Below are 53,922 nucleotides of genomic sequence, written 5' to 3'. Positions count from 1 at the left end.
TTCTCCGACCGATGCAGCCGGCGAATCTCGGCCCAATCCTCCACAGTGATCACTCTCCAATCGAAGGGTGCTCACTTTTCGACCGGAATCACCTGCTCACTTTTCGACCGGAACCGACAGCGCCGGCGTCGTGGCACACTCAAAGAGATTGGGTCATCATGTTTGTCGACCATGATCGGCGGCAATGATCCATCAGAGACGAGCGCGTCGGCCGGCCTTCGCGCCCGTCTAGGTCCCGTCGGTTCAGCCCGAGAGCCGACGGGGCCGCCCTTTTCCCACCCTCTCGAATCCCCACCGAGCACACCGGCTCGCCGCTAGGCCTCAACAACGGCGCCGCCCGGGGCTAGCGTTCGGGCTATGCACGGGTCGAGCGGTCGGCCGATTATCGGCGCTAACCCCGACGATTTTGCTCGCATCGCCACCGGAGCAATCCTTGGGCGAAGGCAGCCGAGCACGACGATCGTCGCCACATTCCTGTCCACCCCGCCCGAGGACGACCACCACCCCTACCGGAGCGGGAAAAGCCCGCAGACCACGAGTTCCCGTCGGCCTGACGGCTCAGCGGCGCGACCGGCCGGAGACCAGGACCGCGATCGTGGCCACCATCGAGCACGCGACGGCGCAGGCCGCGCCGCCCGCGCCGACGTAGAGGCCGTATTCGGCCGACACCGGCGGATTGACGTTGAGCTTGTAGTACCACACCGTGAGCGCCACGATCAGCAGCGAAATCAGCAGCGCCGTAACGGAAGCCACCTTCACCGACAAGCCGCGGCCCATCATGGCGCCGGCCACCAGCAACGTCGAGGCCAGCAGCACGATGAGCTGCCCCGCGCCGAAGCCCCGCGGCAGTTCCAGGTTGCCGTGGGCGCCTCCGATGGCGTTCGCCCAGCCCCCGCCGTTGACCGTCGTCCGCAGCCACGGCAGCCACGCGCTGGCCGAAATCAGCACGGCGCAAAGGGCCACCAGCCAACCGGGGCGCAGTCGGCGAGTCATGGTGCGAGACTAGCCGACTGCGGCGTCGGTCCCGGCAGTGAACGTCGTCCCCAGCGTGGCGCCCGCGCTCAGCGATGACCGTTGGTGCTCGGATCCGAGCGGGCGAACACCGTGACGAAGTTCTCCAGCGACTGGTCGATGTCGCCGCGCAGCGCGGCCGCGACGATCATGCCGATGGGCCCGAACAGCGCTGGACCGCCGAGGTGCACGTCGAAGCTGACGACCGAGCCGTCCGCCTTGGGCTGCACCTTGGCCATCAGCTTGACCTTGACCCCGCCGACGCCGTCGCCGTTGAGCGTCATGCCCTCCGGTGGCTTGTAGCGCACCACCGTCCATTTGATCCGGTTGAGCATGCCCTTGACCTCGACGATCGACTCGACGACGGTGCCCTTGTCGATCTGGTCGGGCAAGGTGCTGCGCCACACCCGGTGAATGGTCAGCCACTCCTTGTACCGGGACAGGTCGGAGGCGTGCTGCCAGGCCACCTCGGGGGGCAGCGGAACATCGATGGATCCGGAAAGCTTGGCCACGGCTCAGCCCTGCTGGTCGCCAGTCTCGGTGGCGCCGGTGGCCTTCTTGGCCTGCTCCTGCACCTGGTGGATGGTGTCGGAGTACTTGCCCTGCGTCTTTTCGTCGACGAACTCGCCGGCCTTGTCGATGGCCATCTCGAACTTGTCGGCGTTCTGCGACAACAGGTCCTTGGCCTTGTCCAGGAATCCCATTACGCCCTCCCTTTTCCCCGGCATCGTACTGCCCGCCGCCGACGGAGCTGAGTTCGCTGTGCTCAGCGCCACACCTGCGGCCGCACACCCAGCATTTTGGCCCGGATCCACCAGGCGGCCTCGATCGCGGCGGCGCCCAGCACACCGATGCCCAGCGCGGACGAGGTCACCACGACATTGGACGGATCCAGCAGGAACGCCTTGCGGGCCAGCGGCAGACTGAAGATCACCACATAGGCCAGGCCCGACGCGATCACCAGCGCCACCCGCCACCACTGGTAGGGCCGGGCCACCACCGCGAGCACCCACAGCGCCGTCACCAGCAGGGTGATCAGGGCCGCGGTCGAGGCCTGATCCTGTTGCTGGAAGGTGGCGTGCCGGCCGTGATAGGCCACCAGGTACGAGGCGAAGGTGGCCGCGCCGACGATCAGGCCCGACGGCAGCGCCGAGCTGAGCACCCGTCGCACGAAGCCAGGGTGGGCGCGCTCGTTGTTGGGAGCCAGCGACAGGATGAACGACGGGATGCCGATGGTGAACCACGCCGCCACGGTGACGTGGATCGGCTGGAACGGGTACAGCAGCGGATCGGCCTTGAGCGCCTTGGCGAACAGGCACTCGAGGCCGACCAGCAGCGCCAGCAGCACGGAGTAGACCGTCTTGGTGAGGAACAGGTTGGCGACGCGTTCGATGTTGCCGATGACCCGTCGGCCCTCACCGACGACATACGGCAGGGTGGCAAACCTGTTGTCCAGCAGCACGATCTGGGCAACCGCGCGGGAGGCGGGGCTGCCGGCGCCCATCGCCACGCCGATGTCGGCATCCTTGAGCGCCAGCACGTCGTTGACGCCGTCGCCGGTCATCGCCACGGTGTGCCCGTGCGATTGCAGGGCGTGCACGATGGCGCGCTTCTGGTCGGGGCGCACCCGGCCGAAAGTGGTGTAGGTGTCCAGCATGTCCGCCAATTGCGCCGGGTCCGAAGGTAATTGGCGGGCGTCCAGCGTTTCGCCGTGCAGCCCCAGTTCACCGGCCACGGCGCCGACCGAGACGGCGTTGTCACCCGACAGCACCTTGACCGAAACACCTTGATCCGCAAAGTAATCCAAGGTCTCGCGGGCGTCGGGGCGGACCTTCTGTTCGAGCACCACCAGCGCCACCGGGGTGATCGGGCCCGGGGCGTCGGGATGGTCGACGGCCCGGTCGGCGGCACCCAGCAGCAGCACCCGCAGCCCCTGCGCCCCGAGCCGTTCGGCCTGCCCGGCCGCCGCCGAACCCGGATCGAGCAGTACGTCCGGCGCACCCATCACCCAATCGCCGTGACCGGCGAACGACACCCCGCTCCATTTGGTGGCCGACTTGAAAGGTGCAGTCGCCGTGATAGTCCAGCCGGGCGGCCGGGAATAGGTCTGGGCGATCGCGCGCATGCTCGCGTTGGGCCGCGGGTCGGCGGCGGCCAGCGCGGCCAGCACGTCGGCGATCCGATCGTGCCCGGACCCGTCCAGCTCGTCGACGCGCGCGACCCGCATCCCGCTCTCGGTCAACGTGCCCGTCTTGTCCGCACACACCACGTCGACGCGGGCGAGACCTTCGATGGCCGGCAGCTCCTGCACCAGGCACCGGCGCTGGCCCAGCCGCACCACCCCGACCGCGAAGGCCACCGACGTCAACAGCACGAGCCCTTCGGGCACCATGGGCACCAGCGCGCCCACGGTCCGCAGCACGGACTTCTGCCAGCCGGCGTGCGTGGTGAACAGCTGGGTGTAGATCGTCAACAGGCCGGCCGGCACCAGCAGGTAGGTGATGAACTGCAGGATGCGGTTGATGCCGTTGCGCAGTTCGGATTTCACCAGGGTGAACTTGCTGGCCTCCTCGGCCAGCCTGGCGGCGTAGGCCTGCGAGCCGACCCTGGTGGCCCGGTAGGCGCCGCTGCCGGCGACGACGAAACTGCCCGACATCACCGAATCGCCGACGGCCTTTGCGATCGGGTCGGCCTCGCCGGTCAGCAGCGACTCGTCGACCTCCAGGTTGGCCTCTTCCACGATCTCGCCGTCGACCACGACCTGATCGCCGGGCCCGAGTTCGATGATGTCGTCGAGCACCACCTCGTCGGGAGGCAGAGCGCGAGTGCCGGATTGCCTGCGCACCATGGGTTTTGCCTGCCCGACGATGGCCAGCTTGTCCAGCGTCTGCTTGGCCCGGATTTCCTGGACCATGCCGACGACGCTGTTGGCGATGATCAGCAGGCCGAACATGCCGTTGATCACCGAGCCGGTGGCGAGCACGATGAGCAGCAACACCCCCAGGATCGCGTTGATCCGGGTGAACACGTTGGCCCGGACGATGTCGGTGATGCTGCGCGTCGCGCGCTGCCGCACCGCGTTGCTCTGGCCGTGCGCGACCCGCTGGGCCACCTCGGCGTCGGTCAGGCCTGTGTTCATCGGGTGAACGTCCCCAGCTGGTCGGTGTCGTAGTACTCCAGGTTGAGCCTGGCCGCCGGCGAACCGGTAAACGTGGCCGTGGAAACCGTTCCGGGCGGGGCGTTTTCGCCGGCCAACGGGAAGGTGAAGGTGTCGCCGTCCCAGTGTGTGAGGGTGGCGGTCCGGTGTTGCGGCCCCATCGTCAACTGCAGGGCGCCGTCGTGCTCGGTGATTACGGCCGGACCCCAGTAGTCGTTGGCGTAGACGCCGGTGTAGTCGCGCAGCGGCCTGGCCGGCGCCGGGGCGGACGGCGGCTGCTTGCCCACCAGCGAACCCAGCGGATTGTTCAGCCAGCCAATGGCTTTCCGGTACAGGGCGGCCCAGTCCTCGCGGATCTGGCCGTACTGCACGAGGTCCATGAATTCGGCGGTCAGCGTCTCCGGGATGCCGTAGGGCGCGGCGTTGGTCAACGCGATGATCGCCAGGTCCTCCGACGGCAGCACGACGAAATTGGTGGCTGCGCCCAGATCGAAGGCGCCGGAATGGCTGTATTCGGTGCGGCCCGAGGCATCCACCGAGGTGTTGAAGCCGTATCCGTAGAATCCGGTGCGCGCCTTCGGTGTGGTCGCGGGGGCGGACACCACTTGCGGGCTCAGGGCGGGCAGCAGCCCCTCCGGCGATGCGATGTGCTGGCCGTCGTGGGTTCCGTTGTCCAGCAACATCATCAGCCAGCGGGCCATGTCGCGCACCGACGAGCTCACCCCGCCCGCCGGTGACTGGGCGTCCGGGTTTCGCTGGAAACGGGCCTGCCAGCTGTCGCCGATCTTGATGTGGTTGACCGCGCGGTTGGGCCGGGCGAGGAAGTCGGCGAACCGCGAGCTGGTCGACGTCATTCCCAACGGGCGGTAGAGCACCTCGTCGGAGAGCTCTTCCCAGGTTTTGCCGGCCGCGGCCGCCACCGCCTCGGCGGCGGCGGTGATCCCATAGTTGGTGTAGGCGTAGCTGTTTCGGAAAGGCCGCAGCGGCAGCAACCTGAGTCGCTCGCAGATCTGCCGACGGCCATAGCCCAGATCTTCGAGTTTGTCGCCCGCATGATCGGGCAGCCCGGAGCGGTGCGAGTACAGATCGCCGACGGTGACATGGCCGGTGACGTAGGGGTCGCCGAGCGCGAACCACGGCAGCGTGGAAACCACGGGCGTGTCCCACCCCACGACGTGGTCGCTGACTTCGTGTGCGACCACCGTCGCGCCCACCGATTTGGACACCGACGCCAGCTGGAAGACGGTGTCGGTGTCCACCGCGTTGTCCCGGCCCTGCCCCCTGGTCACATCCTTGACGCCGAATCCCTTGGCGTACAACACCTTCCCGCCATGCACGATGGCCACGGCCATCCCGGGGATGCCGCTGCTTCTCATCAGGTCGGCAACGAGGCCGTCCACCTTTGCCACGGCCTCGTCGATACGGCCGGCCGGGATCGCCAGGGCGGACACCTGGTTGGGCGGGACGTCGGACGGTCGCGGCGGCGCGCCGGCCGGTTGCTGCGCAAAGCCGCATCCGGTCAACCCGAGCAGCACCGCCGTCAGGACCGCCGCGCGTTTGCTCATGCGCGAACACTAACGCGGCGACGGCAGATTCAGAGCCGCCACCACGGGTCGGGTTTCTGCGGGGCCGCGGGATCGATGCGCTGACCGGGGACCGGCACCGCCACCTTCACCTTCGCCGGCTCGGCGGCGGCGAGCAGGCGCTCAACGGGTTCGGCCCACGGGTGCGGCGCCAATCGGAAGGTGCCCCAGTGGATCGGCACCAGCAGTCCGTCGTCGGTGACGTCCCGGTGTGCCCGCACCGCTTCCTCTGGGTTCATGTGGACGTCCGGCCAGGCCGTGTTGTAGGCCCCGATGGGCAGCAGGGTCAGGTCGAACGGCCCGTGCTCGGCGCCGGTCTGGGCGAAGGTCTTGGTGTAGCCGGTGTCGCCGCCGAAGTAGGCGCGATGGGTCGGGCCGGCCAACGCCCACGACGCCCACAGCGTGGTATTGCGGTCCAGGAAGCGTCCCGAGAAGTGCCGCGCCGGCACGCAGGTCACGGTCAGCTCGTCGACCTTGCCGCTCTGGTGCCAGTCGAGCTCGACGATCCGCTGCTCGGGGATCCCCCACCGGCGCAGGTGGGCGCCGACACCCAGCGGCACGAAAAACGGGGCGCGCTGGGTGCGGGCCAGCGCCCGGACGGTGTCGATGTCGAGGTGGTCGTAGTGGTCGTGGCTGATCACCACCGCATCGACGGCGGGCAGCCCTTCGAGTTGGATCGGCGGCGGATGCAGCCGTTGCGGCCCCACGATGTCGGACGGCGAACACCGCTCGCTCCACACCGGATCGGTGAGCACCCGGTACCCGTCGATTTCCAGCAGCGCCGTCGAGTGGCCGAACCAGCTGACCGCCAACCGGCTGGGGTCGGCGTCGACGACCCCCGGTGAGGCCAGCGGGATCGCCGCCGGCGGACGGCTGCCGCCCCGATTCGCAATCAGCTCCCACGCGATCAGCCGCAGCTGCTCGCGGTCCATCTTGATTTCGGAGGCGGGCTCGAGGTTGACGAAGGCGCCGTCGCGGAAGTGCGGCGAGCCGGACGTCACGGCCGCGATCGACGCGGGGTCGGCGCCCAGGGCGTTCGGGGCGCCGTGCAGGGCGCGCACCAGCCAACCGCCGGCCGCCAGCGACGCCGTCCCGGCGACCAGCCGAAGCGTCCCCCGCATGATCGTCAGGCCCCCTGGAACTTCGGCGGCCGCTTCTCTATTCGGGCGACCTGGGCTTCGATGACGTCCTGGCTGCCCCAGGCCTTGTCGAACAGTTCCTTGTGCACCGGCCAGGCCTCTTCGATGGCGCCGTCGTCGTTGAGCACCCGCTTGGCGTGCGCGATGGCCAGCGGCGCGAGGCCCGCGATCTCGGCGGCCCATGCCTGCGCGTCGGCCAGCGTCCCGATGCGGTTGGCCATCCCGGTCTGCAGCGCCACGTCGGCGGTCAGCTTCTCCGCGGCCAGCAGCATGGCCCGCGCCCGCCCGTGGCCGACCAGCGTCGACAGCCGCCGGATGCTCCAGTTGTCAAGGGCCAGGCCGTATTTCGACGTCGGGAACTGGAAGAACGCGTCCGGCGACACGACCCGCAGGTCGCATTGCATGGCCAGTTGCAGCCCGGCGCCGATGGCCGGGCCGTTGATGGCGCCGATCACCGGGATCGGCGTGGCGTCCAGCACCTTGTGCAGCTCGATCAGCCGGTCGGGGTAGTCCGCGGCGAACGCGTCGCCGCTCAGGTCGGCGCCGGCGCAGAACACCGTGCCCTGGCCGGTCAGCACGATCGCGCGGGTGGAGCCGTCGCCCGCCTTCAGCACGGCCTCCCGCAGCTCCTCGACGAGCTGGGAGTTCAGGGCGTTGCGGCGCTCGGGGCGCTGCAGCTCGATGGTCAAAACGGCTTCGGCCCGGGTAACACCGATCATGGCAGCCACCCTATATAGCCTCGTCTCGTGAGTCGTATCACGGCTGGTCAACTACGCGATGCGGTGCTGGACGAAAATTCCTTCCTCCGCTGGGACAGCGAGCCGCTGGCCGTGCCGGTCAGCGCGGCCTACGCGCAAGAGCTGGCTGACGCCCGCGCCGCGACGGGTCTCGACGAGTCGGTGCTGACCGGCGAGGGCCGCATCTTCGGTCGCCGGGTCGCGGTGGTGGTGTGCGAGTTCGGCTTTCTCGGCGGCTCGATCGGGGTGGCCGCGGCCGAACGGATCACCGCCGCGGTGCAGCGGGCGACGGCCGAGGGGCTGCCGCTGCTGGCCTCGCCGAGCTCGGGCGGCACCCGGATGCAGGAGGGCACGGTCGCGTTCCTGCAGATGGTGAAGATTGCGGCGGCCGTCCGCCTGCACAAGCAGGCGCACCTGCCCTACCTGGTTTATCTGCGCAATCCGACCACCGGCGGGGTGTTCGCGTCGTGGGGTTCGCTGGGTCATGTCACGGTCGCCGAGCCGGGCGCGCTGATCGGCTTCCTGGGCCCGCGGGTCTACCAGCAGCTCTACGGCGAGCCGTTCCCCGAGGGCGTCCAGACCGCGGAGAACCTGCAGCGGCACGGGGTGATCGACGGCGTCGTCCCGCTCGACGAGCTGCGCCGCACGCTGGACCGCGCGATGACCGTCATCGCCGACGCCCCCGAGCCGCTGGCCGCGCCGCCGCCGCCCGAGCCGATACCCGACGTCGCGGCGTGGGACTCGGTGGTCGCCTCGCGACGTCCGGACCGCCCGGGTGTGCGGCTGTTGCTGCGGCACGGCGCCACCGACCCCGTGCTGTTGTCGGGGACCGGCCAGGGCGAGGCGGCGACCACGCTGTTGGCGCTGGCCCGGTTTGCCGGCCAGCCCGTGGTGGTGCTCGGCCAGCAGCGCCTGACCGGCGGGTTGGTGGGCCCCGCGTCGCTGCGCGAGGCCCGCCGCGGCATGGCCCTGGCCGCGGAACTGCGGCTGCCGCTGGTGCTGGTGATCGACACCGCGGGGCCGGCGTTGTCGGCCGAGGCTGAACAGGGCGGGCTGGCCGGCCAGATCGCCCAGTGTCTGGCCGAGCTGGTCACCCTGGACACCCCGACGGTGTCGGTGCTGCTGGGGCAGGGCAGCGGCGGGCCGGCGCTGGCGATGGTGCCCGCCGACCGGGTGCTGGCCGCGCTGCACGGCTGGCTGGCCCCGCTGCCGCCGGAGGGCGCCAGCGCGATCGTCTTCCGCGACACCGACCACGCCGCGGAACTGGCTGCGGCACAAGGCATCCGGTCGCGCGATCTGCTGGCGTCGGGCATCGTCGACGTGATCGTGCCCGAGCATCCCGATGCCGCCGACGAGCCGGTCGAGTTCGCGCGAAGGTTGGCGCTCGCCGTCGCCGCCGAGGTGGCTGCGCTGCGCGAGATACCCGCCGACGAGCGGCTGGCCGCCCGGTTGCGGCGCTACCGGCGCGTCGGATTGCCCTGACCGTCGATAGCGCGCCTCGCCGACCGCGACACTTAAACCACGCACACGACACGCCGGGCCGGGTGTGCGTGGTTTAAGTCTCGACGAAACGCGGGCCGGCGACGAAACGCGGGCCGGCCGCCTAAGCCAACCCCAGGTAGCGCTGGATCGTCGCGGCAGCGGTTCGGCGCTGCTCGCCGGCGACGCCGCCCACGTGCACAGCCCCGCCGGCGGGCAGGGCATGAATCTTGGTATCACCGATGCCATTTCGCTCGCCGCGGCGCTGGCGCAGATCGCCCGGGGCGGGCCGGACACCGTGCTCGACGCGTACGGAGACGCCCAGCGGCAACGCGCCGAGCGGGTGCTGCGGCTCACCGGGCGCCTCACCCGCGTCGCGACGCTGCCGCGCCCGCTGCGGCCCCTGCGCAACGCCGGAATGCGTTTGGCCGCAGGCATTCCGGGCGTGCAGCGACGGCTGGCCGTCCAGTTGAGCGGCCTGGGCCACCGGTGAGCGGCGCTACGGCGTCACCAGCTGCCAATCGTCGCCCAGGCCCTGCACCTTGACCGTCTCGCCCTCGGCTTCGAGCTGCACGGTGGTGGCGCCGAGGCGCAGGTTGGTCAACGCGATCCGGCCCCACTCCGCCGGCAGGTGCGGCGTCACCGTCAGGGCGCGGTTCGGCACGTGCGGGTCGAGTCCCAGAAACGACCGCAGCAACAGCAGCGGCGCGGCACTGGCCCACGCCTGCGGCGAACACGACGTGGGATAGGGCACCGGCGAGGCGAACTGGGAACGCGGGAAGCCGCAGAACAATTCGGGCAGCCGCCCGCCGAACGCCGCTGCCGCATCGAGGAGACCCGTCGCCAGACGCTCGGCCAGAGCCAGTGCTCCCGGGATGTGCCCGTAGCGCAGCAAGCCGGACACCGTGATGGCGGTGTCGTGCGGCCACACCGAGCCGTTGTGGTAGCTCATCGGGTTGTACGCGCCCATGGTGGTGGCCAGGGTGCGCAGCCCGAATCCCGAGTCCATCTCCTCACCGGCCAACCGTTCCACGATGGCGGCCGCGTGCTCGTCGGTGGCGATGCCCGTCCACAGGCAGTGGCCGACGTTGCTCGTCAACGCGTCGACGCGGTCCTTGCGCCCGTCCAGGGCGACGGCATACCAGCCGCGGTCGGGCAGCCAGAACGCCTCGCCGAATCGGGTCCGCAACGCCTGCGCACGCTCACGAAGCTGCGCCGCCTGCGCCAATTCGCCCATGCCCTCGGCGAGTTCGGCCCGCGCGAGCAGCGCGGCGTAGACGTAGCCCTGCACCTCGCACAGCGCGATCGGCGGTTCGGCGACCCGGCCCTTGGCGTCGTTGATGCCGTTGAAGCTGTCCTTCCAGCCCTGGTTGATCAGGCCGCGGTCGGTGGCACGCCGGTATTCGACGAAACCGTCGCCGTCGCGGTCCCCGTACTGCTCTGCCCAGGCGAGCGCGGCGTCGGCCGCGGGCAGCAACGACCGGATGACCGCCTCGTCGGCGCCCCACCGCCAGCTCTCGGCGAGCAGCATGACGAACAGCGGGGTGGCGTCGGCCGTGCCGTAATAGACGCTGCCGCCCAACACGTCCGTGCTGGCCGGTCCGCGGCGGATCTCGTGCATGATGCGGCCCGGCTCCTCCTCGGTGAGGGCGTCGACGCGCCGCCCCTGCAGGGCCGCCAGCCGCTGCAGCGTGCCGATCGAGAGCCCCACGTCCAGCGGCAGGGCCATCCACGCGGTCAGCAGGCTGTCCCGGCCGAACAACGTCATGAACCACGGCGCACCGGCGGCGACGTACGGCCGGCCCCGGCCGTCGGCGTCGTGAATCAACAAGGCGCCCAAGTCACTTTCGGTCTGCCGCAACACCTGCGCCAGCCCGGCGTGGTCGGTCTCGACCGTGGTCGCGGTGTCCCGCCATCTCTCGATCTTGCGGGCCGGCGCGCTGGACTCGATGTCCTTGCCCCGCGGAATGCGGGTCCGCACCTTGCGATTCGACCACGTCGGCTGGACCATGACCTCGGTCTGCCAGCGTCCCCCCGGCGGAACCACCACCCGCCAATTCAGCGAGCCGGGCAATACGATCGGGTCGCCGCTGGCCGACACGGTCAGGCCGCGCACCTGGTCGGCGCGCCCCCGCAGCACCAGTTCCCCGTCGGCGACGTGCATGTCGGCCCCGGCCGTGGCCGCCCGCGCCACCTTCACCGCGAACAGGTCGGCGAAGTCGGCGTCGGCGTGCAGCTCCAGGGACACCACCGTGCTTTCCTTGTCGAGGTTATGCAGCGAAATGGTTTCCCGCAGCCCGTCGGCGACCAACCGCTCGCGCACGATCAACAGGGTGCTGTCGGCGAGTCCCGACCGCGGTGCCCGGCGCAGGATGAACTGGGCGGCGAACGCCTCCGTCGCCTCCACCGACAACGCCTCGGCGACTTGGCCGTCCACCCGCAGCTCCCACCGGGACAGCACCCGCGCGTCCCGGAAGAACAGGCCGTAGGAGGTGCCGACCGACACGTCGCCGTGCCGGTTGGACAGGCAGAACGTTCCGCCCTCGACCAGGGTCACGGCGTCGCCGCCGGACCCGATCTGCGCCGGCGCGCCGCCGTTGAAGGCCGTCGCCACGCTCATGCCGGTGCCTTCTGCCTGAAGTCGCAGGCGCGCCTTCCGGTTTCGATCGATTCCACCAGGCCGGTGCTGCGCATCCGGCGCGGCGCCGCCGTCGCATGCTGCAGCACGTTGCGGTAGATGGCTTCGTACGCCGAACCGAACTGTGCCACAGCGAAATTCGCGGCGACGTGGCGCCGGCATGCGTGCGGGTCCAGGGTCTGGGCCCGGACGATGGCCCCGGGCAGTTCGTCCGGGTGATCGCAGACCACGCCCGTGACCCCGTCGGCGACCACCTCCGAGACCGCGCCGCCGCGCAGGGCGACGACGGGCGTGCCACAAACCATCGCCTCGATCATCACGATGCCGAACGGCTCCTCCCACTGAATCGGGAACAGCAGGCAACGGGCGCGCGACAACAGCTTTCGCTTGCTGACCGCGTCGGCCTCGCCGAACACGTGGTCGTTGTCGGTGAGCAGCGGCCGCACGCAGTCCTCGAAGTACTCCTTTTCCGAGGGCTCACTGCATTTGCCGGCCAGTACCAGCGGGATGCCGGCCTCGTGCGCGGCCCGCAGCGCCAGGTGCGCACCCTTGTACGGCGCATACCGGCCCAAAAACAGTGCGTAGTCATGCTTTTCGGTCTCGAACGGCCACTCGTCGATGCGCAGCGCATTGTGTACGCGGCCAACCCAATTCAGCTCCGGAGCCAGCTGCCGCTGACGGTCGCTGATGGCCACCAGGCCGACGTCGCCGCTGAGCTCGCGATAGTAGGGATGCAGGTCGTCGTCGATCGGGCCGTGCACGGTGACCACCGTGGGCACGCCCAGCCCCTGGTAGATCGGGGCGTTCATCGGCCCGGCAAAGGTGTGGTCGTGCACGATGTCGACGCCGTCCTCTTTGGCGATCCGGGTGATGGCGCTGCGCACCTTCAGCGCGTGCATGATCTCGGGGTAGGGCTCGCCCAGCCGCTCGGGCACGGTCCGGTCCCACAGCGGGATGAACCTGGCCGCCGTGCCCGGTTCGCCGGCGCCGAGCAGGGTGACCTGGTGTCCGCGGGCCACCAGCATGTCGGCGAGATCGGCCACGACGGCCTCCACGCCGCCGTACCCGTCCGGCGGGACGTCGAAATACGGCGGGGCGACGAGCACGATCCGCAGCGGTCGGCCGGTTTCCGGGACATCGGTCTGCAACACGAAATCAGCGCCGCGCATTGACGTTTTCCTCCTTACGACTCCATCACACGCGTTAGCACTCCAAGCCGTCGAGTGCTAATTATGACCGTTAAAGTGTGTTCCGCCAAGGGGGTTGGGGTGTGGCGCAGTTATCAGCCGCCGGACCGTTCGCCACAATCAAGGCATGCGTGATCGCATGACGGCGACGCCGCGGGCCTGCAACCGGGAACGGGTCGCGCTGCAGGCCGTGCACTTCTTCATGGCCGACATGGAGGCCGGCATGGGCCCGTTCCTGGGCGTGCTGCTGCAAAGCCGCGGCTGGACCACGGGCGCCATCGGCGCGGCGATGACGCTGGGCGCGATCGTCGGCATGGTCACGGTGGCCCCCGCGGGTGCACTCGTCGACGCCACCCGGCACAAGCGTGGCTGCGTCATCGTCGTCGGGCTGGCCGCCGTCGCCGCCTCGGCGGTGATCCTGACCTCCCGGCAGTTCTGGACGGTCGCCACCGCGCAGGCCGTCATGTGCATCTCCGGGGCGACGATCGCCCCCGCGATGATCGGCATCACCCTCGGGGTGGTCGGCCAGGCCGCGTTCACCCGGCAGAACGGTCGCAACCAGGCCTACAACCATGCCGGCAACATGGCGGGCGCCGCCCTCGGCGGGGTGGCCGGCTGGGTGTTCGGCTACGCCGGAATCTTCTGGCTCGCTGCGGGTTTCGCGGTCGCGACCATCGCGGCGGTGCTGGCCATCCCGGGCGGCGACATCGACCACCACGTCGCCCGCGGCGAGGCGCGGGCCGCCGGCGAGGCCCCGGTCAAGGCGATGCGGGTGCTGGCGCGGTCCCGCCCGCTGCTGGTGCTCGCGGCGGCCATGGTGCTCTTCCACCTGGGCAACGCGGCGATGCTGCCGCTGTACGGCCTGGCCGTCGTCGCTACCCACGCCAACCCGTTCACCACCGTGGCCAGCACCGTCGTCGTCGCCCAGGCCGTGATGGTCCCGGCGTCGCTGCTCGCCATGAGAATCGCGGCGACGCGCGGCTATTGGCCCGCGATCCTGATCGCGCTGACCGCGCTGCCGGTCCGCGGTGTGCTCGCCGCCAGCGTCATCACCAGCTGGGGGGTGATCCCGGTGCAGGTGCTCGACGGCATCGGCGCCGGCATGCTGTCGGTGGCGGTGCCGGGCCTGGTGGCCCGCATCCTGGACGGCACCGGCCACATCAACGTCGGTCAGGGCGCCGTCATGGCCGCCCAGGGGTTGGGCGGCGCCCTCAGCCCGGTGCTGGGCGGGGCCGTCGCCCAACATCTGGGTTTCCGCGCCGCCTTCTTGTTGCTGGCCGGGCTGTCGCTGGGCGCGCTGATCATCTGGGTCACCTTCGCCCCGATGCTGCGCCGCGCGGCCCGGTTGCCCGCCGCGCCATCCGACCGGGCCGGTGCTCCTCCCACAGCCACGGCCGACAATCAGGCAAAATAGGCGGCATGGACACAGCAGCTAGCTCACCGCGGGTCTTGGTCGTCGACGACGACTCCGATGTGCTCGCGTCGCTGGAACGTGGCCTGCGACTGTCCGGATTCGAGGTGTCCACCGCGGTCGACGGCGCCGAGGCGCTGCGCAGCGCCACCGAGACACGCCCGGACGCGATCGTGCTCGACATCAACATGCCGGTGCTGGACGGCGTCAGCGTCGTCACCGCGCTGCGCGCCATGGACAACGACGTCCCCGTCTGCGTGCTGTCGGCCCGCAGCTCGGTCGACGACCGGGTGGCGGGCCTGGAGGCCGGGGCCGACGACTACCTGGTCAAGCCGTTCGTGCTGGCCGAGCTGGTCGCGCGGGTCAAGGCGCTGCTGCGCCGCCGCGGCGCCACCGCCACCTCCTCGTCGGAAACGATCACGGTGGGTCCGCTGGAGGTCGACATCCCCGGCCGCCGCGCCCGGGTCAACGGCGTGGACGTCGATTTGACCAAGCGGGAGTTCGACCTGCTGGCGGTCCTGGCCGAGCACAAGACCGCCGTGCTGTCCCGCGCACAGCTACTGGAGCTGGTGTGGGGCTATGACTTCGCCGCCGACACCAACGTCGTCGACGTGTTCATCGGATACCTGCGCCGCAAGCTCGAGGCCAACGGCGGACCCCGGCTGCTGCACACCGTCCGCGGAGTGGGATTCGTGCTGCGCATGCAGTAATCGGGTCGAGCGGCCATGAAGTTGTTGTCCCGGATCGTGACCCGCACGCCGTCGCTGCGGGCCCGGGTCGCGGTCGCGACGGCCATCGGCACCGCCATCGTGGTGGTCATCGCCGGCGCGGTGGTGTGGTTCGGCATCACCAGCGCGTGGCGGGAGCGCCTCGATCGCCGGCTGGACGAGACGGCCGGCTTCGCGATTCCCTTCCTGCCCCGCGGGCTCAACGAGATCCCGCGATCGCCCAAGGACCAGGACACCGTCATCACGGTGCGCCGCGACGGGCAGGTCAAGTCCAACTCGGATGTCACGCTGCCGCCGATGGAAGAGGGCTACGCCGACACCTACATCAACGGGGTGCGCTACCGGGTGCGCACGGTGGAGGTCCGCACGCCCCAGCCGGCGACGGTGGAGGTGGGCGCGACGTACGACGACACCATCGCCCAGACCAACAACCTGCATCGGCGGGTGATCCTGATCTGCGCGCTGTCGATCGGCGCGGCGGCGGTATTCGCTTGGCTGCTGGCGGCTTTCGCGGTGCGGCCGTTCAAGCGGTTGGCCCAGCAGGCCCGCTCGATCGACGCCGACGAGCGGCCGCAGGTGGCGGTGCGCGGCGCCAGCGAGGCCGTCGAGATCGCCGAGGCGATGCGCGGCATGCTGCAACGCATCTGGAAGGAGCAGGACCGCACCAAGGAGGCGCTGGCGTCGGCCCGCGACTTCTCGGCGGTGACCGCCCACGAGCTGCGCAGTCCGCTGACCGCGATGCGCACCAACCTCGAAGTGCTGTCCACCCTGGACATGCCCGACGAGCAACGCAAAGAGGTGCTGGGCGACGTCATCCGCACGCAGTCGCGCATCGAGGCCACCCTGACCGCCCTCGAGCGGCTGGCCCAGGGCGAGCTGTCGACGTCCGAGGATCATGTGCCGGTTGACATCACCGAGCTGCTCGACCGCGCCGCCCACGACGCCATGCGCATCTACCCCGGCCTCGACGTTTCGCTGGTGCCCTCCCCCACCTGCATCATCGTCGGGCTGCCGGCCGGATTGCGGCTGGCCGTGGACAACGCGATCGCCAACGCCGTCAAGCACGGCGGCGCCACCCGGGTGCAGCTGTCGGCGGTCAGCTCCCGGGCCGGGGTCGAGATCGCCGTCGACGACAACGGCAGCGGGGTGCCCGAGGACGAGCGGCAGGTGGTGTTCGATCGGTTCTCCCGCGGATCGACGGCCTCGCAGTCCGGGTCGGGCCTGGGATTGGCGCTGGTGGCCCAGCAGGCCCAGCTGCACGGCGGGACGGCCGCGCTGGAAAACAGCCCGCTGGGCGGTGCCCGGCTGGTCCTGCGCCTGCCCGGGCCCAGCTAGCCACGCCGGCCGTCCGATGAAATCCCCACCCGCGCTTGCGGTTCGGCGCACGGCGGTCGGCGGACGGTTAGCGCCTGTCGAGTCGGGCACACTGGAACGATGACCGACGGCAGTAAACCGAGCGAAAACGACACCCTGGCGCGCATCCGCGACCTGGTGGCCCAGGAGAAAACGTTGCGAGCCCAGCTGCAGCGCGGTGACATCGACACCTCCGAAGAACATGACCGCCTGCGGCGGGTCGAGGTCGAACTCGACCAGTGCTGGGATCTGCTGCGGCAGCGCCGGGCCCTGCGGGAAAGCGGCGGCGACCCGCGCGAGGCTCAGGTCCGCCCGCCCGACGAGGTCGAGGGCTACCTGAGCTGAGCGGCCGGCCGGTAACAGTCGACGCGGTGGTCATCGGTGGCGGCCACAACGGCCTGGTCGCGGCCGCGTACCTGGCCCGGGCGGGCCTTCGGGTGCGGCTGCTGGAACGGCTGGGGCAGGTCGGCGGCGCGGCCGTGTCGGCGCACGCCTTCGACGGTGTCGGGGTGCGAGTGTCGCGCTACTCCTATCTGGTCAGTCTGCTGCCGCCACGCATCATCGACGACCTGGGCGCGCGGGTGCGGCTGGCCCGGCGGCGGTTTTCCTCGTACACGCCCGACCCCGCGACCGGCGGCGCCCGCGGGTTGCTGATCGGCGCGCCCGGCAACCCGTTCGCCGCGGTCGGCGCCGCCGGGGACGCACCCGGGTTCGCCGGGTTCTACCAACGCTGCCGGCTAGTGACCGAACGGCTGTGGCCGACGCTGCTCGAACCGCTGCGCAGCCGCCGGCACGCGCGCCGGCATGTGGTCGACGGCGGCGGTGCCGATGCGGCGGCCGCGTGGCGCGCCCTGGTCGAGGAGCCGATCGGCGCCGCCATCGCCGATGCGGTGGGCAACGACCTGGTTCGCGGGGTGATCGCCACCGACGCGCTGATCGGCACGTTCGCCCGTCTCGACGACCCGTCGCTGACGCAGAACGTCTGCTTCCTCTATCACGTGCTGGGCGGCGGCACCGGCGATTGGGACGTCCCGGTCGGCGGGATGGGCGCGCTGACCACCGCCCTGGCCACCGCGGCCGTCCGACACGGCGCCGAAATACTCACCGGCGCAGAGGTTTTCGCCGTCGACCCGAGCGGCGAGGTACGTTATCGCAGCGGCGACGACGAGCACGTGGCTCGGGCCCGGTTCGTGCTTGCCGGGGTGACCCCAACGGTGCTGGCCGGCCTGCTCGGCGAACACCCCGCACCGGCGGCCGCCGGCGCGCAGGTCAAGGTGAACATGGCGCTGCGGCGGCTGCCCCGCTTGGCCGACGCCGGCGTCACCCCCGAGCAGGCCTTCGCCGGGACGTTCCACGTCAACGAAACCTGGACCCAGCTGGACACCGCCTACGCCCGGGCCGCCGCGGGGCAGGTCCCGAATCCGTTGCCGTGCGAGGCGTATTGCCATTCGCTGGCCGACCCCAGCATCCTGTCGGACGACCTGCGCGCCGCGGGCGCCCACACGATGACCGTGTTCGGCCTGCACACCCCGCACACGCTGGCGCGCGGCGCCGACCCCGACGCGCTGCGCGGCCGGCTCACCGGCCGGGTGCTGGCCTCACTGAATTCCGTTCTGGCCGAACCGATTCAAGAGCTGTTGCTGACCGATGCGCGGGGCCGTCCGTGCATCGAGACCACCACCACCGCGGACCTGGAACGCACCCTGAACATGAGTGGCGGCAACATCTTCCACGGCGGCCTGGACTGGCCGTTCGCCGACGACGACGACCCGCTGGACACCCCGCCGCGGCAATGGGGCGTGGCCACCGCTCACGAAAGAATCATGTTGTGCGGCTCGGGCGCCCGGCGCGGCGGGGCGGTGTCGGGCATCGGCGGCCACAACTCCGCGATGGCGGTGCTGTCCTCCCTGTCCTCCCGGTGAGCGGGAAAACTAGCGGGCGTCGATGGTGACGTAGTCGCGCTCGGTGTAGCCGGTGTAGATCTGGCGCGGGCGGCCGATCTTGCTGTCGCCCTCGTCGTGCATCTCGCGCCAGTGCGCGATCCAGCCGGGCAGGCGCCCCAGCGCGAACAGCACGGTGAACATCCGGGTCGGGAAGCCCAGCGCGCGGTAGATCAGGCCGGTGTAGAAGTCGACGTTGGGGTACAGCTTGCGCTCGATGAAGTACTCGTCGGTCAGCGCGGCCTCTTCGAGTTGCTTGGCGATGTCGAGCAGGTCGTCGTCGCCGCCGAGCTTGGCCAGGATCTTGTCGGCCTGTTCCTTGACGATGCGCGCCCGCGGGTCGTAGTTCTTGTACACCCGGTGACCGAAGCCCATCAGCTTCACCCCGGCCTCGCGGTTCTTCACCTTGCGCACGAATTCGCTGACGTCGTCGTCGCTTTGGCGGATCTTCTCCAGCATCTCGAGCACCGCCTGGTTGGCCCCGCCGTGCAGCGGCCCCCACAGCGCGTTGATGCCGCCGGAGATGGAGGTGAACAGGTTGGCCTGGGAGGACCCCACCAGCCGGACCGTCGACGTCGAGCAGTTCTGTTCGTGGTCGGCGTGCAGGATCAGCAGCATGTCCAGCGCGCGGACCACCTCGGGGTCGGCCTGGTACGGCTCGGCGGGCAGGCCGAACGTCATGCGCAGGAAGTTCTCCACCAGGCTCAGCTTGTTGTCCGGGTAGAGGAAGGGCTGGCCGACCGACTTCTTGTAGGCGTACGCGGCGATGGTCGGCAGCTTGGCCAGCAACCGGATCGTGGACAGCTCGACGTCCTCGGTGTCCATCGGGTCCAGCGAATCGGGGTAGTAGGCGGACAGCGCGTTGACGGCACTGGACAGCACCGGCATCGGGTGGGCGTTGCGGGGGAAGCCGTCGAAGAACCGCTTCAGGTCCTCGTGCAGCATGGTGTGCAGCTGGATCCGCTTGGTGAACTCGGCCAGCTGGTCCTTGTCCGGCAGCTCGCCGTAGATCAACAGGTAGCTCACCTCGAGGAAGGTCGACTTCTCGGCCAGTTGCTCGATCGGGTAGCCGCGGTAGCGCAGGATGCCGGCGTCGCCGTCGATGTAGGTGATCGCGCTCTTGCACGAGGCGGTGTTGACGAAGCCGTTGTCGAAGGTGGTGTAGCCGGTCTTGGACAACAGCGAACCCAGCGCGATGCCGTCGGCGCCCTCGGTGGCGCTGACGATCTCCAGGTCGGTTTCCCCGCCCGGGTACTTCAAAGTGGCGATGTCGTCGGTGTCGGCCACGAGAACCCCTTTGCGCTCTGGCTGATATGGCTGCCCTGACTAGGTGCTTACAGCTGAAGGTAGTCGTTATGGCGAGGAGGCGCCTGCCCGGGGTCGAGTCCGCTGGTCACGCAATCGATCAAGTGGCCCGGCGCGCTACGGCTGCAGACGCTCCACCCGGTCGCCGGTGACCCGGATGCGGTTGTGCAACCGGTTTTCCCGCCCCTGCCAGAACTCCACCACGTCGGCGGCGATGAGGTAGCCGCCCCAGCCCGGCGGCACCGGCACCCGCTCGTGGTCGGCGAAGCGGGCCGTCACCTGCGCCAGCTGCTCCAGCAGGGCCGCGCGGGAGGCGATCGGCCGGGACTGCTGCGACGCCCAGGCGCCCAGCTGCGACCCGCGCGGTCGCTTGGACCAGTAGTCCTCGGTGACCTGGGCCGTGACTTTGCTCACCGGCCCGCGCAGGTGGACCTGCCGGCCCAGCTGGTACCAGGGGAACGTCACCGCGGCGTACGGCGTCGCTGCCAGATCGTCGGCCTTGGCCGAGTCATAGTTGGTGAAAAAAGTGATTCCCGTCTCGTCCAGGCTCTTGCACAGCACCGTTCGGCTGGCCGGCCTGCCGTCGGGGGTGACGGTGGCCAGCACCATCGCGTTGGGCTCGGCCACCCCGGCGCGCTCGGCGTCGTCGATCCACTTGCGCAACAACGCAACCCAGCCGTCGTCGAGCCAGTCGACGTCCAGATCCGGGCTGCCGTCCTTTTCCACCGATCCGTATTCCACACGCATTCTCTGCAGGTGCTCGTCTGCTGGTCCCGGCACCGCGCCAACGCTACCGGCGCTTGCTACCGGCCGGTAGCGTCCGCCCCAGGGCGGGGTGCGAGAATTTTCCCATGACTGTTGTCCCCGAGAACTTTGTCCCCGGCCTGGAAGGCGTGGTCGCCTTCACCACCGAAATCGCCGAACCGGATAAAGACGGCGGCGCGCTGCGCTACCGCGGTGTCGACATCGAAGACCTGGTGAGCCAGCAGGTCACGTTCGGCGACGTGTGGGCGCTGCTGGTCGACGGCAAGTTCGGCCACGGGCTGCCGCCCGCCGAGCCGTTCCCGCTGCCGATCCACACCGGCGACGTGCGCGTCGACGTGCAGGCCGGGCTGGCCATGCTGGCCCCGATCTGGGGCTACAAGCCGCTGCTGGACACCGACGACGCCACCGCCCGCGACCAGCTGGCCCGGGCCTCGGTGATGGCGCTGTCCTACGTCGCGCAGTCGGCGCGCGGCATCTATCAGCCCGCGGTGCCGCAGCGGGTCATCGACGAATGCGAAACCGTCACTGCACGTTTCATGACGCGGTGGCAGGGCGAGCCGGACCCGCGGCACATCGAGGCGATCGACGCCTACTGGGTGTCGGCCGCCGAGCACGGCATGAACGCCTCGACGTTCACCGCGCGGGTGATCGCCTCCACCGGCGCCGACGTGGCGGCCGCGTTGTCCGGGGCGATCGGGGCGATGAGCGGACCGCTGCACGGCGGGGCGCCGGCGCGGGTGCTGCCGATGATCGAGGAGGTCGAGCGCACCGGCGACGCCCGAGGGCTGGTCAAGAAGATCCTGGACAGCGGCGACAAGCTGATGGGCTTCGGGCACCGGGTCTACCGCGCCGAGGATCCCCGCGCGCGGGTGCTGCGCGCCACCGCCGAGCGGCTCGGCGCGCCGCGGCACGAGGTCGCCGTCGCGCTGGAGCAGGCCGCCCTGGCCGAACTGCGCGAGCGCCGCCCGGACCGGGCCATCGAGACCAACGTCGAGTTCTGGGCGGCGGTCATCCTGGACTTCGCCCGGGTGCCGGCCAACATGATGCCGGCGATGTTCACCTGTGGCCGCACCGCGGGGTGGTGCGCCCACATTCTCGAGCAGAAGCGGCTCGGCAAGCTGGTCCGCCCGTCGGCGATCTACGTGGGCCCCGGCCCCCGCAGCCCGGAATCCGTCGAGGGTTGGGACCGCAGCCTCACCAACGCCTGAGGCCCGGTTGTCGGTGCCCGGCGATCTAATGATTGCCGTCGCGATGAGTTTGCGTCACCGACGCAGTCATAAGTCGTGAGCCTGCCCGCACCGGGCAGGTCTGGAACCGACAGCAAGGAGTGCCAGCATGGCGATCAACATCGAGCCCGCACTGTCCCCGCACCTGGTGGTCGACAACGCGGCCGCGGCAATCGACTTCTACGTCAAGGCTTTTGGTGCCGAGGAGCTGGGGCGCCTGCCGCGTCCCGACGGCAAACTGGCGCACGCCGCAGTGCGCATCAACGGCTTCATGGTGATGCTCAACGACGACTTCCCGGAAGTGTGCGGCGGCAAGTCGATGACGCCGACGTCGTTGGGCGGCACCCCGGTGACCATCCACCTGACCGTGCCCGACGTCGACGCGAGCTTTCAGCGGGCGGTCGATGCCGGCGCCACCGTGGTGGTGCCGTTGGAGGACCAGTTCTGGGGCGACCGCTACGGCATGGTCGCCGACCCGTTCGGCCACCACTGGTCCCTGGGGCAGCCGGTGCGCGAGGTCAGCCCGGAGGAGATGGCGGCGGCGATGGCGGCGATGGCCGCTGAGCAGGGGGCCGGGCAGGCCTAGCCGCGCCCGGACGGCACCAACCGGGCCAGGAGCCGGCGTCGCGGCGGCGGCGCCGGCTCCGCGGCGGCCGCGGCCGCCAGCATGTCGCCGATGTCGGTGAACTTGTTGCGCGGTCGGCCGTCCGCGCTGCCGCGCGCGATTTCGGCGGCGTCGATGGCTCGCCACCCCGCCGCGTCGATCGCGTCGGGCCGGCGGGCACGCACCAGGGCGGTCAGCGCCTCGGGTTTGGCCGCCGGGTCGGCCAACTCGCCGGCGTTGAAATCGGCCACCAGGGCCTGCACGGTCTGCAGCGAGCAGGACTTGTTGGTACCGATGAACCCGCTGGGTCCCCGCTTGATCCAGCCGGCGACGTAGGCGCCGGGCACCGGTCGTCGCGAGGCGGGGTCGACGACGCGGCCGCCGTCGTTGGGCACCACCGCCGCCGCCTCGTCGTAGGGCAGGTCGCGAATCGGCTTGCCGCGGTAGCCGATCGACGTCAGCACCAAACCTGTTGGCAGGCAACGTGTTTCGTCTGTACCGGTGAGCGTGAACTGCACACCGGTGACGCGTTGCTCGCCGAGGATCCGGTCGGGGGTGAGCCGATACGCCAGCCTGATTCTCGGACGCTCGCTGGGCGCCGCAGCGTCGCCGAGCCTGCTCAAAACCTCCAGCTTGGCCTTGGTCAGGGCATCCGAGGCGTTCGCCAGGTCGGCGGCGACCAGCTCGCGGTCGGCCGCGCTGAGCACCACCTCGCGGCTGCCGGTGAGCCCGATCAGTTCCGGCAGCGTGAACGCCGACTGGGCCGGCCCGCGCCGGGCGGCGATCACCACCTCGCGCACCGCCGAGCCGCGCAGCGCCGCCAACGCGTGGTCGGCGATATCGGTGCGGGCCAGGTCATCGGGGTCCGCGGTGAGCACTCGGGCGACGTCGAGCGCGACGTTCCCGTTGCCGATGATCACCACCCGCTCGTGGCGCAGATCGACTGGCAGCGCGGTGAACTCGGGATGCCCGTTGATCCACGCCACCAGCTCGGTCGCGGTTCCGCTGCCCGCCAGCCCCATGCCCTCGATGTCGAGCCGGCGGTCGTCGGGCGCCCCCACCGCGTACAGCACGGCGTGATGATGGGCCAGCAGATCGGCGTGGCTGAGATGCTTGCCGACCTCGACGTTGAGGTAGAACCGGAAGCGGTCATGACCGGCGACCCGATCGAAGAGCCGGGTCACCTTCTTGGTGTTCTGGTGATCGGGCGCCACCCCGGCGCGCACCAGCCCATAGGGCGTCGGCAGCTTCTCGAAGACGTTGACGCGCACGCCGTCCTGGGTGAGCAGTTCGTCGGCGGCGTACATCGCCGCCGGGCCGGATCCGACGAGGGCCACCGTCAGCGGCCGGCCGCGCGGCCGCACCGGGACGGCCGGGATCACCGGCGCCAGCTTGGACGTCGGCGGCAGTTTCTGGCCGGCCGGCGGTTTCGGGTAGAACGACGCGTTGATCTCGACGAAGGGCAGCTGTTTGTCGTCCAGCCGGTTGTCGGGGGCGATCGCACCGACGGGGCAGGCGCTGACGCAGGCGCCGCAGTCCACGCACGCCGCCGGGTCGATGTAGAGCATCTCCGAGGTGGCGAAGCCGGGCTCGTCGGGCGTGGGGTGAATGCAGTTCACCGGGCACGCGAAAACACAGGACCCGTCGTTACAGCACGACTGGGTAATAACGTGCGGCATAAAGGAACTCGCCGTGGTTAGGCGGCCGGCACGGCAGCCAGGTGCTGCCGCTGCGGTTCACTGCGGTAGCGCGACGGCTTGCCGTTGATCTTGCACAGCCGCCACATCAGCCGGGCCGAGCGGTTCTCCATCAGGCCGGTGTCGTGAGCCAGCATCCGGACGTCGGCGAACATGTCGCTCAACCACTTCCGCGACTCCGGAGACCGGAAGAAGAGCTCCTTTTTGACCTCACGGGGGATGTCGAACTCGCGCCAGAACTGCTTGGGCGGCACGGTGATCGCATTGCACAACAGCCGCATGGTCAGCGGGTAGTACAGCGAAACCCAGAACCGCTGCCGCTTGGTCAAGTGCGGCAACCGCTTACGCAGGAACTCGTGCGCGAACGAAATGTGCCGGGCTTCCTCGGCCACGTGAATGGCCATCACCCGCTCCATGATGGGGTGCAACGACTTGCCTTCGCGCAGAACGTTTTTCTGGGTGTGGTCGATCGGCTCCTCACCGGCGAGCACCCCGATGAAGAAGGCCACCGGCAACGGCCCGGCCACCAGCGGGATCAGCGGCGAGATCCACTTGAGCAGCCGCGGCATGCCCGGGACGTCGGCGCCGACGCGGTTGACCATCTCCTGGAACATCATGGTGTGGTTGCACTCTTCGACCGACTCGTGCAGGCAGTACCGGTATTCCGGCGACCCGTTGGGCACCCAGAAGGTGTAGTTCATCAGGCCGCGGATCAGGATGGACTCGAAGTGCAACCCGACCTTGGCGACATTGGCCTGGCGCCACATGCCGATCTTGATCTTGCGGTCTTCCGGCTGCGCCAGGTACCAGGGGTGGCGGCCCAGCGGGTCGGTCGCCGGCAGAATCCACCGCGGATCATCCTCGGTGACCGCGAATTCCGGTGAATCCCAGTCGATGTCGGTGTACGGGTTGAAGTTTCGCCGCACCGACCCCTCGGACAGTGTGGCAAGCATGTTCACGTAGTCGGTGTCGTCGCGCACCTCCATGTTGCGGCGCCAACGCCGGACCATCCGCGTCCTAGCCATATCCAGGCCTCCTCAACGAGGTTTACATTTGGACGTGCTATGTCCAGACAGTACCGGAGGTACCGGATATTTCCTAGACCCCTCCCGGGCACTGTGACCTGACCAGTGGTCATCTCCGGGGTATGCCCTGGATCACAGCCGGCGAAACCCTCGCACCAACCCCAACAGGCGTTTTGCCCGGCCCGGCCGCGCCGCCGGGCGGCCCGCCCCGCCGGCCCGCCGCGTCGGCTCACTACCCTGATGAGCATGGCTGACCAGCTCCAGATCCCCGCTGACATCAAACCCCGCGACGGCCGCTTCGGGTGCGGCCCGTCCAAGGTCCGGCCCGAGCAACTGCAGGCGCTGAGCACGACCGCGGCGCCGCTGTTCGGAACCTCGCACCGGCAGGCGCCGGTGAAGAATCTGGTCGGCCGGCTCCGCTCCGGGCTCGCCGAGCTGTTTTCGCTGCCCGACGGCTACCAGGTCATCCTGGGCAACGGCGGCGCGACTGCGTTCTGGGACGCCGCGGCCTTCGGCTTGATCGACAAGCGCTCGCTGCACCTGTCCTACGGCGAATTCAGCTCCAAGTTCGCCGCCGCGGTCGCCAAGAACCCCTTCGTCGGCGATCCCGTCGTCATCAAGTCGGACGCGGGCAGCGCACCCGAACCGCAGAGCGATCCGTCGGTGGACCTGATCGCCTGGGCGCACAACGAGACGTCGACGGGCGTCGCGGTCCCGGTCCGCCGCCCCGCCGATTCCGGTGACGCGTTGGTCGCCATCGACGCCACGTCCGGCGCCGGCGGCCTGCCGGTCGACATCGGCGAGACCGACGCCTATTACTTCTCGCCGCAGAAGAACTTCGCCGGCGACGGCGGGCTGTGGCTGGCGCTCATGAGCCCGGCCGCGCTGGCCCGCGTCGAGTCCATCGCCGCGTCCGGCCGCTGGGTTCCCGACTTCTTGTCGCTGCCCATCGCGGTGGAGAACAGCCTGAAGGACCAGACCTACAACACCCCGGCGATCGGCACCCTGGCGTTGATGGCCGAGCAGGTCGACTGGATGCTGGGCAACGGCGGGCTGGACTGGGCCGTCAAGCGCACCGCCGACTCGGCCGGGCGGCTGTACTCCTGGGCCGAGGAGCGGGACTACACCACGCCGTTCGTCGCCGACCCGAAGCTGCGCTCGCAGGTGGTGGGCACCATCGACTTCGTCGACGACGTCGACGCCGCGGCCGTGGCGAAGATCCTGCGCGCCAACGGCGTCGTCGACACCGAGCCGTACCGCAAACTGGGCCGCAACCAGTTGCGGGTGGGGATGTTCCCGGCGGTCGACCCCGACGATGTCAGCGCCCTGACCCAGTGTGTGGACTGGGTCGTCGAGCGGCTGTAACCGGACAGCAATCAGCCCGCAACCACCCAGCGTGTCAGCACAGGTGACGGGCGGTTGCTGGACTAAAGTGCGCACCTGACGGGTCCGTCGCTGAGCTGCACGGAGCCTGCGAGGAGATAGCCATGCGGGAACTCAAAGTGGTTGGGCTCGATGCCGACAGCAAATATTTGATCTGCGAAAGTGATGACCCCGCAGAGCAGTTCAAGCTGCCCGCCGACGACCACCTGCGGGCCGTGTTGCGCCACGAAGCCGAGCCTCCCGAGCAGCCGCAGCTCGAGATCGAAGTGACGAACATGTTGAGCCCCAAAGAAATTCAGGCCAAGATCCGCGCCGGCGCCTCGGTGGAGCAGGTCGCGGCGGCATCGGGCTCGGACGTGTCACGGGTGCGCCGGTTCGCCCACCCGGTGCTGCTGGAGCGCTACCGGGCCGCCGAGCTGGCAACCGCCGCACATCCGATGCTGGCGGACGGTCCGGCGGTGCTGACCCTGCTGGAGACGGTCACCGCGGCCTTCGTGACCCGGGGGCTGCGCCACGACAAACTCAGCTGGGACGCGTGGCGCAACGAAGACAACCGCTGGACGGTGCAGCTGGCCTGGAAGGTCGGCCGCTCGGACAACGTCGCGCACTTCTGCTTCACCCCCGGCGCCCACGGCGGCACCGTCACCGCCATCGACGACGCGGCCACCGCCCTGATCGATCCCAACTTCGAGCTGCCGCTGCGGCCGCTGGCCCGGGTCGCCCACGTCGACTTCGACGAACCGGCCAAGCCGCCTACCGCCGAAGCGCCGGCCGCCGAACCCGCCGAACCGGAGGAAAAGCCGGTGCACACCCGCCGCGGCAAGCCGGTCATCCCGGCCTGGGAAGACGTGCTGCTCGGTGTGCGCTCCGGCGGTCAGCGCTAACCCGCGACCGCCAGCACCAGCAGCACCAGCCACGCGCCGGTCACGCCGACCCCGGCGCCCAGCACGAACCAGCGCAGCACCGGGGTGCGCCGCCACCCCCACAACGTCGGCGCAAGTCCCCCGGCGGCCACGATGTTCAGGCCGACGGCCAGCAGCGGATGCACCCGGACCAGACCCAGGCTGAGCACCACGATCGCGACGCCGGTGACCGCCGCGACAAACGCGGTCACCGTCAAACCCGTTGCCCAGGGCACGGTCTCGTCCTTCATCAGCCGCAGCCTAGCCCGACTGTCCATCTCCGCCTCCGGCCGCCGCGCGGTGCCCCCCGACCGGGCGAGACCGCTCGTAGAACGCCAGCGCGGCCGCCGTCGCGACGTTGAGCGAGTCGGTGCCCCGCGACATCGGGATGCGCACCCGCACATCGCTCAACCGCAGCGCGGCCGGCGTCAGCCCCGGGCCCTCGGCACCCACCAACACCGCCACGCGGTCGCCGCGGGCCGCCGTCATCGCCTCGGCCAAGCCGCACGCGGAACCCTGCGGCGTCATCGCCAGCAGCCGAAACCCCTTCTCCTTCAACGTCTTCAGCTCGGCGGGCCAGTCGGTTGCGCGGGCGTACGGCACCAGCAGCGCATGACCCATCGACACCCGGACGGCGCGGCGGTACAACGGGTCGGCGCAGCCGCTGCCGAAGATCACCGCGTCGACGCCCAGCCCCGCCGCGTTGCGGAAGATCGCGCCCAGGTTCTCGTGATCGTTGACTCCCTCGAGCACCGCGACGGTGCGGCTGCCGGCCAGCAGCTCGGCGACGCCGGGCTCCGGCACCCGCCGGGCGGCCGCCAGCACCCCGCGGTTGAGGTGAAAGCCGACCACCCGCGCCATCACGTCGGCCGACGTTCGGTAGTACGGCACCGGGACGCCGGCCAGGTCGTCGCGCAGCTCGGCGAGCCGGCGCTCGGTCCCCAGCAGGGCGTGCGGGCGGAACCGGGACGCCAGCATGCGCTGCACCACCAGCACGCCTTCCGCGATCACCAGCCCCTTGCCCGACGGCAGATCGGGACGCCGATCGACACTGTTCAGGTCGCGGAAGTCGTCGAGCCTCGGGTCGCCGTGGTCGTCAACGTCGCGAACGTCCAGCGCATCGGTGTTCACGGGCCTTCGTCGACCAGGGCCAGCATCAGATCGGCCGCGTGGCGCAGGGTTTCGCGCTCGTCGTCGTCCAGCGTGGACAGCCGCTTGGCCAACCACTCCTGACGGGCGCGCCGGTTGGCCTTGACCAATTCGGCCCCGGCCTCGGAGACCGAGACCAGCACCTGCCGGCCGTCGACGGGATGCGGGGTGCGGTCCACCAGGCCCATTTCGGCCAGCGAGGCGATCACCCGGGTCATCGACGGGGGCCGGACGCGTTCGCGGACCGCCAGCGCCCCGGGCGTCATCGGGCCCTCGTTGGCCAGCATCGCCAGCGCCGACAGTTGGGACAGCGACACCGGCGACGAGGGGTTGCGGAATCGCAGTTGGCGGGCCAGCCGCATGACAGCCAGTGACAGGTCGCTGGCCAGCCGGGCATCGCTGTCAGGCATGGCGCGAGGTTACACGCAAGCCTGAGAAACCGGGACACGAACCGGTGAACGACGGGTGTTGACGCCCCCGGCCGAACCGCCCGCCGTTTCATCGAAACGCTTACCCGCCCGCGTATCCCGCTGCGCTCAGCGGTTTTCGACCGCCCGTCGGGCGCAACCGGGCCGCCGCCGACGAGCGGCGGCGGCGGGTTATGTTAATCGCGATGTCCACCGAATCCGGCCCGAACCGCACCGCGCCGCCGCTGCCGGCGGCGCTGCTGCGGGTGTGGCCGTTCATCGCGCTCGGTGCGCTGGGTTGGCTGGCCGCGGTGGGCGCCGCCTTCCTGGTGCCGGGCCTGCACTGCTGGCGCCCGGTGACACTGGCCGGCCTGGGCGTGGGCGTGCTGGGCACCAGCATCTTTCTGCTGCAGCTGGCCGCCGCCCGGCGCGGTGCCCGCGGCGCCCAAACCGGCCTGGAGAATTTCCTCGAGCACGACTAGTTCGCCGACCCGTTGGAGGAGCGATGGTAGCCCCGCTGTTGCGAGCGCAGATCGACATCGACGCCCCGGTTGCCACGGTGTGGGAATTGGTTTCCGATCTGCGCCGCATGCCGCAGTGGAGCCCGCAGTGCCGGTGGATGAAACCGCTGGGCCCGGTGCGTCAGGGCACCCGCACCATCAACCTCAATCGGCGCAACCGGTTGTTCTGGCCGACCACCTGCACGGTGGTGGAGATCATCCCCGACCGCAAACTCGCGTTCCGGGTGGACACCAACAACACGATCTGGAGCTACGAGCTCGAACCCACCGACACCGGCACCCGGCTGATCGAGAGCCGGCACGCCGAGAACGGCGTCACCGCGTTCTCCAACCTGTCGGTCAAGGCGTTCCTCGGCGGCACCGACAACTTCGAACGCGAATTGCTCGACGGCATGAACGCCTCGTTGGCGCGCATCAAGGCCGCCGCCGAGAACACGGACCGGCGCTAGCTGGGCGTCTCGGTCTCGGGCTCCGGCTCGGCTTGCGACGACTCCGGCTCGACTTGCATCTCGGGCTCGGCTTGCGACGTCTCGGGCGGCGGCGGCTCGACCGGTGTCTGCGTCACGTCGAGCAGGCCGTCGTCGTAGGGCTCGTAGGCGGGCGAGCCGGTGCCCGCCGGGGCGGGGGTGTCCGAGTGCGCGCCGCAGCCGTAGTGCATGTCGACGACGTGCCCGTCCGCCGACAGCTCGTTGCCGCACACCCCGAACATCCTGCCCAGGGATCCCGACAACGGCAGGAAGAACCCGCAGTCGCGGCACACCCGCTTGGTCGATCGGGCCATCGGCGAGTCGGGGCCGTACGCGCCGGTGTGCCAGCGTTCGGCGGCCTCCGCGCGGCCCTCGGCGCTCATCACCCAGCGCCGGCCCAGCCCGATTTCGGCGGCGGTCTCGTCGACCTGCGGGTCGCCGCTGGCTGTGTAGCCGGGCACCAGCCGCGGGTCGTTGGCGGCGGGAGCCAGCAGGTCGCCCGGGCTGAGATCGCCGGGCCGCACCCGCTGTTCCCACGGCACCCACTCCGGCGCCAGCAATGCCGTCGGGCCCGGCACCAACACCACTTCGCTGATGGTGGCGTGGTCGGCGCCGGGATAGGCGGCCACCACGACCGCCCACTGCCAGCCCTGGTAGCCGGGCAGGTGCGCCAGGAACCGGTGCGTGGCGGCGTACGGGTCTTCGTAGCCGACGCCCAGATAGTCGCCGACCGTCTCCGCCCCGCTGAACTCCACGACGGCGGCCCTGGCCTGGTCGGCAGCGCCGGTGAGCACCGCCGCCAACCCTTCGGGCCACTCGCCCGCGGTCGCCACCGAGGACTCCTCGAGAGGTGTGGTCACGCTGTCTTGTGTCTGCATCGCGGTTCCAATACTAGGTTGACGAGCCACGCCCCGTTACCTGCAGACGCACGGAGTCGGCATAGGGGAGAATCGGGGCGTGTCTGGACGGCGGCAAGGCGATCCGGGCCGGGTGGCCGCCAAGCCGGGCCGCCGGCCCGGCAACAGCGCTGCCGCACCCCATCCCGGCGCGGCCAATTACCCGGCCGGCGACACCGGCGACCGACGGACGCGCCGCCCGCCGCCGATGCCCAGCGCCAACCGCTATCTGCCGCCGCTGGGCCACCAGCCGCAGCCGGACCGCGGCGCCGCCGCCCCGCCGCGGGGACCGGTCGCCGGCGAGCGGATCACCGTCACCCGCGCCGCGGCGCTGCGCAGCCGCGAGATGGGTTCGCGGATGTACTGGATGGTGCAGCGCGCCGCGACCGCCGACGGCGCCGACAAGTCCGGCCTGACGGCGCTGACCTGGCCGGTGGTGGCCAACTTCGCGGTGGACGCCGCGATGGCCGTGGCGTTGGCCAACACGTTGTTCTTCGCCGCGGCGACCGGGGAGAGCAAGGGCCGAGTGGCGCTGTACCTGTTGATCACCATCGCGCCGTTCGCGGTGATCGCCCCGCTCATCGGTCCGGCGCTGGATCGGCTGCAGCACGGCCGCCGCGTCGCGTTGGCCGCCTCGTTCGTCCTGCGGACCGCCTTGGCGGCGGTGCTGATCATGAACTACGACGGCGCCAGCGGCAGTTACCCGTCAATGGTGCTGTATCCGTGCGCGCTGGCCATGATGGTGCTGTCGAAATCGTTCTCCGTGCTGCGCAGCGCGGTGACGCCCCGGGTGATGCCGCCGAGCATCGACCTGGTGCGGGTCAACTCGCGGCTGACCATGTTCGGTCTGCTCGGCGGCACCATCGTCGGCGGCGCCATCGCCGGAGGTGTGGAATTCGTCTGCACCCATCTGTTCAAGCTGCCCGGCGCCCTGTTCGTCGTCGTGGCCGTCACCGTGGCGGGGGCGTCGCTGTCCATGCGGATCCCGCGCTGGGTCGAGGTGACCGCGGGCGAGGTGCCCGCCACCCTGAGCTACCGCCGCGACAGCGAGCCGCTGCGCCGACGCTGGCCCGAGGAAGTCAAGAAGGTCCCCAAAAAGGCCACCGCCACGCTGCGACAACCGTTGGGCCGCAACATCATCACCTCGCTGTGGGGAAACTGCACCATCAAGGTGATGGTGGGCTTTCTGTTCCTGTATCCCGCGTTCGTGGCCAAGGCGCATCAGGCCAGCGGCTGGGCCCAGCTCGCCATGCTCGGGATGATCGGCGCCGCGGCCGGCATCGGCAACTTCGTCGGCAACTTCACCAGCGCGCGACTCAAACTGGGCCGGCCCGCCGTGCTGGTGGTGCGCTGCACGGTGGCGGTCACCGCCGTCGCGCTGGCCGCCTCGGTAGCCGGCAACCTGATGCTGGCCGTGATCGCGACCCTGGTCACGTCGGGGGCCAGCGCCATCGCGAAGGCCTCCCTGGACGCGGCGCTGCAGGACGACCTGCCCGAGGAATCCCGCGCCTCGGGGTTCGGCCGCTCGGAGTCGACGCTGCAGTTGGCCTGGGTCCTCGGCGGCGCGCTGGGCGTGCTGGTGTACACCGAATTGTGGGTCGGGTTCACCGCGGTCACCGCCCTGCTCATCCTGGGCTTGGCGCAGACGCTGGTCAGCTTCCGCGGCAACTCGCTGATTCCCGGCCTGGGAGGTAACAGACCCATCATGGTCGAGCAGGAGGGCGCCCGCCGCGGCGTCGGCAGCCCGGCGGTGGTCGCCGAGTGAAGCCCAAGACCCGGCGGGGCGTGGCCGTGCTGCTCGCCTGCCTGATGATCGTGCTCTGCGCCGGGGCCGGCGTCGGCACCTGGCTGCTGGTCGGCCGCGGCGGCCCGCAACACCCCGAGATCAGCGCGTACTCGCACGGCCACCTGACCCGGGTCGGGCCCTACCTGTACTGCAACGTGCTCAACCTCGAAGACTGCGAGACACCGCAGAGCCAGGGCGAATTGCCGGTCAGCGAGCGCTACCCGATTCAGCTCTCGGTGCCCGACGCCATCGCGCGCGCCCCCTGGCGGCTGCTGCAGGTGTACGAGGATCCCGGCAACACGACCAGCACCATCTACCGCCCGGGCACCCGGTTCGCGGTGACCATCCCGTCGGTCGACCCGCATCGCGGGCGGCTGGCCGGGATCGTGGTGCAGCTGCTGACGTTGGCGATGGACCCCGCGGGCGAGGTGCGCGACGTCCCGCACGCGGAATGGTCTGTGCGCCTGACCTTTTAGCCCTTCTGGCGTCCAACGTCGAGTTGTTGCGCCGACACGCCGCGGTTTCCCGCCACAACTCGACGTTCGGCGGGACGTGTCGGTGCCCACCGGCACCGTGTCCCCATGGGAATCCCTGACTGGCCTTTTCGAGGCACCGACGCACTAGCGGCCGGGGTCGTCACCCGGCACCGGTTGCGAACCGAATTCACGATGGTTCACCGCAACGTATACGTCCGTCGTGGGCAGCAGCTGACGCCGGTGACCCGGGCCGTCGCCGCCTGGCTGTGGTCCGGACGGACCGCAACGTTGGCGGGCCTGTCCGCGGCGGCGCTACACCGCACCGCGTGGATCGACGACTGGCTGCCCGCCGAGCTCAACCGCGCCGGCCGAGACAAGGCCCGCGGCATCATCTTGCACAGTGACACCCTTTGCGACGACGAGACGACGATGCGCGACGGGATGAGCCTCACCACGCCGGCACGCACGGCATTCGACCTGGGCCGGCGAAAGGGCTTGACTACCGCGGTGATTCGGCTCGACGCCCTCATGCATGCGAGCGACGTGAAGACAGCAGACGTCGAGCTGCTGGCCGACCGGCACCGCGGAGCCCGCGGACTGGTGCAGTTGCGACGTGTCCTGACTCTGGTCGACGGCGGCGCCGAATCACCGTACGAGACGAAGACCCGGTTGCTCCTCGCCGGCAGCGGATTGCCGCGCCCACAAACCCAGATCGAAGTACGCAACGAATGGGGCGCGGTGCTGGCGCGCATCGACATGGGATGGGAGGAATGGAAGGTCGGCGTGGAATTCGACGGCGCCCAGCATTGGACGGACCCCGCGCAGCGGACCCGCGACATCGACCGGTTGGCCGAACTCGAGGCGCGTGGTTGGACGATCGTCCAGGTGAGCGCCGACATGCTGCGATACCGCCCGTACGACATCCTGTCGCGCACCCGCAACGCCCTGCGCGCATCGAAGTGCCCGCTTCGATCGCCCAGCGTGGACTTGTTGGGCACAACCCAGCCGATTTCGCCCAACAAGTCGACGTTCGGCGGCAAGGGCCGGCCGTTCGGCGGCAAGGGCCGCCCTTAGGCGCCGTGGCCGGCGGGCACCCGCTCCGCTTCGACCGGCGGGCCCGGCGGCGTGCCGTCGCCGAACGGCCTGCCGCCCAACGCTTCTCGCCCATGCGGTGTCAGCCAGCCGGCGAGGTCGGGCCCCTTCGGCACGATCCCGGTGGGGTTGATGTCGGAGTGGACGATGTAGTAGTGCTGCTTGATCTGGACGAAGTCGACGGTGTCGCCGAAGCCCGGCGTCTGGAACAGGTCCCGGGCATAGGCCCACAACACCGGCATCTCGCTCAGCTTGCTGCGGTTGCATTTGAAGTGGCCGTGGTAGACGGCGTCGAACCGGGCCAGGGTGGTGAACAGCCGCACGTCGGCCTCGGTGATGGTGTCGCCCACCAGGTATCGCCGATCGGCCAGCCGATCGCTCACCCAGTCCAGCGCGGTGAACAGCCGGTCGTAGGCCGCCTCGTAGGCCTGCTGCGAACCGGCGAAGCCGCACCGGTACACACCGTTGTTGATTTCGGTGTACACCCGCTTGTTCACCTCATCGATCTCGGCGTGCAGCCGCTCGGGGTACAGCTCGGGCGCACCGTCGCGGTGGTATGCGGTCCACTCCGTCGACAGATCCAGCGTCATCTGCGCGAAGTCGTTGGTCACCACCGCCCCGGTCCCGACGTCCACGATGGCGGGCACCGTGATGCCCTTGGGGTAGCCGGGGAACCGCTTGAAGTAGGCGTCCTGCAGCCGGGGAATCTTGAGGACCGGGTCGACGCCGCCGGGATCGAGATCGAACGTCCAGCTGCGCTCGTCGTGGGTGGGGCCGCAAAAGCCAATGGACAGAACGCTTTCCAGGCCCAGCAGCCGGCGCACGATGATCGCCCGGTTGGCCCACGGGCAGGCGCGCGCCACGACCAGCCGATAGCGGCCGGGCTCGACCGGGTAGCCGTCGCGGCCGTCGGCGGTGATGCGGGTGGTGATGTAGTCGGTGTCGCGGGTGAACTCCCCCGACCCGGCGACGTAGCTGGCCATACCTCCAATACTGCCCGGACGCCCGATGTCCACCCGAGCGACGCGAATCAGATCGTCAGAAACCGCCGCGCCAGATTGACCTCGGTCGACGGGCCCTCTTCCCAATGGGCGATCCACGGCCCGGAGCCTTCCGACTGGTCGATGATGCCGTCCTCGAGCCAGGTGTAGCGGCCTCGCTGCAGGTTGCGGGTCAGCGCGACATCACCGGTGTCGGTGTTGTCCCACAACGCCTGGAACAGCGCTTCCACCCGCAGGGTCGCCTGCGCGCAGAACGCCTCGGCCAGCTCGTAGGCCTGCTGACCGAGCACCGGATCGGCGTTGCGTTGCGCCTCGGCGCGCACGCAGGCCGCCGACATCGCGAACAGTTCGGCGCCGATGTCGACCACCCGCCCGAGAAAGCCCTGCCGCTGCTCGAGCTTGGCTTGCCAGCGGGCCATGCCGTAGAAGGTGTTGCGCGCCAGCTTGCGGCTGGATCGTTCGATGAACCGCAGGTGACGGGCCAACGCCCCGAACTCGTGGTAGGCCCGCGGACGCTGACCTTCACCGAAAACCAGCTGCGGCAACCACTTTGCGTAGAACCCGCTCGCCCCGACCGCGGCGGCGGCCTTCTCCCGCAGACCGGCGTCCGGCTTGGCCAGGTCACCCGCCGCGGCGAGGTGCGCGTCGACCGCCTCGCGGGCGATGAGCAGCCGCATGATCTCACTGGCGCCCTCGAAGATGCGGTTGATCCGCAGATCGCGCAGCACCTGCTCGACGGCTACCGCCCGTTCGCCGCGCGCGGCCAACGACTCGGCGGTCTCATAGCCCCGCCCGCCGCGGATCTGCATCACCTCGTCGGCGATGACACAGGCCATCTCGCTGGACCACAACTTGGCCAGGGCCGCCTCGATCCGGATGTCGTTGCGTCCTTCGTCGGCCATCTGGGCGGACAGCTCCAGCACCGCGTCCAGCGCGTAGACGGTCGCGGCGATGAACGACAGCTTGCGGGCCACCGCCTCGTGTTCGGCCAGCGGCTTGCCCCACTGCACCCGCTCGCCGGACCATTCGCGCGCGATCTTGAGCGCCCACTTCGCCGACCCGGTGGCGCTCGCGGGTATCGACAGCCGCCCGGCGTTGAGGGTGGTCAGCGCGATCTTCAGGCCGTCACCCTCGCGGCCGACCAGATTTTCGCTGGGCACCCGAACCCGGTGCAGCCGGGTCACGCCGTTCTCGATGCCGCGCAACCCCATGAACTTGTTGCGCCGCTCCACGGTGATGCCCGGGGAATCGGCCTCCACCACAAAGGCGCTGATCCCGCCGCGGTGTCCCTCGGACTTGGGCACCCGCGCCATCACCACCAGCAGCTCGGCGACCACACCGTTGGTGGTCCACAGTTTCACGCCGTTGAGTTCGTAGGCCTTGCCGTCGTCGACCGGGGTGGCCGTCGACGCCAGCCGCGCCGGGTCGGAGCCCACGTCCGGTTCGGTGAGCAGGAACGCCGAGATGGACCCCGCGGCGCAGCGCGGCAGGAATTTACGCTTCTGCTCGGGCGTCCCGGCGAGCTTGAGCGGCTCGGGCACCCCGATCGACTGATGCGCCGAAAGCAACGCGCCGAGGCTGGGATGAACCGACGAAATCATCATCAGCGCCCGGTTGTAGGCGACCTGGGACATGTTCAGCCCGCCGAATTCGGACGGAATTTTCATGCCGAAACAACCCAGGTCGGCCAGGCCCCGCACATATTCGGCGGGAATTTCGGCGTCGCGTTCGATCACGCTGCCGTCGACCGTGTTCAGAAATTTCCGCAACTGGTCGAGGAACGCGCGGGTGCGGGCCTCGTCGGCGTCCGAGGGTTGGGGGAACGGGTGGATCAGCTCCAGCGGAAAGCGACCCAAAAACAGTTCCTTCGCGAAGGACGGTTTGTCCCAACCGGTCTCGCGCGACTCCTCGGCGAGCGCTCTCGCCTGCTCCTCGGTGACCTGCGTTTGCTGTGCCATCGCAGCCTCCCTGCTCGCCGGCCGTCAATGGGGTGTGAGTACCCCGTGCGCGGCCCGCCACCACGGTCAACTGCAAACAGGCGCTGACAAACGATGTGTCAGGCGTCCAGCTCGCGGGCCACCGCCCTGACCACCTCGGAGACCCGGCGCGCGGTCTTGCGGTCGGGGTAGCGGCCCTTGCGCAGCTCGGGTTGGACGGTGCTTTCCAGCAGCGTGATCATGTCCTCGACCATGCCGTGCAGCTCGTCGGGGCTGTGCTTGTGTTCGGCAGGCCCCTCGCGCCGCGCCTTGGTCAGGCTCGGCGGCGGCTCAATCAGCTTGAGGCTCAACGCTTGCGGTCCGCGGCGGCCGGAGGCGATGCCGAATTCCACGCGCTGGCCCGCTTTGAGCCCCTCGACGCCAGCGGGCAACGCCGACGAGCGGACGTACACGTCTTCACCGTCCTCCTGGGACAGGAAGCCGAAGCCCTTGTCAGCGTCGTACCACTTAACCTTGCCGGTCGGCACTGGTCTCACCTGCTTGTCTGACGAATCAATGAAATAGGCAACACAATAAGCGTCCCGCCTGCGCAGGACGCCGTATTAAGAGTCTGATCCTACTCGGGTGCGCGCCTCGCGAGCACCCCCGTTATTCGTCACTCGGTACGCTTGGTAATACCGCGGAGGAGATATGCGCCTGATTCTCAATGTCATCTGGCTGGTGTTCGGCGGGCTGTGGATGGCCGTCGGATACCTGGCGGCGGCGCTCGTCTGCTTCCTGCTCATCATCACCATCCCGTTCGGCTTCGCGTCGCTGCGCATCGCGTCCTACGCGCTGTGGCCGTTCGGCCGCACCATCGTCGACAAGCCGACTGCCGGCTCCGGCGCCCTGATCGGAAACGTCATCTGGGTGGTGCTGTTCGGCGTGTGGCTGGCGATTGGCCATATCCTCAGCGCGGCCGCGATGGCGCTGACGATCGTCGGCATCCCGCTCGCACTGGCCAACCTGAAACTGATTCCGGTGTCGCTGATGCCGCTGGGCAAGCAGATCGTCCCGGTCGGCTCACCGGTTCCGCACGCTCCGCCGGTGGCCGCATGACGCTGACCGCGCTGGGTCTGCCGACCATGCCGAGCCGCTTCGACGGCCCGGCCGCCGACGGCGCGCTTGCCGCGCCGGCGCCGTCGAGCGGCCCGCTGCGCGACACCTATGGGCGCGTCGCCACCGATCTGCGGATCTCGCTGACCGATCGCTGCAACCTGCGGTGCAGTTACTGCATGCCCGCCGAGGGCCTCGACTGGCTGCCCGGCGAACAGCTGCTGACCTCCGACGAGCTGACCAGGCTGATGCGCATCGCGGTCACCCGGTTGGGGGTCACCAGCGTGCGGTTCACCGGCGGCGAGCCGCTGTTGGCCCGCCATCTCGAAGAGGCGGTGGCCGCGGCGGCCGCACTGCGGCCCCGCCCGGAGATCTCGCTGACCACCAATGGCGTGGGACTGGCCCGCCGGGCCGCCGGGCTGGCCCGCGCCGGACTGGACCGCGTCAACATCTCGCTGGACAGCGTGGACCGGGAACATTTTGCGGCCATCACCCGCCGCGACCGGCTCGCCGACGTGCTGGCCGGCTTGGCCGCCGCCAAAGAAGCGGGTCTGACGCCGGTGAAGGTGAACGCGGTGCTCGACCCCGCCACCGGACGCGAGGACGTCGTGCAGTTGTTGCGGTACTGCCTCGAATACGGCTACCAGCTGCGCGTCATCGAACAGATGCCGCTGGACGCGGGGCACCAATGGCGGCGGGACGCCGCGCTGAGTGCCGACGCGGTGCTGGCGGTGCTGCGCAAGCATTTTCGGCTGCGTCCCGACCCCGCACCGCGCGGATCGGCTCCGGCCCAGCTGTGGCTGGTCGACACCGGCCCGGGAACGCCCGGCGGGAAATTCGGTGTCATCGCGTCGGTCTCGCACGCGTTCTGCTCGACCTGCGACCGCACCCGGTTGACGGCCGACGGGCAGATCCGCAGCTGCCTGTTCTCGACGCGGGAGACGGACCTGCGCGGGCTGCTGCGCGGCGGCGCAGCCGACGACGCCGTCGAGGCGGCGTGGCGCGCCGCGATGTGGGCCAAGCCCGCCGGTCACGGCATCAACGACCCGAACTTCATCCAGCCCGACCGCCCGATGAGCGCGATCGGTGGCTAGCCCGATGGGACGCGCCCCGGTCCAGGCCAACGGCATCTCGGTGACGGTGCGCTACTTCGCGGCCGCCCGGGCGGCGGCGGGCGCCGAGTCGGAGACGGTGGTGGTGCGGCCCGGCACCACGGTGGGCGAGCTGGTCGAGCGGCTCGCGGTGCGCGGATCCCGCCTGGCCGAGGTGTTGAGCCGCTGCTCCTACCTGTGTGACGGGATCGCGGTCCGCGACGAGACCCAGTCGTTGCGGTCCGGTGACACGATCGACGTTTTGCCGCCGTTCTCCGGCGGCTGAAACTGTGAAATATCTCACGTCACGGAATGATAACGGCGCGATCACGCGCCGGTCTCGCCCGTTCTGAGCTGCGCAAACGCTTTGTGTTCCTGCGGTTTTCGCAGATGGCTGCGAGGGAAACGCCGGGTTTCGCCAGACGTGACGAGACCAACAGAAACCGTTAACGTCTCCGAAGGCTCGCCAGCCATCCCGATTGGCGGACCTCCCCTCCCTATCGCGCCGAGCTCCATCCAATAGGCGGGGGCAACCGAACCACATGGATGGAGACGGGGGACCCACCGGTCCACCGTGATCGGACTGGAGCCGCCCGCGGCTCCTAGGGGTGAAGCCGACGTCGTCGCTTCGACGACCACGCCGGCCGGGTGGCCTCTCCAACCCGAACCCGACAGCTGACCTCGCAGGCGCGTGACGAGAGAGGAATACATCGGCGCGTATGAGTGGACGTCACCGTAAGCCCACCACTTCCAGTGTCAGCGTCGCCAAGATCGCCGTTACCGGCGCAGTGCTTGGTGGCGGCGCCATCGCCATGGCCGGCCAGGCGGCCGCGGCCACCGACGGCGAATGGGATCAGGTAGCCCGCTGCGAGTCCGGCGGCAACTGGGGCATCAACACCGGCAACGGCTACCACGGCGGTGTGCAGTTCAGCGCGAGCACCTGGGCCGCGCACGGCGGCGGCGAGTACGCGCCGTCGGCCGAGCTGGCCACCCGGGAGCAACAGATCGCGGTCGCCGAGCGGGTGCTGGCCACCCAGGGCCGCGGCGCGTGGCCGGTGTGCGGGGGGCCGCTGTCCGGCCCGACCCCGCGCGACGTACCCGCCCCGGCCGGTCTGGACGCACCCGGTGTCAACGGCGTCCCGCAGGCCCCGCCCGCGGACGCGCCCCCGCCGGCCCCGGTGCAGCTCGCCTCCTTCGACCGGCCGGCACCTCCGAACGCGCCGGCGCCCGACGCACCGCCGCCGGCTCCCGCCGACCTACCGCCCGCGCCCGCCGACCTGCCGCCCGCGCCCCCGGCCGACGCCACACCACCCGCACCGCCGGCGGACGCACCGGCCCCGGACGGCGACTTCCACGGTTTCGTGCCGGCCGGCATGCCCGACCACGTCTCGGAAGCCGGTTACACCCAGCGTCTGTGGGAAGCGATTCGCGCCCAAGACGTTCAGGGCAACGACGCGCTCGACGCCCTGGTGCAGCCCGCACCCAGCGCCTGACGCGCTAACCCCACCGGGATTCCCCACACGCCCCGAAAACCCTCCTGTCGGGGCGTGTTGGGCACGGCGCATCCAGGTCTCAGGCCGAGCCCACCCATTCGTCGGTGCCGTCGGCGAAGAACTGGTGCTTCCACACCGGCAATCGCGCCTTGACGGTGTCCACCAGCTGTGCGCAGGTGTCGAATGCGGCCTGCCGGTGGTCGGCGGCCACGGCGGCCACCAGCGCCGCCTCGCCGATGCTGAGCACACCGATCCGATGGCTGGCGGCGACGGCCCGCACCCCGCTGGACCGCTGCGCCACCTCGGCCACCACCTCGGCCATGACCTCGCCGGCGCTCGGATGCGCGGAGTACTCCAGCCGAACCACCCGCCGCCCGCCGTCGTGGTCGCGGATCATCCCGACGAACCCGACGACCGCCCCGGCCGACTGATGGCCGACCAGTTCCTCGTGCTCGGCCAGCACGATCGGGTGCTCGGTCACGGCGGCGCGCACAACGAGCGTCATCGCGGGTGATCTTTACCGGCGAGCTGGTCGAGGGCGTGGTCGAGCACACCGGCGAGCACGCCCAGGCCGTCGCGCACCCCGCCCGGCGAACCCGGCAGGTTGACGATCAGGGTCTGCCCGGCCACCCCGCACACACCGCGGGACAACACCGACGTCGGCACCTTCGGCAGACCCGATTGGCGGATCGCTTCGGCCAGGCCGGGAATCAGGTAATCGACGACGGCCACGGTCTGATCCGGGGTGCTGTCGGTGGGCGCGATGCCGGTGCCGCCGGAGGTGAGGATGACGTCGACGTCGTCGTCGATGGCCTTGCGCAGCGCCTCACCGACCGGCGGCCCATCGGCGACCACCTCCGGCTGCGCCGACGAAAAGCCTTGCTGGGCAAGCCATTCGGTGATGATCGGCCCGCAGCGGTCCTCGTACTCTCCGGACGACGCACGCGTGGAGGCGATGATGACGCGGGCCGATCGGGTGGTCATGACCGTGTCCACATTCCGGTTTTGCCGCCTTCCTTGCGGAGCACTCGAACGTCGTCGATGCGCGCGGCCGGGTCGACCGCTTTGATCATGTCGTAGAGCGTCAGGCCCGCCACGCTGACCGCGGTCAGCGCCTCCATCTCCACGCCGGTGCGGTCGGTGCTGGTCACCGTCGCGGTGATCTCGATGTCCGACTCGCCCACGGCGAAGTCGACGTCGACCCCGGTGAGCGCCAGCTGATGGCACAGCGGGATCAGGTCGCTGGTGCGCTTGGCGGCCTGGATGCCCGCCACCCGGGCGGTGGCCAGCGCGTCACCCTTGGGCAGCCCGCCGGTCGAGATCAGCGCCACCACGTCCGCCGAGGTGCGCAGCACCCCGGCGGCGACGGCGGTGCGCTTGCTGGGCGCCTTCCCGCTGACGTCGACCATGTGCGCGGCCCCCCGCTCGTCCAGGTGTGACAGGGCACCCGAGCGGGGTTCTCCCGACGCCCGGGTCGCCGAGGCTGTCGAGGCCTCAGGGGCCCTGGCCATCCGGCGACCTACCGATTGACGACGGTGACCGGGTGCAGGTAGGGCAGCTCGGTGGCGGGCAGCGGGAACACCAGCTCGCCGAACGGCGACAGCGCGCCGGTCCGGTCGGTCACGAGTTCACTGACCGCGTGGTCGTCGGGGTCGGTGGTCGGCCAGCCGTTGTCGACATACCTGTTCTTGCGTGCTTTGCCCTCAGCAATGTCAGCCACGGGTTCCATTCTGACAGGTGGCCTGGCAACGTCGCCGCAAGACCGCAGGTTCGGGGTTCCCAACAGGTGTCGGCCTGGCGCTCGCGGAGGTCTGCTGGCCACCCGTCACCTGCTTTACGCTGGTCAGCAATGACCGACAACACCCCGGATATCCCGCTGGGGTCGTGGCTGGCCGAGTTGTCCGACGAGCGGCTGATCCGACTGCTGGAATTGCGGCCGGACCTGGCCCAGCCGCCGCCCGGCAGCATCGCCGCACTGGCCGCGCGAGCCCAGGCCCGCCAGTCGATCAAGGCCGCCACCGACGACCTCGATTTCCTGCGGCTGGCGGTGCTCGACGCGCTGCTGGTGTTGCAGGCCGACGTCCAGCCGGTGCCGACCGCCAAGCTGCTGGCGCTGATCGGCGAGCGCGCCGCCGAAACCGAGATCCTCGACGCGCTCGACGACCTGCGGCAGCGCGTCCTGGTGTGGGGCGACGGCGCGCTGCAGGTCGCCGCGGACGCGGGCAGCGGCATGCCGTGGCATCCGGGCCAGGTCATCCTCGAGGACTCCTCGCGCAGCGCCGAGCAGATCGCCGCGCTGATCGATGACCTCGACCCGGCGCAGCTCGACGTGCTGGAGAAACTTCTCGAGGGCTCCCCGATGGGCCGCACCCGCGACGCCGCGCCGGGCGCACCCGCCGACCGGCCGGTGCCCCAGCTGCTGGCCATGGGGTTGCTGCGGCGCCTCGATGCCGAGACGGTGATCCTGCCCCGCCACGTGGGGCAGGTACTGCGCGGCGAGCAGCCCGGCCCCCTGCAACTGAGTGCGCCCGACCCGGTGGTGTCGACCACGACGGCCGAGGACGCCGACGCGGCGGCCGCCGGCGCGGTCATCGACCTGCTGCGCGAGCTCGACGTGCTGCTGGAAACACTGTCCGCGGCACCGGTTTCCGAGCTGCGCAGCGGCGGGCTCGGGGTTCGCGAGGTCAAGCGGCTCAGCAAGACGACCGGCATCGACGAGCAACGGCTGGGCCTGATCCTGGAAGTGGCGGCCGCGGCAGGGCTGATCGCCAGCGGCATGCCCGACCCCGAGCCTGCCACCGGCGAGGCGCCGTACTGGGCGCCGACGACGGCCGCCGACCGCTTCGCCGCGCTGTCGACCGCCGAGCGCTGGCAGCTGCTGGCTGGCAGCTGGCTCGACCTGCCCGGCCGGCCGGCCCTGATCGGCGGTCGCGGGCCGGACGGCAAACCCTACGGGGCGCTCACCGACGCCCTGTACTCCACGGCCGCCCCGCTGGACCGGCGGCTGCTGCTCGGCATGCTGTCCGATCTGCCGCCCGGCGCCGGCGTGGACGCGACCTCGGCGTCGGCGGCGCTGATCTGGCGACGGCCCCGCTGGGCCAAGCGGTTGCAGCCCGAACCCGTCGCGGACCTGCTCCGCGAAGCCCACGCCCTGGGCCTGGTCGGGCGCGGGGCGATCAGCACCCCCGCCCGGGCGCTGCTGGAGGAGGACGCCGACCCCCAGGCCGCGATCGACGCGATGGCCCGGGCGCTGCCCAAGCCGGTCGACCACTTCCTGGTGCAGGCGGATCTGACCGTCGTCGTGCCCGGGCCGCTGCAGCGGGATCTGGCCGAGGAACTCGCCACCGTGGCCACCGTCGAATCGGCCGGCGCGGCAATGGTCTACCGGGTCAGCGAGCAGTCGATCCGGCATGCCCTCGACATCGGCAAGACCCGCGACTGGATGCACGCCTTCTTCGCCGACCATTCGAAAACACCGGTACCCCAAGGGCTTACCTACCTCATCGACGACGTCGCGCGCCGGCACGGGCAGCTGCGGATCGGCATGGCGGCCTCGTTCGTGCGCTGCGAGGACCCGGCGCTGCTGGCCCAGGCGGTGGCGGCCCCCGCGACCGAGGACGTGGCGCTGCGCACCCTGGCCCCCACCGTCGCGGTGTCGCCGGCGCCCATCGGCGAGGTGCTCGCCGCGTTGCGGGCCGCCGGCTTCGCCCCGGCGGCCGAGGACTCCACCGGCGCCATCGTCGACGTGCGTCCGCGCGGCGCCCGGGTGGCCACGCCGCAGCAGCGCCGGGCCTACCGGCCCGTGCGCCGGCCCAACACCGAGAGCCTGCACGCGGTGGTCGCGGTGCTGCGCCGGGTCACCGCCGCACCGTTCGGCAACGTCCGCGTCGACCCGGCGTTGACCATGACCGTGCTGCAGCGCGCCGCCAAGGAACAAGACACCCTGGTGATCGGTTATCTAGACGCGGCGGGCGTGGCCACCCAGCGGGTGGTGTCGCCGATCAGCGTCCGGGGCGGCCAGCTGGTGGCCTTCGATTCCGCGTCCGGACGGCTGCGCGACTTCGCCATCCACCGCATCACGTCGGTGGTATCGGCCACCGGCCGATAATGACAAACAGAGCCAACGATGAGGAGGAGCGGCGCCGAACATGTCTGACGGACCGTTGATCGTGCAGTCGGACAAGACGGTGCTGCTCGAGGTGGACCACGAACTCGCCGGTGCGGCGCGGGCCGCCATCGCGCCGTTCGCCGAGCTGGAACGCGCACCCGAGCACGTGCACACCTACCGGATCACCCCGCTGGCGCTGTGGAACGCGCGGGCCGCCGGCCACGACGCCGAACAGGTGGTCGACGCGCTGGTCAGCTTCTCCCGCTACGCGGTGCCCCAGCCGCTGCTGGTCGACATCGTCGACACCATGGCCCGCTATGGCCGGCTGCAGCTGGTGAAGAACCCCGCGCACGGCCTGACCCTGGTGAGCCTGGACCGCGCGGTGCTCGAGGAGGTGCTGCGCAACAAGAAGATCGCCCCGATGCTCGGCGCCCGCATCGACGACGACACCGTCGTCGTGCACCCCAGCGAACGCGGCCGCGTCAAGCAGATGCTGCTCAAAATCGGTTGGCCCGCAGAGGATCTCGCGGGCTACGTCGACGGCGAGGCGCATCCGATCAGCCTGACCGAAGACGGCTGGCAGCTGCGCGACTACCAGCAGATGGCCGCCGACTCGTTCTGGTCCGGCGGCTCCGGGGTGGTGGTGCTGCCCTGCGGCGCCGGCAAGACGCTGGTGGGGGCGGCGGCCATGGCCAAAGCCGGCGCGACGACGCTGATCCTGGTGACCAACATCGTCGCGGCGCGGCAATGGAAGCGCGAGCTGGTGACCCGCACCTCGCTGACCGAGGACGAGATCGGCGAATACTCGGGCGAGCGCAAGGAGATTCGCCCGGTCACCATCTCGACCTACCAGATGATCACCCGCCGCACCAAGGGCGAGTACCGGCATCTGGAGCTGTTCGACAGCCGCGACTGGGGCCTGATCATCTACGACGAGGTGCACCTGCTGCCGGCGCCGGTGTTCCGGATGACCGCCGATCTGCAGTCCAAGCGGCGCCTGGGGCTGACCGCCACCCTGGTCCGCGAGGACGGCCGGGAGGGCGACGTGTTCTCCCTGATCGGGCCGAAGCGTTACGACGCGCCGTGGAAGGACATCGAGGCGCAGGGCTGGATCGCCCCGGCCGAATGCGTCGAGGTGCGGGTCACCATGACCGACAACGAGCGGATGATGTACGCCACCGCCGAACCCGAGGAGCGCTACCGGCTGTGCTCGACGGTGCACACGAAAATCGCTGTGGTGAAATCGATCCTGGACAAGCATCCGGGGGAACAGACCCTGGTGATCGGCGCGTACCTCGATCAGCTCGACGAGCTCGGTGAGCAGCTGGGCGCCCCGGTGATCCAGGGATCCACCCGGACCAAGGAACGCGAAGAGCTCTTCGACGCCTTCCGCCGCGGCGAGGTGAACACCCTGGTGGTGTCCAAGGTCGCCAACTTCTCCATCGACCTGCCGGAAGCCGCTGTGGCGGTGCAGGTTTCCGGCACCTTCGGGTCACGCCAGGAGGAGGCGCAGCGGCTGGGCCGGCTGTTGCGGCCCAAGTCCGACGGCGGCGGCGCCGTCTTCTATTCGGTGGTGGCGCGCGACAGCCTGGACGCCGAGTACGCCGCGCACCGGCAGCGCTTCCTGGCCGAGCAGGGCTACGGCTACATCATCCGCGACGCCGACGACCTGCTGGGCCCGGCGATTTAATCCCTTACCGCCGAACGTGCACTGAGCGCGAGATTTTCGCCGATTTTTCGCAGTGGCTGCACGCTCGTGGACGACCGGGCAGGCGGTTCAGAGCGACAGGATGGTCGCCGAGGCGGTGCCGGGTGCGCCGTACACCTGGGCCAGGCCGACGCGCGGGTTGCCGGGCACCTGACGCTCCCCCGCTTCGCCGCGCAACTGGCGCACCAGTTCGTGCACCTGCCGCAGGCCCGACGCGCCGATCGGCTCGCCGTTGGCGATCAGCCCGCCATCAGTGTTGACCGGCATCGAGCCGTGGATCTCGGTGGCGCCGTCGGCCAGCAGCTTCTCCTGCTCGCCGTCCGCGCATAAACCGGTCTCGGCCATGTGGATCACCTCGGCGCCGGCGTCGGTGTCCTGCAACTGCGCGACGTCGACGTCCTCGGGTCCGATCCCGGCCGCCTCGTAGGCCGCCCTGGCGGCGTACACCGTCGGCGAGGCGTCCTCGTCCAGCGGCGCCGACGTGGCGTGTACCTCGTAGGCGCCGTAGCGCCGGGTCCGAATCTCGCAGGCGCGCACGTACACCGGCTTGTCGGTGAACTTGTGTGCCAGGTCCGCGCGGCACATGATCACCGCGGCGGCCCCCTCGTCGGGCGCGCAGAACATGTACTGCGTCAACGGGTAGTTGAGCACGGCCGAGTTGAGGATCTCCTCGACGGGAATCTCCTTGCGGCGGAACGCATTCGGGTTCAGCGCGCCGTTGCGGAAATTCTTGTTGGCCACCCGCGCCAACGTCTCCTGCGAGATGTTGTGGTCGTGAATGTACTTGTTGGCCTTCATCCCGAAGAACTTGGTGGTGACGAACTGCCCGTTGTTGGCGTACCACTGCGGCAGTGCCAGCTTGGCGGGGTCGTCGGTGAAGGCGCCGCGCGGATGCTTGTCCAGGCCGATCGCGATGCCCAGGTCGTACTTGCCCAGCCGGATGGTGTCGGCGGTCTGCTGGATGGCGCTGGCCGCGGTGGCGCACGCGTTGAAGACGTTGGTGAACGTGATGCCGGTCAGTCCGACCAGCCGGGTCACCGCGTCGGGGTTGGACACTTCGTAGCTGCCGCCGAACCCGAACTGGATGTCCTTCCAGGCCACGCCGGCATCCGCGAGGGCCAGCTGGACGGCCTCGGCCCCCATCTGCATCGCGGTCTTGTCGAACCTGCCGAACGGGTGCAGGCCCACGCCGATGATGGCGACGTCGTTGGTCATCTCAGGACTCCTTATACCGGCTGGAACGCGAACGTCAGGACCTCGTTGCCGTCGTCGTCGGTGGTGAGCGGCACCATGGTGAGCTCGACCTCCTGGCCGAACTTCAGCTTGGCCGGGTCGTTCTCGGTCAGCCGACCCTCGACGCGAATGACGTCACCGAGCTGGACCAGGCCGACGCCGAACGGCACGAAGTCCTTGCCGGTCGGGCCCGCATAGGGGGCGCCCGGCGGGAAGCCCTGGGTGGTCCAGGCCACCAGCGTCCCGCGGCGCGGCAACAACACCTCGGACATCTCGCCGGAGCTGCACCGCGGGCACCACTGCTGCACCGGGAAGGTGGTGGCCGCGCAGCTGCCGCACCGGCTGCCGATCAGCTGCGGGCTCTCGTCGGGCCAGGTAGAGATCTCGGGGGCGAGCGCCTTCTGCATCGAGGGGTCCTCCAGGATCGTGCACGAATCCGCCAACAAAGCTTGCTCACCGAACCGTATAACAGCTTTCCGAAAAGTGGAAACCTCATTCTCCTGAGGGTTCCCGTCGGCCGTCCGACGGGCCGTCGCGGCGCAGCGATATGTTGGCGCCATGACGGTCACCGTGATACTCGAGCTCAGGTTCAAGCCCGACGAGGTCGCCGCGGGGCGCGAGCTGATGGGCCAGGCGCTACAGGACACCCGGGCGTTCGACGGCAACGTCCGCACCGACGTGCTGGTCGACGAGGACGACGAGGCGCACTGGCTCGTCTACGAGATCTGGGAGACCGTCGAACACGACGAGGCCTACCGCGCGTTTCGCGCCGGCGAGGGCAAGCTGACACAGCTTCCGCCGCTGCTGGCCGCGCCCCCGGTCAAGACCCGCTACGTCACCTCGGATATCTGACCCCGCCGCGTCGCGGCCGGACGGTCAGCTCAGCGCGGGAATGATCTCCCGCTCGAACAGCTCGATGCCGGAACGGTCGTAGGCGGCCTCGGGGAAGTAGCAGATGACGTAGTCGCAGCCCAGGTCGCGGAGCCTGGCCAGCCGCTCGATGACCTGTTCGGTGGTGCCCGTCGCCGAGTCCACGCCGCTGGTGCCGGCGATCATCGCATCGGCGGCGGACTCGCCCACGTAGCCGGCCATGCGGTCGCGGATCCGTCGCAGCCGGTCGTCGACATCGGCGCGCGAGGCGCCGACGACGGCGTTGACGTTGACCGAACGCACGATGGCGTCGAAGTCGGTGCCCACGTCGCGGCAATGCGCTGCCAGCACCTCGGACTTGTGGGCGAACGCCGCCGACTCGGGCGTGAAGTTGGTGTACTGCGCGTATTCCGCGGCGATGCGCAGCGTCACCTTCTCCCCGCCGCCGGCGATCCACAGCGGAATCCCGTTGTCCTGCAGGGGTTTAGGCGCGACGATCGCGCCGTCGACCTGGTAGTGCCTGCCGTTGAAGCTGACCTTGCCGTCGCGCCAGGCGTCGCGCATGATCTGCACGCCTTCGTCCAGCCGGCCCAATCGCACTCCCGCCGAGGGGAATCCGTAACCGTAGGCGCGCCATTCGTGTTCGTACCAGCCGGCGCCGATGCCCATCTGGATCCGGCCGCCGGAGATGATGTCGGCCGTCGCGGCGACCTTGGCGAGGTAGACCGGGTTGCGATAGCTCATCGCCGTGCACATCTGGCCGAGTTTGATCCGCGAGGTCACCGCCGCGTAGGCGGCCATCAGCGACCACGCTTCGTGGGTGGCTTCTCCGGTGGGCACCGGGACGGTGTGGAAGTGGTCGTAGACCCACAGCGAATCCCAGCCGACGTCCCGGTCCGCGCGCTGCGCCAGGTCGCGCATCACCGCCCAGTGCTCGTCGGGTTCGATGCCGACCAGATCCATTCGCCAGCCCTGCGGAATGAAGAGACCAAAGCGCATACCCCGGGACTCTAGCCGCACCGGCCGCACCGCAACGGTTTTCACCGCCGGGGCCGCTCTCCCAGCGCGTCGAGCGCGGCGGCGACCGACTTGTCGCGCAGCTCGGCCTGCGGCGCGTCGGGGAACTGCACGCAGCAGTCCTGTAACCCGCCGAACGCGACGACGGCGCGCGTGGATTGGGCGAGCGTGGGCCTCTTGCCGAACACCAGCCTGGCCAGCCGTTCCCGCCACGCCAGCACGGTGTCGATCAGGTCGAGGTCGATCAGCGTGGACAACTCGGTCAACAGCAGCACCAGATCCCTCCGGTGCCGGTAGTGGAAGTCGAAATAGCCCTCCAGCAACTCGCGCGCCTCGGTGTGCTCGCGGCTCTCATGCTCGGCGACGAACCGCTCGCCCTCCTCGATCAGCGGCACCAGGATGCTGCGCACCAGGTCCTCGCGGGACGGAAAGTGGTAGTACAGCGCGGGTTTGGTGATGCCCAGCCGGTCGGCGATGTCCTGCAGGCTGGTGCGCTGCACCCCGCGTTGGGAAAACAGTTCTCGAGCGACCTGTTGGATGCGCTCTCGGGTGTCCGACCGGGGCCTGCCCACCCCACCAGCTTAACTGACTTACCGATAAGTAAACCCGATGCTAGGCTTACCGAACGTTAAGTAAATTCGGGAGGTGGCCATGCGGATACTCATCTCGGGCGCCAGCATCGCCGGCCCGGTGCTGGCCTACTGGCTGACCCGTTACGGCTTCGAGGTCACCGTCGTCGAGCGCGCGCCCACGCTGCGCAAGACCGGCGGCCATGCCGTCGACCTGTTCCGCCCCGCCATGGAGATCTCGGCGAAGATGGGCGTCCTGCCCCGCATCGAGGACCTGGCCACCGGAACGACCCGGCTGACGCTGTATCGCGAGGGCCGGCCCCAGCCCAGCCGGATCGACCTGACCAAGATCTACGCGGCCAGTTCGGACCGGCACGTGGAGATCATGCGCGACGACCTCAGCGAGGTCTATTACGACGCCGCCCGCGACGACGTCGAATATCTGTTCGGCGACTCGATCACCGCCATCGAGCCCGACGGGACCGTGACGTTCGAGCATTGCGCGCCACGCACCTTCGACGTCGTCGTGGGCGCCGACGGGCTACACTCCAACGTCCGGCGCCTGACCTTCGGCGACGAGGCCGGCCTGACGCGCTTCCTGGGCGGCTACCTGTCGGTGGTGTCGGCGCCCAAGACGCTGGTCGGGCCCGGCGAGATGGTCGGCCACGTCGGTGTCGGCCGGTTCGCCGGGATCTACACCGCCGACCATCTGGACGACGCCCGGGCGGTGTTCTTGTTCCGCAGCGCAGCGGAATTGGCCTACGACCACCGCGATACGGCGCGGCAGAAGGAGTTGCTGCGCGAGGCGTTCGCGGGGATGCACGACGAGGTGGACGGCTGGCTGGCCGAAACCGAACGCACCCCGACCTTCTACTTCGACTCGATCACCCAACTGCGCACCGACCGGTGGTCGCGCCGGCGGGTCACCCTGGTGGGCGACGCCGGATACTGCCCGGGCCCGGCGGTGGGCGGCAGCACCAGCCTGGCCGTGCTGGGCGCCTACGTGCTGGCGGGCGAGCTCGCCCGGGCCGACGGCGACCACCTGCGCGCCTTCGCCGCCTACGAACTGCAGATGCGCGAATCGGTGCGGCGCAGCCGATCCTTTGCCCGCGCCGCCGCCCGCGGCGTCATTCCCGGTTCCCGCGCCGGGGTGTGGGCGTTAACCCGTGGCGCCCAACTGGTCTCGGCGATGCCGACGTCGTTGGCCCGGGCGCTGGCCAAGCTCAACACCAAGGGCGTCCGGATGCACGATTCGATGCCGGTGCCCGACTACGCCGGCAGCGACGTCTGACAACATGGTGTGCGACGAAAGGTGACCGCTCGTGGAACTGACCGGTGTTGGAATCTGGAGCAGCCAGCTGCGCTACGGCGATCCCGCCGAATCCGCCGACGCCGCAGCGGAACTCGACGAACTGGGCTTCCCGGCGCTATGGATACCCGATGTCGGCGGGCCGGTGTTCGATGCGGTGGGCCATCTGCTGGGGGCCACCAAGCGGACAGTGATCGCCACCGGGATCCTGAACCTGTGGATGCACTCGCCGGCCGAGGTCGCCGAGTCCTACGCCGCGCTGACCGCCGAGCACGGAGACCGCTTCCTGCTGGGAATCGGCGTCAGCCACGCACCGCTGATCGATGCCGGCCAGCCGGGGCGCTACCGCAAACCGCTGGCCGCCACGGCGAGGTTCCTGGACGGATTGGACGGCGCGCCGCGACCCGTTCCCATCGAGCGGCGGGTGCTGGCCGCCCTCGGCCCCAAGATGCTGAAGCTGTCCGCCAGCCGGGCCGGTGGGGCCCACCCCTACCTGGTCACCCCCGACCACACCGCTTCCGCCCGTGCGACTTTGGGGCACGGCCCGCTGCTGCTGCCGGAACAGACGGTGATCCTGACCGACAGCGCCGAGGAGGCGCGCCGGATCGGAACCGATTGGCTGCGCGCCTATTTGGCGCTGCCCAACTACGCCAACAACCTGCTGCGCAGCGGCTTCTCCGAAGACGATCTGTCCCAGGTGAGCGATCGGCTCTTCAACGCGATCATCGCCTGGGGCGATGAAGAGGCCGTCATGCGCCGGGTGGCCGAGCATCGTTCGGCCGGCGCCGACCATGTCTGCGTCCAGGTGCTGCTGGCCGACCCGACGGCATTCCCGCGAGAGGAATGGCGGCGTATCGCCGCCGCCTCCCGATAACTTCCGGACAGCCGATGACCGGCCGTGCCGATCGGGCCTAGGGTGGTCTATGGCTTCCAAACAGACGCTGTTCCGGATCTTTTACCGCATCGGCTTCACCCCGTGGGACGGTCATCCGCTGGCGCAGAGCCTGCGCGATCTGGTCGAGGGCACCGGCGACGCCGCGGCCCTTCCCGCCGGGAAGGCCCTGGAAATCGGGTGCGGCACCGGTGACTGCGCGATCTATCTGGCCCAGCACGGCTGGAACGTCACCGCCGTCGACTTCGTCGCCAAGCCCCTCGAGCGGGCGCGGGCCAAGGCCGGCGCGGCCGGCGCCGCGGTCGACTTCGTGCAGGCCGACGTGACGCGGCTGGGCCAGGCCGGCATCGGCACGGGCTTCGAATTGATCGTGGACAACGGCTGCCTGCACAACATGAGCGACGCCGACCGCGACGCCTATGTCCGGGAGGTCACCGGGGTGGCCGCGCCGCAGGCCCGGCTGCTGATCGTCGCGTTCGTGCCGGGCGGGCGGTTCGGGGTGCGCGGCGTCGAGGACGCCGAAATGCAACGCCGGTTCACGGCCGACTGGACGCTGCTGGCGGCCGGGCCCGAACGCGAGCTGGACGGCGCCGAGAAGACCCCGGCGCGCTACTACCTGTTCCAGCGCCGGTAGCCGGCGAGCAGACGCGAAAGTCCCCCAAAACCCGGTGTTTTGGGGGACTTTCGCGTCTTTTCGCGCTAGGTGGTGCGCTAGCTGGTGAGCGACGCCGGCGGCAGGAAGCGGTCGCCGTAGCGGGCGGCCAGCTCCTTGGCCCGGGCCACGAAGGCCTCCTTGCCGGTCCCGCCGGCACCGGAGTAGCCGACGATGAACTGCGCGCTACCACCGGTGTACGGCGGGAAGCCGATGCCCATGATCGAGCCGACGTTGGCGTCGGCGGTGGAGGTGAGCACCCCCTCGTCCAGGCACTTCTGCGTCTCCAGCGCCTCGGCGAACAGCATCCGATCGATCATGTCCTGCAACGGAATACTGGTGCTGCCGGAGTTGAACNGTTGGCGTCGGCGGTGGAGGTGAGCACCCCCTCGTCCAGGCACTTCTGCGTCTCCAGCGCCTCGGCGAACAGCATCCGATCGATCATGTCCTGCAACGGAATACTGGTGCTGCCGGAGTTGAACGTCTCCTGCAGGCCGGGCCACAAGCGGGTGCGCTTGCCGTCCACGTACTCGTAGAAGCCGGCGCCCTTCAACCGCGACGGCCGGCCGATCTCGATCATCTTCTCGACGACCGCCTCGGCAGGGTGCGGCTCGTAGGTGCCGCCGGCGTCCTCGATGCCCTTGCGGGTGGCGACGGCGATCTTGTGCATCAGCTCCAGGTTGAGCTCGTCGGACAGCTGCAGCGGCGGCGCCGGGTAGCCGGCTTGCGAGCCGGCGTGCTCGATGCTGGCCGGCGCCACGCCCTCACCGAGCATGGCCAGCGCCTCGTTGACGAAGGTGCCGATGACGCGGCTGGTGAAGAAGCCGCGGCTGTCGTTGACCACGATCGGGGTCTTGCCGATGGCCAGCGTGTAGTCGAACAC

General features: G+C 70.0%; 54 protein-coding genes, 2 pseudogenes and 1 riboswitch. Of the genes and pseudogenes, 26 read left to right on the top strand and 30 right to left on the bottom strand.

Features of this window, described 5'->3' with window-relative positions:
* Positions 1 to 558: 558 nt before the first annotated feature.
* The 7 genes from H7I87_RS20430 to H7I87_RS20400 form a co-directional block, all read right to left on the bottom strand.
* Positions 559 to 993, bottom strand: a complete 435-nt coding sequence (locus H7I87_RS20430; RefSeq protein WP_023900194.1) for a hypothetical protein — start codon at positions 991 to 993, stop codon at positions 559 to 561.
* Positions 994 to 1,061: 68 nt separating this feature from the next.
* A complete protein-coding gene (locus H7I87_RS20425) occupies positions 1,062 to 1,523 on the bottom strand; it encodes a type II toxin-antitoxin system Rv0910 family toxin (RefSeq protein WP_003872880.1) in 462 nt (153 codons plus the stop codon).
* Positions 1,524 to 1,526: 3 nt separating this feature from the next.
* Positions 1,527 to 1,715 (bottom strand): antitoxin, encoded by a 189-nt coding sequence (locus H7I87_RS20420; protein WP_019733774.1) that lies wholly within the window; start codon positions 1,713 to 1,715, stop codon positions 1,527 to 1,529.
* A gap of 62 nt (positions 1,716 to 1,777) precedes the next feature.
* The gene (locus H7I87_RS20415; protein WP_033726614.1) at positions 1,778 to 4,150 is read right to left on the bottom strand and encodes a cation-translocating P-type ATPase; all 2,373 of its coding nucleotides are present in this window, start codon (positions 4,148 to 4,150) and stop codon (positions 1,778 to 1,780) included.
* Positions 4,147 to 5,733 (bottom strand): serine hydrolase, encoded by a 1,587-nt coding sequence (locus tag H7I87_RS20410; protein ID WP_033718980.1) that lies wholly within the window; start codon positions 5,731 to 5,733, stop codon positions 4,147 to 4,149. Before H7I87_RS20410 ends, H7I87_RS20415 begins: the two co-directional genes overlap by 4 nt.
* A gap of 29 nt (positions 5,734 to 5,762) precedes the next feature.
* Positions 5,763 to 6,875, bottom strand: coding sequence for an MBL fold metallo-hydrolase (locus H7I87_RS20405; RefSeq protein ID WP_095764012.1), 1,113 nt, complete (start codon positions 6,873 to 6,875; stop codon positions 5,763 to 5,765).
* 2 nt (positions 6,876 to 6,877) lie between these two features.
* A complete protein-coding gene (locus H7I87_RS20400) occupies positions 6,878 to 7,609 on the bottom strand; it encodes an enoyl-CoA hydratase (protein WP_009975158.1) in 732 nt (243 codons plus the stop codon).
* Between the two features lie 27 nt (positions 7,610 to 7,636).
* Between H7I87_RS20400 and H7I87_RS20395 the strand changes: the two genes are divergently transcribed.
* Positions 7,637 to 9,109, top strand: coding sequence for a carboxyl transferase domain-containing protein (locus H7I87_RS20395; RefSeq protein WP_003877357.1), 1,473 nt, complete (start codon positions 7,637 to 7,639; stop codon positions 9,107 to 9,109).
* Between the two features lie 142 nt (positions 9,110 to 9,251).
* A complete protein-coding gene (locus H7I87_RS20390; RefSeq protein ID WP_080708745.1) occupies positions 9,252 to 9,599 on the top strand; it encodes an FAD-dependent monooxygenase in 348 nt (115 codons plus the stop codon).
* Positions 9,600 to 9,605: 6 nt separating this feature from the next.
* Here H7I87_RS20390 and H7I87_RS20385 read toward each other — a convergent pair whose 3' ends face one another.
* The gene (locus H7I87_RS20385) at positions 9,606 to 11,726 is read right to left on the bottom strand and encodes an amylo-alpha-1,6-glucosidase (RefSeq protein WP_033726610.1); all 2,121 of its coding nucleotides are present in this window, start codon (positions 11,724 to 11,726) and stop codon (positions 9,606 to 9,608) included.
* Positions 11,723 to 12,913, bottom strand: coding sequence for a glycosyltransferase family 4 protein (locus tag H7I87_RS20380; RefSeq protein ID WP_019732560.1), 1,191 nt, complete (start codon positions 12,911 to 12,913; stop codon positions 11,723 to 11,725). The genes H7I87_RS20385 and H7I87_RS20380 overlap by 4 nt, the downstream gene beginning before the upstream one ends.
* Positions 12,914 to 13,070: 157 nt before the next feature.
* Between H7I87_RS20380 and H7I87_RS20375 the strand changes: the two genes are divergently transcribed.
* The 5 genes from H7I87_RS20375 (at position 13,071) to H7I87_RS20355 (ending at position 18,345) form a co-directional block, all read left to right on the top strand.
* Positions 13,071 to 14,345, top strand: coding sequence for an MFS transporter (locus H7I87_RS20375; RefSeq protein WP_019732561.1), 1,275 nt, complete (start codon positions 13,071 to 13,073; stop codon positions 14,343 to 14,345).
* Positions 14,342 to 15,052, top strand: coding sequence for a two-component system response regulator PrrA (prrA, locus tag H7I87_RS20370; RefSeq protein WP_024637144.1), 711 nt, complete (start codon positions 14,342 to 14,344; stop codon positions 15,050 to 15,052). The genes H7I87_RS20375 and prrA overlap by 4 nt, the downstream gene beginning before the upstream one ends.
* 15 nt (positions 15,053 to 15,067) lie before the next feature.
* A complete protein-coding gene (locus H7I87_RS20365) occupies positions 15,068 to 16,405 on the top strand; it encodes a sensor histidine kinase (RefSeq protein WP_011723897.1) in 1,338 nt (445 codons plus the stop codon).
* Positions 16,406 to 16,504: 99 nt separating this feature from the next.
* Positions 16,505 to 16,768, top strand: coding sequence for a DUF2630 family protein (locus H7I87_RS20360; protein WP_003872893.1), 264 nt, complete (start codon positions 16,505 to 16,507; stop codon positions 16,766 to 16,768).
* The gene (locus H7I87_RS20355; protein ID WP_181022331.1) at positions 16,765 to 18,345 is read left to right on the top strand and encodes a phytoene desaturase family protein; all 1,581 of its coding nucleotides are present in this window, start codon (positions 16,765 to 16,767) and stop codon (positions 18,343 to 18,345) included. The genes H7I87_RS20360 and H7I87_RS20355 overlap by 4 nt, the downstream gene beginning before the upstream one ends.
* A 9-nt stretch (positions 18,346 to 18,354) precedes the next feature.
* Here the strand turns inward: H7I87_RS20355 and H7I87_RS20350 are convergent, their stop codons facing one another.
* Together H7I87_RS20350 and pdxH are read right to left on the bottom strand one after the other, a co-directional pair.
* Entirely contained in the window at positions 18,355 to 19,650 is a 1,296-nt protein-coding gene (locus H7I87_RS20350) for a citrate synthase (protein ID WP_003872895.1), read from the bottom strand.
* Between the two features lie 135 nt (positions 19,651 to 19,785).
* Positions 19,786 to 20,415 carry a pyridoxamine 5'-phosphate oxidase gene (pdxH, locus tag H7I87_RS20345; RefSeq protein ID WP_003872896.1) on the bottom strand — a complete coding sequence of 210 codons (630 nt, stop codon included), beginning with the start codon at positions 20,413 to 20,415 and terminating at the stop codon, positions 19,786 to 19,788.
* 104 nt (positions 20,416 to 20,519) lie between these two features.
* Between pdxH and H7I87_RS20340 the strand changes: the two genes are divergently transcribed.
* On the top strand, positions 20,520 to 21,641 hold the full coding sequence (locus tag H7I87_RS20340; protein ID WP_003872897.1) for a citrate synthase 2: 1,122 nt from the start codon (positions 20,520 to 20,522) through the stop codon (positions 21,639 to 21,641).
* Positions 21,642 to 21,768: 127 nt separating this feature from the next.
* Positions 21,769 to 22,245, top strand: coding sequence for a VOC family protein (locus H7I87_RS20335; protein WP_003872898.1), 477 nt, complete (start codon positions 21,769 to 21,771; stop codon positions 22,243 to 22,245).
* On the opposite strand, the gene H7I87_RS20330 is transcribed toward H7I87_RS20335, so the two are convergent.
* Together H7I87_RS20330 and H7I87_RS20325 are read right to left on the bottom strand one after the other, a co-directional pair.
* Positions 22,242 to 23,942, bottom strand: coding sequence for an FAD-dependent oxidoreductase (locus H7I87_RS20330; RefSeq protein ID WP_033726607.1), 1,701 nt, complete (start codon positions 23,940 to 23,942; stop codon positions 22,242 to 22,244). The genes H7I87_RS20335 and H7I87_RS20330 overlap by 4 nt on opposite strands.
* A 17-nt stretch (positions 23,943 to 23,959) precedes the next feature.
* Positions 23,960 to 24,985 (bottom strand): AurF N-oxygenase family protein, encoded by a 1,026-nt coding sequence (locus tag H7I87_RS20325; RefSeq protein WP_023861848.1) that lies wholly within the window; start codon positions 24,983 to 24,985, stop codon positions 23,960 to 23,962.
* Between the two features lie 240 nt (positions 24,986 to 25,225).
* Here H7I87_RS20325 and serC point away from each other — a divergent pair, with 240 nt between their 5' ends.
* Both serC and sepH read left to right on the top strand, forming a co-directional pair.
* Positions 25,226 to 26,350 (top strand): phosphoserine transaminase, encoded by a 1,125-nt coding sequence (gene serC / locus H7I87_RS20320; RefSeq protein WP_033713155.1) that lies wholly within the window; start codon positions 25,226 to 25,228, stop codon positions 26,348 to 26,350.
* Between the two features lie 122 nt (positions 26,351 to 26,472).
* The gene (gene sepH, locus H7I87_RS20315; protein WP_009975139.1) at positions 26,473 to 27,252 is read left to right on the top strand and encodes a septation protein SepH; all 780 of its coding nucleotides are present in this window, start codon (positions 26,473 to 26,475) and stop codon (positions 27,250 to 27,252) included.
* On the opposite strand, the gene H7I87_RS20310 is transcribed toward sepH, so the two are convergent.
* The 3 genes from H7I87_RS20310 to H7I87_RS20300 are packed head-to-tail and all read right to left on the bottom strand — an operon-like array spanning position 27,249 to position 28,829.
* Positions 27,249 to 27,521 (bottom strand): DUF2537 domain-containing protein, encoded by a 273-nt coding sequence (locus H7I87_RS20310; RefSeq protein ID WP_003877345.1) that lies wholly within the window; start codon positions 27,519 to 27,521, stop codon positions 27,249 to 27,251. The two genes, sepH and H7I87_RS20310, sit on opposite strands and share 4 nt — an antisense overlap.
* Before the next feature lie 10 nt (positions 27,522 to 27,531).
* Positions 27,532 to 28,401: a TrmH family RNA methyltransferase gene (locus H7I87_RS20305; RefSeq protein WP_033726606.1), complete on the bottom strand. Its 870-nt coding sequence runs from the start codon at positions 28,399 to 28,401 to the stop codon at positions 27,532 to 27,534.
* Complete coding sequence (locus tag H7I87_RS20300; protein WP_009975136.1) at positions 28,398 to 28,829, bottom strand: Rv0880 family HTH-type transcriptional regulator; 432 nt, start codon at positions 28,827 to 28,829, stop codon at positions 28,398 to 28,400. Before H7I87_RS20300 ends, H7I87_RS20305 begins: the two co-directional genes overlap by 4 nt.
* Before the next feature lie 203 nt (positions 28,830 to 29,032).
* On the opposite strand from H7I87_RS20300, the gene H7I87_RS20295 reads away from it, so the two are divergent.
* Both H7I87_RS20295 and H7I87_RS20290 read left to right on the top strand, forming a co-directional pair.
* Positions 29,033 to 29,308 (top strand): DUF2530 domain-containing protein, encoded by a 276-nt coding sequence (locus tag H7I87_RS20295; RefSeq protein ID WP_003877344.1) that lies wholly within the window; start codon positions 29,033 to 29,035, stop codon positions 29,306 to 29,308.
* Between the two features lie 23 nt (positions 29,309 to 29,331).
* On the top strand, positions 29,332 to 29,796 hold the full coding sequence (locus tag H7I87_RS20290; RefSeq protein WP_009975134.1) for an SRPBCC family protein: 465 nt from the start codon (positions 29,332 to 29,334) through the stop codon (positions 29,794 to 29,796).
* Here the strand turns inward: H7I87_RS20290 and H7I87_RS20285 are convergent.
* Complete coding sequence (locus H7I87_RS20285) at positions 29,793 to 30,674, bottom strand: DUF3027 domain-containing protein (RefSeq protein ID WP_224111891.1); 882 nt, start codon at positions 30,672 to 30,674, stop codon at positions 29,793 to 29,795. The genes H7I87_RS20290 and H7I87_RS20285 overlap by 4 nt on opposite strands.
* A gap of 130 nt (positions 30,675 to 30,804) precedes the next feature.
* Here H7I87_RS20285 and H7I87_RS20280 point away from each other — a divergent pair, with 130 nt between their 5' ends.
* The 3 genes from H7I87_RS20280 (at position 30,805) to H7I87_RS20270 (ending at position 34,046) form a co-directional block, all read left to right on the top strand.
* A complete protein-coding gene (locus tag H7I87_RS20280; RefSeq protein WP_033726602.1) occupies positions 30,805 to 32,475 on the top strand; it encodes an MFS transporter in 1,671 nt (556 codons plus the stop codon).
* A 44-nt stretch (positions 32,476 to 32,519) separates the two neighbouring features.
* Positions 32,520 to 32,972 carry a DUF2771 domain-containing protein gene (locus H7I87_RS20275; RefSeq protein ID WP_219727972.1) on the top strand — a complete coding sequence of 151 codons (453 nt, stop codon included), beginning with the start codon at positions 32,520 to 32,522 and terminating at the stop codon, positions 32,970 to 32,972.
* 105 nt (positions 32,973 to 33,077) lie between these two features.
* On the top strand, positions 33,078 to 34,046 hold the full coding sequence (locus tag H7I87_RS20270) for an endonuclease domain-containing protein (RefSeq protein ID WP_033726601.1): 969 nt from the start codon (positions 33,078 to 33,080) through the stop codon (positions 34,044 to 34,046).
* On the opposite strand, the gene H7I87_RS20265 is transcribed toward H7I87_RS20270, so the two are convergent.
* The 3 genes from H7I87_RS20265 to H7I87_RS20255 all read right to left on the bottom strand — a co-directional run bounded on the left by H7I87_RS20265 (position 34,043) and on the right by H7I87_RS20255 (position 37,529).
* On the bottom strand, positions 34,043 to 35,047 hold the full coding sequence (locus H7I87_RS20265) for a glutathione S-transferase family protein (protein WP_023861850.1): 1,005 nt from the start codon (positions 35,045 to 35,047) through the stop codon (positions 34,043 to 34,045). The two genes, H7I87_RS20270 and H7I87_RS20265, sit on opposite strands and share 4 nt — an antisense overlap.
* 47 nt (positions 35,048 to 35,094) lie before the next feature.
* Positions 35,095 to 37,023, bottom strand: coding sequence for an acyl-CoA dehydrogenase family protein (locus tag H7I87_RS20260; protein ID WP_023861851.1), 1,929 nt, complete (start codon positions 37,021 to 37,023; stop codon positions 35,095 to 35,097).
* A 98-nt stretch (positions 37,024 to 37,121) separates the two neighbouring features.
* Positions 37,122 to 37,529: a cold-shock protein gene (locus H7I87_RS20255; RefSeq protein WP_003872914.1), complete on the bottom strand. Its 408-nt coding sequence runs from the start codon at positions 37,527 to 37,529 to the stop codon at positions 37,122 to 37,124.
* Positions 37,530 to 37,692: 163 nt separating this feature from the next.
* Between H7I87_RS20255 and H7I87_RS20250 the strand changes: the two genes are divergently transcribed.
* The 4 genes from H7I87_RS20250 to H7I87_RS20235 all read left to right on the top strand — a co-directional run bounded on the left by H7I87_RS20250 (position 37,693) and on the right by H7I87_RS20235 (position 40,681).
* Positions 37,693 to 38,100: a YccF domain-containing protein gene (locus tag H7I87_RS20250; protein WP_009975124.1), complete on the top strand. Its 408-nt coding sequence runs from the start codon at positions 37,693 to 37,695 to the stop codon at positions 38,098 to 38,100.
* A complete protein-coding gene (gene moaA / locus H7I87_RS20245; RefSeq protein WP_009975123.1) occupies positions 38,097 to 39,191 on the top strand; it encodes a GTP 3',8-cyclase MoaA in 1,095 nt (364 codons plus the stop codon). The genes H7I87_RS20250 and moaA overlap by 4 nt, the downstream gene beginning before the upstream one ends.
* Positions 39,192 to 39,195: 4 nt before the next feature.
* Entirely contained in the window at positions 39,196 to 39,474 is a 279-nt protein-coding gene (locus H7I87_RS20240; protein ID WP_009975122.1) for a MoaD/ThiS family protein, read from the top strand.
* A gap of 235 nt (positions 39,475 to 39,709) precedes the next feature.
* Positions 39,710 to 39,894, top strand: a riboswitch (cyclic di-AMP (ydaO/yuaA leader).
* 13 nt (positions 39,895 to 39,907) lie between these two features.
* Positions 39,908 to 40,681 carry a transglycosylase family protein gene (locus tag H7I87_RS20235; protein WP_023861853.1) on the top strand — a complete coding sequence of 258 codons (774 nt, stop codon included), beginning with the start codon at positions 39,908 to 39,910 and terminating at the stop codon, positions 40,679 to 40,681.
* Between the two features lie 79 nt (positions 40,682 to 40,760).
* Here the strand turns inward: H7I87_RS20235 and H7I87_RS20230 are convergent, their stop codons facing one another.
* The 4 genes from H7I87_RS20230 to H7I87_RS20215 are packed head-to-tail and all read right to left on the bottom strand — an operon-like array spanning position 40,761 to position 42,401.
* A complete protein-coding gene (locus tag H7I87_RS20230) occupies positions 40,761 to 41,186 on the bottom strand; it encodes a molybdenum cofactor biosynthesis protein MoaE (RefSeq protein WP_009975119.1) in 426 nt (141 codons plus the stop codon).
* Complete coding sequence (locus H7I87_RS20225; protein ID WP_009975118.1) at positions 41,183 to 41,665, bottom strand: MogA/MoaB family molybdenum cofactor biosynthesis protein; 483 nt, start codon at positions 41,663 to 41,665, stop codon at positions 41,183 to 41,185. The genes H7I87_RS20230 and H7I87_RS20225 overlap by 4 nt, the downstream gene beginning before the upstream one ends.
* A complete protein-coding gene (moaC, locus tag H7I87_RS20220) occupies positions 41,662 to 42,192 on the bottom strand; it encodes a cyclic pyranopterin monophosphate synthase MoaC (protein WP_023861855.1) in 531 nt (176 codons plus the stop codon). The genes H7I87_RS20225 and moaC overlap by 4 nt, the downstream gene beginning before the upstream one ends.
* Before the next feature lie 8 nt (positions 42,193 to 42,200).
* On the bottom strand, positions 42,201 to 42,401 hold the full coding sequence (locus H7I87_RS20215; RefSeq protein ID WP_011723881.1) for a hypothetical protein: 201 nt from the start codon (positions 42,399 to 42,401) through the stop codon (positions 42,201 to 42,203).
* Positions 42,402 to 42,530: 129 nt separating this feature from the next.
* Here H7I87_RS20215 and H7I87_RS20210 point away from each other — a divergent pair, with 129 nt between their 5' ends.
* Positions 42,531 to 44,789, top strand: a complete 2,259-nt coding sequence (locus H7I87_RS20210; RefSeq protein WP_033724887.1) for a helicase-associated domain-containing protein — start codon at positions 42,531 to 42,533, stop codon at positions 44,787 to 44,789.
* Between the two features lie 40 nt (positions 44,790 to 44,829).
* Positions 44,830 to 46,479 carry a DNA repair helicase XPB gene (locus H7I87_RS20205; protein ID WP_009975114.1) on the top strand — a complete coding sequence of 550 codons (1,650 nt, stop codon included), beginning with the start codon at positions 44,830 to 44,832 and terminating at the stop codon, positions 46,477 to 46,479.
* 87 nt (positions 46,480 to 46,566) lie between these two features.
* Here H7I87_RS20205 and H7I87_RS20200 read toward each other — a convergent pair whose 3' ends face one another.
* Both H7I87_RS20200 and H7I87_RS20195 read right to left on the bottom strand, forming a co-directional pair.
* Positions 46,567 to 47,712, bottom strand: coding sequence for a thiolase family protein (locus H7I87_RS20200; RefSeq protein WP_011723879.1), 1,146 nt, complete (start codon positions 47,710 to 47,712; stop codon positions 46,567 to 46,569).
* A gap of 11 nt (positions 47,713 to 47,723) precedes the next feature.
* Positions 47,724 to 48,137, bottom strand: coding sequence for a Zn-ribbon domain-containing OB-fold protein (locus H7I87_RS20195; protein WP_009975112.1), 414 nt, complete (start codon positions 48,135 to 48,137; stop codon positions 47,724 to 47,726).
* 151 nt (positions 48,138 to 48,288) lie between these two features.
* On the opposite strand from H7I87_RS20195, the gene H7I87_RS20190 reads away from it, so the two are divergent.
* Positions 48,289 to 48,582 (top strand): putative quinol monooxygenase, encoded by a 294-nt coding sequence (locus tag H7I87_RS20190; RefSeq protein ID WP_011723878.1) that lies wholly within the window; start codon positions 48,289 to 48,291, stop codon positions 48,580 to 48,582.
* Between the two features lie 24 nt (positions 48,583 to 48,606).
* Here H7I87_RS20190 and H7I87_RS20185 read toward each other — a convergent pair whose 3' ends face one another.
* Positions 48,607 to 49,599, bottom strand: coding sequence for an LLM class F420-dependent oxidoreductase (locus H7I87_RS20185; RefSeq protein WP_009975109.1), 993 nt, complete (start codon positions 49,597 to 49,599; stop codon positions 48,607 to 48,609).
* A 41-nt stretch (positions 49,600 to 49,640) separates the two neighbouring features.
* Positions 49,641 to 50,189, bottom strand: coding sequence for a TetR/AcrR family transcriptional regulator (locus H7I87_RS20180; RefSeq protein ID WP_023861856.1), 549 nt, complete (start codon positions 50,187 to 50,189; stop codon positions 49,641 to 49,643).
* Between the two features lie 79 nt (positions 50,190 to 50,268).
* Between H7I87_RS20180 and H7I87_RS20175 the strand changes: the two genes are divergently transcribed.
* From H7I87_RS20175 to H7I87_RS20165, 3 genes are read left to right on the top strand one after another with little or no spacing between them, the layout of a single operon-like run.
* Complete coding sequence (locus H7I87_RS20175) at positions 50,269 to 51,477, top strand: FAD-dependent monooxygenase (RefSeq protein WP_011723875.1); 1,209 nt, start codon at positions 50,269 to 50,271, stop codon at positions 51,475 to 51,477.
* Between the two features lie 31 nt (positions 51,478 to 51,508).
* Positions 51,509 to 52,369 carry an LLM class F420-dependent oxidoreductase gene (locus tag H7I87_RS20170; protein WP_011723874.1) on the top strand — a complete coding sequence of 287 codons (861 nt, stop codon included), beginning with the start codon at positions 51,509 to 51,511 and terminating at the stop codon, positions 52,367 to 52,369.
* A gap of 49 nt (positions 52,370 to 52,418) precedes the next feature.
* Positions 52,419 to 53,021, top strand: coding sequence for a class I SAM-dependent methyltransferase (locus H7I87_RS20165; protein WP_009975104.1), 603 nt, complete (start codon positions 52,419 to 52,421; stop codon positions 53,019 to 53,021).
* A 77-nt stretch (positions 53,022 to 53,098) separates the two neighbouring features.
* Here the strand turns inward: H7I87_RS20165 and H7I87_RS20160 are convergent.
* A pseudogene (locus H7I87_RS20160) lies at positions 53,099 to 53,404 on the bottom strand (3-hydroxyacyl-CoA dehydrogenase); the annotation flags it as partial.
* Positions 53,398 to 53,922: pseudogene (locus H7I87_RS20155) on the bottom strand (3-hydroxyacyl-CoA dehydrogenase family protein); the annotation flags it as partial. The pseudogenes H7I87_RS20160 and H7I87_RS20155, both read right to left, overlap by 7 nt.

This window comes from Mycobacterium timonense (genome assembly GCF_025821985.1).
Lineage (GTDB): Bacteria > Actinomycetota > Actinomycetes > Mycobacteriales > Mycobacteriaceae > Mycobacterium > Mycobacterium avium.
This window is presented reverse-complemented; position numbering and strand designations above follow the sequence as displayed.

Coding starts and splice junctions, on each gene's coding strand:
- H7I87_RS20430 (WP_023900194.1), bottom strand. CDS start 993: ATGACTCGCCGACTGCGCCCCGGTTGGCTGGTGGCCCTTTGCGCCGTG.
- H7I87_RS20420 (WP_019733774.1), bottom strand. CDS start 1,715: ATGGGATTCCTGGACAAGGCCAAGGACCTGTTGTCGCAGAACGCCGAC.
- H7I87_RS20415 (WP_033726614.1), bottom strand. CDS start 4,150: ATGAACACAGGCCTGACCGACGCCGAGGTGGCCCAGCGGGTCGCGCAC.
- H7I87_RS20410 (WP_033718980.1), bottom strand. CDS start 5,733: ATGAGCAAACGCGCGGCGGTCCTGACGGCGGTGCTGCTCGGGTTGACC.
- H7I87_RS20400 (WP_009975158.1), bottom strand. CDS start 7,609: ATGATCGGTGTTACCCGGGCCGAAGCCGTTTTGACCATCGAGCTGCAG.
- H7I87_RS20385 (WP_033726610.1), bottom strand. CDS start 11,726: ATGAGCGTGGCGACGGCCTTCAACGGCGGCGCGCCGGCGCAGATCGGG.
- H7I87_RS20380 (WP_019732560.1), bottom strand. CDS start 12,913: ATGCGCGGCGCTGATTTCGTGTTGCAGACCGATGTCCCGGAAACCGGC.
- H7I87_RS20375 (WP_019732561.1), top strand. CDS start 13,071: ATGACGGCGACGCCGCGGGCCTGCAACCGGGAACGGGTCGCGCTGCAG.
- H7I87_RS20365 (WP_011723897.1), top strand. CDS start 15,068: ATGAAGTTGTTGTCCCGGATCGTGACCCGCACGCCGTCGCTGCGGGCC.
- H7I87_RS20360 (WP_003872893.1), top strand. CDS start 16,505: ATGACCGACGGCAGTAAACCGAGCGAAAACGACACCCTGGCGCGCATC.
- pdxH (WP_003872896.1), bottom strand. CDS start 20,415: ATGCGTGTGGAATACGGATCGGTGGAAAAGGACGGCAGCCCGGATCTG.
- H7I87_RS20340 (WP_003872897.1), top strand. CDS start 20,520: ATGACTGTTGTCCCCGAGAACTTTGTCCCCGGCCTGGAAGGCGTGGTC.
- H7I87_RS20335 (WP_003872898.1), top strand. CDS start 21,769: ATGGCGATCAACATCGAGCCCGCACTGTCCCCGCACCTGGTGGTCGAC.
- H7I87_RS20330 (WP_033726607.1), bottom strand. CDS start 23,942: ATGCCGCACGTTATTACCCAGTCGTGCTGTAACGACGGGTCCTGTGTT.
- H7I87_RS20325 (WP_023861848.1), bottom strand. CDS start 24,985: ATGGCTAGGACGCGGATGGTCCGGCGTTGGCGCCGCAACATGGAGGTG.
- serC (WP_033713155.1), top strand. CDS start 25,226: ATGAGCATGGCTGACCAGCTCCAGATCCCCGCTGACATCAAACCCCGC.
- sepH (WP_009975139.1), top strand. CDS start 26,473: ATGCGGGAACTCAAAGTGGTTGGGCTCGATGCCGACAGCAAATATTTG.
- H7I87_RS20310 (WP_003877345.1), bottom strand. CDS start 27,521: ATGAAGGACGAGACCGTGCCCTGGGCAACGGGTTTGACGGTGACCGCG.
- H7I87_RS20300 (WP_009975136.1), bottom strand. CDS start 28,829: ATGCCTGACAGCGATGCCCGGCTGGCCAGCGACCTGTCACTGGCTGTC.
- H7I87_RS20295 (WP_003877344.1), top strand. CDS start 29,033: ATGTCCACCGAATCCGGCCCGAACCGCACCGCGCCGCCGCTGCCGGCG.
- H7I87_RS20290 (WP_009975134.1), top strand. CDS start 29,332: ATGGTAGCCCCGCTGTTGCGAGCGCAGATCGACATCGACGCCCCGGTT.
- H7I87_RS20275 (WP_219727972.1), top strand. CDS start 32,520: ATGATCGTGCTCTGCGCCGGGGCCGGCGTCGGCACCTGGCTGCTGGTC.
- H7I87_RS20270 (WP_033726601.1), top strand. CDS start 33,078: ATGGGAATCCCTGACTGGCCTTTTCGAGGCACCGACGCACTAGCGGCC.
- H7I87_RS20265 (WP_023861850.1), bottom strand. CDS start 35,047: ATGGCCAGCTACGTCGCCGGGTCGGGGGAGTTCACCCGCGACACCGAC.
- H7I87_RS20260 (WP_023861851.1), bottom strand. CDS start 37,023: ATGGCACAGCAAACGCAGGTCACCGAGGAGCAGGCGAGAGCGCTCGCC.
- H7I87_RS20250 (WP_009975124.1), top strand. CDS start 37,693: ATGCGCCTGATTCTCAATGTCATCTGGCTGGTGTTCGGCGGGCTGTGG.
- moaA (WP_009975123.1), top strand. CDS start 38,097: ATGACGCTGACCGCGCTGGGTCTGCCGACCATGCCGAGCCGCTTCGAC.
- H7I87_RS20240 (WP_009975122.1), top strand. CDS start 39,196: ATGGGACGCGCCCCGGTCCAGGCCAACGGCATCTCGGTGACGGTGCGC.
- H7I87_RS20235 (WP_023861853.1), top strand. CDS start 39,908: ATGAGTGGACGTCACCGTAAGCCCACCACTTCCAGTGTCAGCGTCGCC.
- H7I87_RS20230 (WP_009975119.1), bottom strand. CDS start 41,186: ATGACGCTCGTTGTGCGCGCCGCCGTGACCGAGCACCCGATCGTGCTG.
- H7I87_RS20225 (WP_009975118.1), bottom strand. CDS start 41,665: ATGACCACCCGATCGGCCCGCGTCATCATCGCCTCCACGCGTGCGTCG.
- moaC (WP_023861855.1), bottom strand. CDS start 42,192: ATGGCCAGGGCCCCTGAGGCCTCGACAGCCTCGGCGACCCGGGCGTCG.
- H7I87_RS20210 (WP_033724887.1), top strand. CDS start 42,531: ATGACCGACAACACCCCGGATATCCCGCTGGGGTCGTGGCTGGCCGAG.
- H7I87_RS20205 (WP_009975114.1), top strand. CDS start 44,830: ATGTCTGACGGACCGTTGATCGTGCAGTCGGACAAGACGGTGCTGCTC.
- H7I87_RS20200 (WP_011723879.1), bottom strand. CDS start 47,712: ATGACCAACGACGTCGCCATCATCGGCGTGGGCCTGCACCCGTTCGGC.
- H7I87_RS20195 (WP_009975112.1), bottom strand. CDS start 48,137: ATGCAGAAGGCGCTCGCCCCCGAGATCTCTACCTGGCCCGACGAGAGC.
- H7I87_RS20190 (WP_011723878.1), top strand. CDS start 48,289: ATGACGGTCACCGTGATACTCGAGCTCAGGTTCAAGCCCGACGAGGTC.
- H7I87_RS20185 (WP_009975109.1), bottom strand. CDS start 49,599: ATGCGCTTTGGTCTCTTCATTCCGCAGGGCTGGCGAATGGATCTGGTC.
- H7I87_RS20175 (WP_011723875.1), top strand. CDS start 50,269: ATGCGGATACTCATCTCGGGCGCCAGCATCGCCGGCCCGGTGCTGGCC.
- H7I87_RS20165 (WP_009975104.1), top strand. CDS start 52,419: ATGGCTTCCAAACAGACGCTGTTCCGGATCTTTTACCGCATCGGCTTC.